Origin of the sequence: Lacibacter sp. MH-610, from assembly GCF_045780045.1 — a bacterium.
GTDB lineage: Bacteria > Bacteroidota > Bacteroidia > Chitinophagales > Chitinophagaceae > Lacibacter.
In genome coordinates, this window is record NZ_CP116002.1 from 865,071 (window position 1) to 922,741 (window position 57,671).

Below are 57,671 nucleotides of genomic sequence, written 5' to 3' on the forward strand. Positions count from 1 at the left end.
TACGTAAGTTTTTTAAAGACGAACGATTGATTGAGCTGATGGAATTTCCCGTGCTTTTCCTGGGAGCATTGCCGCATCATATACCTGCACTGTACAGCCTTATGAATTTTGCCGATGTAAAACTGGGCACCTGGTTTCCCAAGGGTGGTATGTACAGTATTGTGGATGGTATGTACCGTTTGGCAAAAGAACAAGGGGTAGAATTCCTGTTTAATCAGAATGTATCTGAAATAAAAGTAGTCAATGGCAAGGCAAAAGGAGTGGTGGTGGATGGCAATCTTATAGAAGCAGATGTGGTTATCAGCAGTGCCGATTATCAGCACACAGAGACAAAACTGCTGGAACCCGCTTACAGAACTTATTCTGATGCTTACTGGGCGAAACGGGTGATGGCGCCTTCCTGTCTCTTATATTATGTTGGGTTAAATAAGAAACTTTCAAATGTTCCGCATCATACGTTGTTTTTTGATACCGACTTCAAAAAGCATGGTGCTGAAATCTATACGCATCCGCAGTGGCCCACCGATCCGCTTTTTTACGTAAGTGTTACAACCGTAACCGATCCTTCCGGCGCACCGGAAGGTTGTGAAAATATGTTCTTTTTAATACCGGTGGCTGCAGACTTGAACGGAGATTCTGAGGAAGTAAGAGAACAATATTTCCAACAGATTGTTAAACGTTTTGAAGCCCGTACCGGTGAAACGATTGCATCCGATATCATTTATAAAAAATCATTTTCCGTATCTGATTTTAAAACGGAGTACAACGCATTCAGGGGCAATGCCTATGGTTTAGCAAACACGTTGTTGCAGACAGCGAATTTAAAACCATCGTGCAAGAGCAAAAAAGTAGCTAACTTGTATTATACAGGTCAGCTTACAGTGCCGGGTCCGGGCGTTCCTCCTGCATTAATCAGTGGCGAAGTGGTGGCAGGGCTCGTGCATAAAGAGTTTCACAACTAATCATAAAGCGTATGATGCAATTATTCCATGATGTAAGCGAACTGTGCAGCCGTATGACTACGGAGCGATACAGCACGTCTTTTTCGTCTTCCATCCGGTTGTTACACCAGGATCTTCGCCAGCCTATCCATAACATTTATGGCTTTGTACGTTTTGCCGATGAGATTGTAGATACATTTCACGGGCATGATAAAGAAGAACTGTTGCGTCGTTTTAAACTGGAAACCTATGATGCCATTGAACGTGGTATCAGCCTCAACCCGATCCTGCACAGTTTTCAGCTCACGGTAAATGCTTATAAAATTGATCATTCATTGATTGAAGCATTTTTCAAAAGCATGGAAATGGATCTTGATCAAAAGCAATACAATCAGCAATCTTATAACGAGTATATATATGGCAGTGCTGAAGTAGTAGGGTTGATGTGTCTCTACGTATTTCTTGAGGGCGATACAAAAGCGTATGAACAACTAAAGCCACATGCACAATCTTTGGGAGCCGCTTTTCAGAAAGTGAATTTTTTAAGAGATGTAAAAGCAGATTACAACTCCCTCAACCGTACGTATTTCCCCGGGCTTGATTTTTCTAATTTCACTACCCGCCAGAAAGCAGAAATTGAAGCCGATATACAGAAAGATTTTGACCATGCGTACGAAGGAATCTTACAATTGCCTATGAAAGCAAGGTTTGGTGTATATGTGGCATTTAAATATTACCTGTCGCTCTTTAAAAAGATTAAAAAAATGCAACCGGCAAAAATTATGAACGAGCGGGTGCGTATTCCTAATTATGGTAAAGCCATGATTCTGTTGCGTGCAGGTGTACGCAACTCGTTAAACCTGATGTAATAAAATCCAACGTTCTTTTTTATTTCCGCCGCCGGTACTCATTGGCGGCGGTATTATTTACAGAAACAAAACATTTCAAATAAAAACTCTTTGTACTTTCAATGATGCAGCAGGTAATTTTAGTGAATGAGCAGGATGAAGCCATTGGTGTGATGGAAAAAATGGAAGCCCATGAAAAGGCGTTGCTTCACCGTGCTTTCAGTGTTTTTTTATTTAATAAAGATGGTTTGATGCTGCTGCAGCAAAGAGCCTTGACAAAGTATCATAGTCCCGGTTTGTGGACCAATGCCTGTTGCTCTCATCCCAATCCCGGCGAAGAAGTACAAACAGCAGCCCTGCGCCGGTTGCAGGAAGAGTTGGGTTTTACCACACCGGTTGAAAAAGCATTTCACTTTACTTACAAAGCGGCGTTTGATAATGGATTAACGGAACATGAATTTGATCATGTATTTGTTGGTTTGTATGAAGGAGCGATGGTGCTTAATGAAGAAGAAGTAAGTGCAGTACATTACAAAAGCATAGATGCAATTGCAGTGGAACTGGAAACAATGCCTCATCTGTACACAGAATGGTTTAAGATTGCATTTCCTTTGTTAAGGGAGTGGATGCAAAAAAATAATTTTATACATGCAGCGGCGTAAAGCTATTGTTATTGGTAGTGGAGTAGCAGGGTTGGCAAGCGCTGTTCGTTTAACTGTACAGGGTTTTGAAACCATTGTGTTTGAACGCAACAGTTATGCCGGCGGTAAATTATCACTTCTTGAAAAAGATGGATTCCGGTTTGATGCAGGTCCTTCTTTGTTTACACAGCCGCAGAATATTGAACGCCTGTTTCATGATGCAGGTGAAGACATCCATGATTATTTTCACTATGAATCAGTACCTCTTTCCTGCCGTTATTTTTACGATGATGGTAAGGTACTGGATGCAGCTACAGATGCACATGTGTTTGATGAAGCCTTACAGACAGTAATGGGCGAAGAGAAAGGAGCGCTGCTGCACTATCTTTCCAAAAGTGAGCAACTGTATCAATCCATCGGCACTGTTTTTTTAAATCATTCGTTGCACAAACGCAGAACATGGTTGCAGCCCTCCATCATCAAAGCGTTAAAGAGTGTGCGGTTTCCTTATTTGTTCAGTACACTTCACCAGTATAACAAAAAACATTTTTCTAATCCGCAAACGGTTCAGTTGTTCAATCGGTTTGCCACCTATAATGGCAGTAATCCTTATCAAACACCGGGAATGATGAGTTTGATTCCCCACCTGGAATTGAATGAAGGCACGTTTTATCCTAAAGGTGGCATGATCAGTATTACCAATGCTTTATATGCTCTTGCTGTAAAGAAGGGAGTGCGTTTTTATTTGAACCAACCTGTTGACTCCATTATACATCACCAGGGTCGTGTGAAAGGAATTGTGGCCGGCACTGATAATTATTTTGCCGATGTAGTTGTAAGTAATGCGGATGTTTATTTTACTTATCAGCAGTTGCTCAGGGATGAGAGTAAAGCCCGCAAAGTATTAAAGCAGGAACGGAGTTGCAGTGGTGTTATTTTTTATTGGGGTATGAACAAAGAATTTCCGCAACTGCATCTGCATAATATTTTCTTCTCCGGTAATTATGAAGCAGAGTTTGCTTCCATCTTTCAACGCAAACAGTTGTTTCATGATCCAACCGTGTATGTAAACATTACTTCTAAAATGGAAGCAGAACAGGCACCTGCAGGAAAAGAAAACTGGTTTGTATTGATCAATGCGCCTGCAAATACCAAACAAAACTGGGAACAGTTAAAAGAAGAATTAAAACAACGGGTGGTGCAAAAACTTTCAACTGTTTTGAACGAAGATGTGAGTGCTGCTATTGAATCGGAAGAAACATTAGATCCTGTTACCATTGAAAGCCGAACCGGTTCTTATCTCGGTGCTTTATATGGAACCAGCAGTAACAGTAAAATGGCGGCCTTTATGCGGCATCCTAATTTTCAATCGCATATCAGGGGATTGTATTTCTGCGGCGGCAGTGTGCACCCCGGCGGCGGTATCCCACTTTGTTTTAAAAGTGCAGAGATTGTAAGTAATTTGGTGGCACAGGACTTTAAAAGATCATAGTTGAATGACCGGATTGATTCAAAAGAAACAACAGACCGCACTTTACCTTGCAATACTATTTCATACTATCGGGTTGCTGGGTATCTTATTCGTTAATAAAGATTTTTTTACACAGCTTACACCGCTTAACCTGATGGTGAGTTTTGCATTAGTGCTGTGGACACAGGAGGATAGAAATTTATCTTTCTGGTTTTTTGCTCTTATCTGCTTTATAACCGGAATTATAACAGAATACCTTGGTGTGAATTATCAATTGTTATTTGGTTCGTATCAATACTTGTCACCATTAGGGGTAAAATGGGAAGGTGTTCCATTAATGATCGGTGTTAACTGGTTTGTGATCATGTACTGTTGTGGTATAAGCGTTCAGATTGTTTTAAATGCCATCTGGAACCGGTTGAAAGATGATGATATGCCCGTGCGTAACAATGTTGGTTTCTGGGCCATTGTACTGGATGGGGCACTGCTGGCCACCTTTTTTGATTGGGTAATGGAGCCCGTAGCAGTGAAACTCGGCTTTTGGCAATGGCTGGGCGATGGCAGTATTCCATTCAAAAATTACTGGAGCTGGTTTTTGGTCAGTGCTTTTTTGCTGTTGCTGTTCCGTTTACTGCGGTTTGAGAAGCAGAACATTTTCGGTGTACATTTGTTATTGATTCAGTTGATGTTTTTTTTAATCCTCAGAACATTTTTATGAGTTTGTTATTCTATATCCTGCTGGCCTTTGCTGTTTTTTTTATCATGGAAGGTATTACCTGGCTCACCCATAAATATGTTATGCATGGCTTCCTGTGGTATCTGCATGAAGATCATCATCAGCCCCGTGGTCATTTCTTTGAAAAGAACGATGCCTTCTTTTTAATCTTTGCCATTCCCAGTTGGTTATGCATTATGCTGGGATTAATGAACGGCGTATACTGGGTAGTGAGTATTGGTGCCGGTATTGCCATGTATGGCCTGGCTTATTTTATTGTACACGACATCATCATTCACCAGCGGTTTAAAATCTTTTCAAGATGGAACAGTACCTATGTACGTGCTATCCGCTGGGCGCATAAGATGCATCATAAGCATATGGATAAACAGGATGGTGAAAGTTTTGGTATGCTCTTCGTTGCCAAAAAGTACTGGGAAAAAGTGCGGAAGGAAAAGCAACTCAATCCCCATATTAAATAGCCGTCTTGAATCACCACTATATTTATTTTCTCATCCTTGGTGCATCGCTGGCAGGTCCTTTACTGCTGAGCTTTGACAAGAAAGTAGCTTTTTACAAACAGTGGAAATACCTGTTTCCTGCAATGGTTTTACCGGCATTGTTTTTTATTGTGTGGGATGTGTTTAAAACCAGAGGCGGTGTGTGGAGTTTTAACGATGAGTATATCATTGGCTCAAAATTCTTTTCATTGCCGCTGGAAGAAATTCTTTTCTTCTTTGTAGTTCCTTACTGCTGTGTGTTTATCTATGCCTGCATGCGTGCTTATTTCCCATCCATCGCCGGACGTAACTGGGGAAAGCCTTTTCTGTGGAGCTTGGTATTGTTGTTTATCATTACTGCTGCATTAAATACAGAAAGAAGTTATACGTTTTATACTTCTTTGTTCAATGTGTTGTTTATAACATTGGTCTTGCTCTTGCCCAAATGGTTCCGTGGTTTTGATGCTTCTTCTTTTCTTGTTTCATATGCCGTTACGGTTATTCCTTTTTTAATTGTGAATGGTTTTTTAACCGCCATACCTGTTGTGTTATACAACGATGCAGAAAACCTGGGCATCCGTATTTTTTCTTTTCTGCCATGGCCTATGCATCATATTCCGGTGGAAGATATTTTTTACGGGATGCTGCTGGTGTTTATGAATATTGTACTATACGAAAAACTGAAACACCAGTCTCCGTTTCCGGTGTAAATATTTCAGAAACCCTATTGCAAAAATATTTTGCGCCGCTGTTTTGAAATCTCCTCAGATTCTGTAATATCTTTGCATCAGCAAACGTTGGTAAAACAGTGGTTGCTTACGATAAATGAACAATACCCCTTTTAGGGCTGCTGCAATTCTTCTACACCTGCTCCTCAACTTTTTCCTTGTTTCATGGCTTATGGATTTTGACCTTACCGGAGGGTGGATTCGTTTTGTCCTGTTTCTAAGTGTGTGCTTACTGCTGCTCATGCTGTTTGTGCTGCACATGATCTCGTTCATTCGTTATTTACAATCAAAATAAACTACTATGATTTCAACAGTTGTGTTTTTCTTAGCCCTGTTCATCGCAGGGCTCTTTCTCGGTGTATTTAAAAGATCCACCTATTTTTTTGAAGACGGAAGGTTTAAACCAATCGCCTTATTCAAACCGTTGTTTGCACTCGTTATTGCATTGGTGGTTGCTGCTGTCAATCCTATAGATATTGAACGGATTGATGCGGGACATGTAGGTATCAAAGTGAGCAATGTGGGGGATAACCGTGGCGTAGGTAAAACGGAATATGTTACCGGTTGGGTGTTTTACAACTCATGGATTTCACGCATTTTTGAATTTCCCATTCACCAGCAGCATATTGACTACGAAGCCAATGATATCGTAACCAAAGGTGGTTTCCGTGCTACCATCAAACCTTCGTTCAACTATTCCATCAATGCCGGTAATGTAGCTGATATGTTTCAGAACCTGCGTGTGGGTGTAAGAGAAATGGAACAGGGCTGGTTAAAGAATGCCATTGTGGGTAGTGTGAATGATGTGGCCAACCGTTATACCGTTGATTCTATCTTCAATCACCGTGAAGAGTTTGAAGCAGATATTGTAAAGGAATGTAATAAGCGTGTGGCCAAATGGTTTAATGTTTCGCAACTGCGTACCAATATTATTCCGCCAGCAGAAATTTCTGAAAGCATTGTTGCCAAAACAAGAGCCATCCAGGAAGTACAGGTTGCTGAAAACAGAAGACAGGTAGCCATAGCTGAAGCTGAACGAAAAATTGCCGAAGCAAGAGGTGATAGTGCCCAGGCAGTGATCCAGGCGGCTGGCCGTGCAGAAGCGATCCGAAAAGAGCAGATGTCGTTAACGCCGTTATACATTGATTATATCAAAGTGCAGAAGTGGAGCGGACAGGTGCCTACAACGGTTGCCGGAGGCAACAGTGGGTTTATGATTCAGTTGCCAAAAGAGAAAGACTAAAGGAATAGCGTATTGTAAGCCAATAAAATGTTCTTTGAAACAGGTAAATGCAATCATTATTTGATTCAAGGTATCTGACGCCTTAACGGCGTCCTGATACCACCCTCTGAATTTCAGAATGTCTGTGGTGTCAGGACGTTGAAAACGTCAGACACCTCTAAGGACGAACCTGAAAACAATAATTAATTTTATAAACCTGCGGAGTGTATACTTCGCAGGTTTTTTATTGTGAACCCGGGCAGCCCACTCTTTTTTGTTTTTTGAAAGATGAAATGCCGGATGTGCGTTTGTACCAATCCACATACGGTCGAATGGTAAATGTGAGTTGCACAAAATAATAGCCATCTTTATTCTTTTCATTTCCACGGAGTGCACCTGCTGCTGGATAAGGACCCGTACCACGGTACGCCATTTGTACAGCGGTAGCACCACGGGCATTGAGTAATTGTGCCTGGTCAACATAATTGGTGCTTACATCGTCTATATAATCCGTAAAAGTTCTTCTGTATCCTAATTCCAAACCAATACGCATATCTTCATTCAATGCATACTCGGCACCAATACCAAATGGTATTGTCAGCACGGTTCGCTTGTAATCGTCTTTGCCGGCAATAAAGCCTTGCCCTTCTGTACTCAGCGGTTGTAAAAATGTTTTATTGTTGTTATTATCAAACGCATAAGGTTTGAAATTGAAAAATGCAACTCCGGCAAAGGCATAAGGCGTCCACCACTGATCGTTCAGGCTGAAGATATTGTATTGCATGCTCAGCTCCAGTTCTTTGATGCGGCTTTCAAAACTCAGGTTACGTTGTTGCAGTGAAGTGTTTTTGTTCTCTGCATCGGCTGCTTTTATAGTACCATAGCTGATAAATCCTCTGGCTGTTAAGTGTTCACTCAGATCATAACGGGCACCAATGCTGCCCACCATTTTAGCCTGGTTGAAGGTAAAGCGACGTTCCTGCAAATCGCCCTGGTAATTGGCCAGGCCAAAGCGGAAACCGATATGAGTGTTTTGAGCATTGGTATCTGGATAAACCAACAGGCTTAAAATACAGTACAGCAGTGTACGCAATGAAGGACGCATGAAGTGAAGTTTATGCTTGAAAAACGATAAATCCATCAAATTCGTATAAATCCTATGCCGTACACCCCCTTAAAAAGCGGGTCGCCATAAATTCGCTCAGGCAAGTTTATTCTGTTTATCTTTGAAAGGTGAAACGATTTCAAAAACTGAGCATCGTATGTTTACTGTTGTTATATGCAGCCGTATATACGCCGGTTTCTGAATTGTTTAAACTCCCGGTGCTCATTACACATTTTGCAGAACACCGAAATGAAGATCAAAACATTTCTTTCCTCCGTTTTTTACAACTCCACTATTTTAACGGCAATCCTAAAGATGCAGATTATGACCGGGACATGCAGTTACCTTTTAAGAATGGAGAATATACATTGGTTTCTTTTTCTGCCATCTTTATTCCTGTAATGGAGAAAGCAGTGCCTGATGTTCCGGTGCAACTCTTACAAACAAAAATGATCAATCGGTCAGATAATTTTGTCAGCCCCGTTTATCTTTCTAATATCTGGCAACCTCCCCGCCTGAGTTAAGTATTTTCTTTTTTTGAAAGGAGTGATGATGCCATCATTCCGGATTACTTATACTTAAACTTCATTCATGCTGAATAAGATTATAGAGTTCTCTATTAAGAACAAACTCATCATGCTGTTACTGGTATTGTTCTGGGTGGCATGGGGTGCTTATCAAACCACAAAGCTCCCGATTGATGCGGTGCCCGATATCACCAATAACCAGGTGCAGGTAATAACAGTTACTCCGGCGCTGGGCGCACCTGATGTAGAACGACTCATTACCTTTCCCATTGAGCAGGCCTGCAGTAATATTCCGGGTGTTATTGAAATGCGGAGTTTCTCCCGTTTCGGGTTATCGCTTGTTACGATTGTATTTAATGATGCAACCAATGTGTATTGGGCCAGGCAACAGATAACTGAACGATTGCAACAGGTACAATCAATTATTCCACCCGGCGTAGGTGTTCCTTCATTGGCGCCTGTAACTACCGGCTTAGGCGAAATTTATCAGTACGTGGTTCGTGCTAAAAAAGGGTATGAAGGAAAATATGATGCCCGTGAATTAAGAACCATACAGGACTGGATTGTACGCCGTCAGTTACTCGGTACACCCGGTGTAGCAGATGTAAGTAGTTTCGGCGGTTTACTCAAGCAATATGAAATTGCAGTAAAGCCCAATGAACTGAAAGCCTATAACATCACCATTGCCGATGTATTTGCTGCTATTGAAAAAAGTAATGAAAATACCGGTGGCGCTTATATTGAAAAAGGACCCACTGTACTGTATATACGAAGCGAAGGACTGGTAAAAAATATAGCCGACATTGAGAATATCGTTATCAAAAAAACAGTCAATGGTATTCCGGTGCTGGTTCGCAACGTAGCCGAAGTAAAAATCGGGGATGCCATCCGTTACGGTGCTATGTGCTATAATGATAAAGGAGAAGTGGCAGGAGCAATTGTAATGATGTTGAAAGGGGAGAACTCCAATACCGTAATCAAGCGTGTGAAACAACGCATTGTACAGATCCAGAAAACACTGCCTGAAGGTGTGGTGATTGAACCGTTCCTGGATCGTACTAAAATGGTTAACAATGCAATCGGTACCGTGGAGCGTAACCTTATGGAAGGTGCACTTATTGTTGTTTTTGTACTGGTACTTTTTCTTGGAAACCTGCGTGCAGGTTTGGTAGTAGCCAGTGTTATTCCGTTGTCTATGTTATTTGCCATCAGTATGATGAACCTGTTTGGCGTAAGTGGTAACCTCATGAGTTTGGGTGCTCTTGATTTTGGATTGATTGTAGATGGTGCTGTGATTATTGTAGAAACCGTTATGCATCGGCTCACACACTCCAAACATTTCAGCCACATCAATAAGTTGTCGCAGGGGGAGATGGATAAAGAAGTAAAAGAGTCAGCTTCCAAAATGATGAACTCAGCGGTATTTGGTCAAATCATTATTCTCATAGTATATCTTCCGATTTTATCGCTGGAAGGTATTGAAGGAAAAATGTTCAAGCCCATGGCGCAAACTGTTTCCTTTGCCATTTTAGGAGCTTTTATATTATCACTCACTTATGTGCCTATGATGAGTGCATTTTTCCTCAGCAAAAAAATCACGCATCGGCCTACGTTTACTGATAAGATGATGAACCTGCTGGAGCGCTGGTACCAGTATTGGCTGGAACGCATTCTAAGGTTTCCTAAAACAGTGATTGCTGCTGCTGTTAGTTTGTTTGTACTGGCGGTTTTTATATTAATGACGCTGGGTGGTGAGTTTATACCCAAACTGGAAGAAGGTGATTTTGCAGTGGATACAAGAGTGCTCACCGGAAGTAATCTCAACACAACGATCAAATCAACACAGGAGGCGGCGCATGTATTACTCAGCAAATTTCCCGAGGTGGAAAAAGTTGTAACCAAAATAGGCAGTGGTGAAATTCCTACAGACCCGATGCCCATTGAAGCAAGTGATATGATGGTGATTCTGAAAGATAAAAAAGAATGGACCTCTGCTAAATCATTTGATGAGTTAGCCGAAAAGATGGGTACTGAACTGAGTACCATTCCCGGCATTACAACAGGATTTCAGTTTCCGGTGCAAATGCGTTTTAATGAACTGATGACAGGTGCAAGGCAGGATGTAGTATGTAAAATTTTTGGTGATGACCTGGACTCGTTGGCATTGTATGCAGCAAGATTGGGTGAGATCATCCACACAGTGAATGGCGCTAAAGATCTCTATGTTGAAACGGTAAATGGTATGCCGCAGATCATGATCAACTTTAACCGGCCTGCCATTGCACAATTCGGTTTAACGGTGAATGAAATCAATCATGTAATCAATACCGCATTTGCGGGAAGGAGTACAGGAATTGTTTTTGAAGGAGAAAAAAGATTTGACCTGGTAGTACGTTTGGCAGGTGATGCAAGAAAGAATATAGAAGATGTTCGTAACCTGCTCATTCCTGTGCCTAATGGCACGCAAATACCCTTGTACCAGGTAGCGTCTATTGAAGAAAAAGAAGGCCCTAACCAGATACAAAGAGAAGAAGCTCGCCGCAGAATTGTAGTTGGATTTAATGTACGTGGCCGTGATGTACAATCAGTAGTGAATGAAGTACAGCAGAAAGTGGATAACCAGATCCGCTTTCCAGCCGGTTATTATGTTACGTATGGTGGTGCTTTTAAAAACTTAGAAGAAGCAAAGGTTCGTTTAAGCATTGCTGTACCGGTAGCCTTGTTGTTGATTTTACTGATGCTGTACTTTGCATTTAAATCCGTAAAGTATGGTTTGCTGATTTATTCTGCTATTCCTCTGTCGGCTATCGGTGGAGTATTTTCATTGTGGAGCCGTGGAATGCCATTCAGTATTTCAGCAGGCGTTGGTTTTATTGCATTGTTTGGTGTAGCCGTGCTCAACGGTATTGTATTGATTGCTGAATTTATCCGCTTGAAACAGGAAGGATGGACAGATACAAGACGTATTGTAATACAGGGTACTAAAATTCGCTTACGACCTGTTTTAATGACGGCTGCTGTAGCTTCACTCGGATTTTTGCCAATGGCATTAAGCCAGGGAGCAGGTGCTGAAGTGCAACGTCCTTTAGCTACAGTCGTCATCGGCGGGTTAATTACTTCCACACTGCTCACACTTTTTGTATTGCCGGTGTTGTACATTCTTTTTGAAAAAGGGTATAAAAAATCAAAGATGAAAACTCCAACTGTTTTGCTGTTCTTGTTTGTCGCCGGCAGCTCAGCTGTTAATGCGCAATCGTTAACATTACAACAGGCTATTGACACAGCACTGGCACAGAATCTTCAATTAAAAGCCGCACAGCTTAATACCGGTTATTACCGGCAGTTATCCCGTGCATCAACTGATTTCAGTACTACTGCAGTTACAACTCAGTACGGACAGATGAACAGTATCAATAACGATACCTGGATTGGTGTAACACAAAATTTTTCGTTACCACAGGTGTATCGAGCACAACGGGAACACTGGAAACAACAGGCAGGCGTAAGTGCATCAGAAGAAGTTGTCAGAAAAAATGAGCTGAAACTGCAGGTAAAAGAATTGTACTACGGGCTACTTATTACTGCAGAAAAAAAGCAATGGCTCTTACAGGCTGATAGTTTGTATGCAGAATTTGTAAAACGGGCAAGGCAACGGTTACAGGCAGGCGAAACCAATGTACTGGAGTTGAATACGGCTTTGAATCATCAAACACAGCTCCGCAATCAAATGCTTTTACTGCAACAGGAATATGAACGTTTGCAACAGGAACTGCAATTGCTTTTAAATGCTACTATTCCTGTGGTGCCTGTTCCGGGTGCTGTAGTATATCCATTTCAGCTAACAACTGCTGATGCAGCAGCACATCCCTTACTCCAATGGCGGGAGCAACAACTGGCATTGGCAAAACAGCAGGTTCAGTTGGAGAGAACAAAACTGAGTCCGGCTTTCAGCATTGGGTATAATAATATTTCATTGATCGGGTTTCAAAAGATCGGCACTAATGAAGTTTATTTTGGAGGAAGCAGGCGGTTCTCTTCTGCCTTGCTGGGCATGAATATTCCTTTGTTCAGTAAACCGGTACAAACAAAAATCAAAGCCGCCGGTATCCAGGTACAGCAGCAACAGGTGTTGAGAGATGCCATGCAGCAACAACTGCTCTTGCGAAGAAAACAGGCGGTTAATGAATACCTTAAGTTGCAGGAAGTAGTTGCTAATTACAATGGATTACTCACCGGCAGTAATGAACTAATGATTAAGGCTGCCAATCTGCAGCTGCAGAAAGGTGAAATTAATTTTCTTGAATGGACATTGCTTATTAATAATCTGTACCAGTTACGCTTACAGTACCTGGATGCAGTACGCATGCTTAATAGTGCAGCTTTTGTTATTGAAAGTTTATAAAGTTGTTGATACAATGTGGCCAAAAACAATAAAAAAGAAACAAATGAAACAGGTTTTATATATGCTTTTTGTTACAGTAATGTTATCCTGTAACAACAATAAAAATGAAGCCCCCGTTGCTGGAAGTGACAGTACAGCTGTTGTGGAGTTAACTGCTGAGCAGATAAAAAAAGCAGGAATTGTAACTGATACGCTTACTTACAGAACGATGCACAGTCGCCTGCAGGTAAATGGTATGGTAGATGTACCACCGCAGAGTATGATCTCGGTAAGTTTTCCGTTAGGTGGTTATCTCAAAGCTACCAAACTGCTGCCGGGATTGCGTATCAGGAAAGGAGAAGTGTTGGCGGTGCTGGAAGATCCGCAGTTTATACAATTGCAACAGGATTACCTCATGGCAAAAGCAAAACTTCAGTTTGCGGAAGCTGATTATCAACGGCAGAAAGAATTAAACAGCACACAGGCATCGAGCGAAAAAGCATTGCAGATGGCTAAGAGTGAGTATGAAAGTAATAAAGTGTTGGTAAAAGCGCTGGCACAAAAACTATTGCTTATCAATATTCAGCCGGAAACATTAACGGAAAATAATATCAGCCGGCAGGTGAATGTGTATTCGCCCATCAATGGTTTTGTAAGTAAGGTCAATGTTAACATCGGAAAGTATGTTAGCCCTACGGATGTGCTGTTTGAATTGGTAGATCCTTCCGATATTCATTTGAATCTTACCGTGTTTGAAAAAGATGCTGCTTTGCTGGCTATCGGTCAAAAAGTTACAGCTTACAGTAACGACAAGCCCGATGAAAAACATGCAGCTGATATATTTCTCATCAGTCGTAATGTAAATGAAGACCGTGCAGTTACAGTACATTGTCATTTCGATCAATATGATCCCTTACTGCTGCCTGGAATGTATATGAATGCGGTGATTGATGTGAATAATAAAAATGCAACCGCCTTACCTGATGCAGCGATTGTAAGATGGCAGGATAAATTTTATGTGTTTGGTACAACAGGTGCATTGAAGTTTGAAATGATTCCTGTAACAACAGGTGTTTCGGCAGATGGTTTTACAGAAGTCAATTTTTCACCGGACGTAAGAACCGAAGGACTACGTTGGGTTACCGTTAACGCCTATACTCTATTGATGAAGTTAAAGAACAGTGGGGAGGAAGAGTAAGGGTAATTATCGGGATATTTTATTTAGGGAGAACATTTGCTTCTCCCTTTTATTCTCTGCTGGCTTGCACTTTAAATTGATAGGGATCCATTCAGGTTTAGTATTAATGAATACTTAGAGTTAAGGATTTTAATTGAATTTTAATACCAGCTTAATTCCTGTTTTAGTACTGCCTTATATTCTTGCAATAATAAAGAGAATACATGCAGAAACTGTTTCACAGGATATTGGTGCCGGTTGATTTTTCATTCCGTTCTATTAAGGCGGCTGAAAAAGCAGTAGCTACAGCTGCAGCCTATCATTGCAGCGTTACATTATTACATGTAGTAGCCAGGCATCCGTTTGCAACTGTTGCTCTTTCTGAAGGCCATATGCATGTTCCCTATGATCTTATTGATAACCGGCAGGAGCTCGAATTTCAATTAGCTAAACTGGTAGATAAGGCTGTACAAAAAGCTCCATCACCTGTTTCTGTTTCAACAAGTATTGTATGGGGTCAATGGGATGATGCTGTTATTGAATACGTGCAGAATCATAGTATTGATTGTGTCATGGTTGGTCAGCGGTCGAGATTTAAGCGAAAGCGTCATATGTTGCTGAATCCTGATAAGATTGCTGATGCAACAAATGTTCCGGTTATTACGTTGCCGGTCAATAAAAAGATGATTGGGATCAAATCAATCGTAATACCGGTAACTGATTTTTTCCCGATACGTAAACTCTTGTATGGGTTGTATATCGCTACTCAGAATGACGCTGCCATTGAACTGCTTGCTGTTGAGCAGGAGCAGAACAGTGAAGTAACAGATTACTATTTAAAGAAGTCGGCAGATTGGCTGTTGCAGCATGGAGGTACAGTAAAAGTAACCAGGGTGCAGCACAATAACATTTCAGCAGCTGTTACAGATTTTGCCAATGAGCACGGTACCGATTTACTCATTTTAAATCCGGGTTTGCAAACTACCCTGCCGGGATGGTGGTCTTCATTATTGGGAAATATAATTCAGAAATATTCTTTGCCGCCGGTTATGACGGTAACATCTGTATAAATAATAGAAAACGTTTCAAATAAAATGGTTCTCTTACAGCTAAAAAAAAGGACTGCATTCTTGCAGTCCTTTTTTGTAGCCTCGACAGGAATCGAACCTGTATCTGGAGCTTCGGAAACTCTTATACTATCCATTGTACTACGAGGCCTGTTAATTTGAAAATGGATCAATTTGAAGATTTGAAAATGGTGGCTTTACTGATTTTCAAATTACTTAATCAACCCTCCCACATTACTGCCGAATATTTTTACGGCAATGGCCAGCAAAACTACGCCAAAAAACTTACGTACAGCAATCAATCCTGCAGGACCTAAAACTTTTTCAATACGGTTAAGTGAACGTAGTACCACATAAACAATTAATAAGTTTAAAAGAATGGCCAATAAAATCATCCATTCATTTTTGTCACTTCGTTCAAAGGTAGCTTTGAGCGACATGATAGTTGTAAGCGTTCCCGAACCTGCAATCAAAGGAAAAGCAATAGGAACCACCGTGCCTGCTCTTGGATTATTATCAGCTTTAAAAAATTCAATACCCAGCACCATTTCCAGGCCCAGTATAAAAATCACAATAGAACCTGCAACGGCAAATGATTTTACATCCACACCCAGTAAATTGAGAAATGGTTTGCCGAGGAAGAAAAACAGAACCATCAGAAAACCGGAAATCATCGTTGCTCTTGCTGCATGAATACCGCCCAGCTTTTCTTTTAAGGAAATGAGCATCGGCACAGAGCCGATAATATCAATCACCGCAAAAAGTGTAAACGTTACTGTGAGCAGTTCTTTCAGATCCCAGGTCATAGTAAAGGGTTTGCGCAAAGATATACGGGAAACTTTATGCCGGTATTAAATCGCAATAGAAGAAGCCTGTGTCATAAGGCAACGGGTTATTACTGAAGCATTCATCATCATCTGCTGTAGGTGTATAACTGCGGCGGACTGTTTCACCTTTTGTAAATGCGATGGGCTGTTGTAAGATCGGTCCTTTAAAAACAAAGCTGTGAAATTCGCCATACTCACCACAGGGATCAACTGTTGCCGGCAGATCGTTCATGAATTGTTCGTCAATGATGCGTCCGGCAAACGAAGCTGGAAGATGTTTTTCATTCACACATACCAATATGGTTTCATATCCCAGTTCCAGGAATTCGTTGAGTAAGGTTTTGCTGTTTTCTTTCCACAGGGGAAAGTGTGCCGTAAAGCCTGCCTGTTTTAATTGTTCTTCACGATAGGTTCTTAAATCTTCAAGAAAGATATCTCCGAAAACAGCATGCTCAATCTGTTCTTCTTTTAATTCCTGCAAAGCTTTTTGCATCACTTCATTATAAGCTTGCATCGTAGCATGTTCCGGCAAATAAATTTTTTTGAGCGGAATGCCAATGGAAGCAGCCTGTTGTTCCAGTAATACTTCCCGAACGCCGTGCATGCTGATGCGTTGGTATTGCTCACTCAGTGTTGTAAGCAGGCATTTGATCTCCAACTTTTTTTCTGCGAGCACACGGTGCAGTGCTAATGTGGAATCTTTTCCGCCGCTCCAGTTAAATACTGCCGGTATCATGATAATTTTATTAAGAAGCCGGATGTTTTACATCCGGCTCTATGATTGATTAAAAACGAAAAGAAGCACTCAGCACCAAACCTCTGCGGCGGGTGTTGTACCCGGCAATATCCATATACTCCTCGTTAAAAATATTATTGAGCTGAAGTTGTAACAATACCTGTTGATGCACTTGCCAGTTGGCAGCTAAGTTCACCAATGTATAATCGTTTAATGCATTTCTTCCTAACGCACCATAAGGCCCCAGTTTACTGTCGTAAAATACATCCTCTCTGCCACCCACATAACGAAGATCGGCTGTGAGTTGCAAAGCAGCAACAGGTTTATAGGTGAGTGACAGATTAGCGGTAGAAGGACGGCGTACCAGTTTTTGTACGTTCACATCTTTATTCAGAAAACTTCCGTTGCTGTATAACTGTACATGATTGCGTTTTGTTTTGTTTATGTCAATATCAGCAGTGCTGTAATCCAGTTCTCCTTTCATGAGACTGCCGTTACCGGAGATGGTTATCTTTTTGGAAAGTACTGCATTGAAGCTGAGTTCAGCGCCCAGCACCGTATTCGTACCGATGTTTAAATACGTATCGCCATACGCATCTGCAAAACCCAGATTGCTTACCGGGGTATTTCCATTCCACAAATACACATATTCAATGGCATTCTTCACTCTTGTGCGGTATCCGCTGAGCGTAACAAATACTTTTTTAGTGGGTGTGAATTTCACGCCCAACTCAGTAGATAATGATTGTTCCGGCTTCAAACTTTCATTACCCCTTGTAATACCTGAATTAAAATCCTTGTTAGGTGCAAAGAGTTGATAAAGGGAAGGTGCATTGAAGGCGCTGGTAACAGCACCATACAATAATACTTTATCAGCAAAGCGAAACGAAGGAGTAACTTCAAAAGTGGTGTAATTGCCAAACAGGCTATGATCATTCAATCTTCCTCCTGCTGCAATCGAAAGTAGATTTTTGCCCAAAACTTTCTTCCACTCTGTGTGTAGATAAACAAATTTCGTATTGGAGTTAACGGAGTCAATTTTTCCATTACTTGTAAAACTGAAGAACGGTGATTTGTAAAACACAAATGTTTCCAACGTCATCTGTTCTTTTACAATACCGGCACCACCGGTGAGGTTCCAGCTTTTATTGTTCCAGTTGTATTGCAGTTCATTGTTCCAGTTGCGGCCGCTGTATTTGCCGGAAGTAAATGTATAATCACTCATGCCGTTACGGAAGGTAGAATCATCACGGTCTCTGCGGAACATATTAGAGTATCCCCCGATAAACTTCAATGAGGAATGCGTGTTGAATGTATATTGACCACCATAGGTAATCAGATCTCTTTTGATGCGGATGGTACGGTTGTCATCATCCATATAAGCGCCGTCATCAATATCACTTTGCTGAAAATTGTTGCGGTAAGAAACATACGCATCTGCTTTTTTATTTCTGAAACCAAGTTTACCGGCCATATCTGTTTTATAAAAAGCATCACGTTCATTCAGCTTGAGTGCAGCATTACGGTTGGTGTCAACAATAGCGTTAAGTCCGTTTACACGGGTGTCCAGCACTTCAGCATTGGCATAAAAGCCGCTTTTATCTGTATAGTTCAGGAAGGCCTGGTTGGTAAACTCACCCGTATTTTTTCCAAATGTTCCGTAACGGCTGGAGATATTTCCGTTAAAACCTTTTTTGCCGTTTTGTTTGGTAATGATATTGATAACACCACCAATAGCTGATGAACCGTAAAGTGTGCTGTGAGAGCCTCTTACAATTTCAATACGCTCAATGTTTGCCAATGATAGTTCTGAAAAGTCAAGTACATTATCCGGTGATGTGGCATCAGAAATTTTAATACCGTCAATTAATACCAGTGTTTGATTACTGTTAGCACCCCGCATGCCAATGGTTTGTAAAGAACCGGGTGTTTGTAGAGCGCCGGGAATAAATATTCCTTCACTGCGGCTTAACAGATCGCCTAAATTTTGATAAGGCAGTTTTTGAATGTCAGCAGCACTGAAAACAGTAACACTGCGTGGTGCTTCTTTTACTTTCTTTTCTGTGCGTGTGGCTGTAATCACCACTTCATTTAATTGTTTGACGGTGGTGTCTTCTGTGAGCGTGGCTTTTTTGTTTTGTGCCTGTGTGTAACTGCTGATGCATACTGCAGCAGCCGCCAAAAACATGTTCTTTTTCATTTCTTGAAAAATGGTTTAAAGTGACTGCTTCCGAAAAAAAGATAGAAATGTTACGTTCCTTTTATCCCCCTCCTTCGGAGGGGTTAGGGGAGGCCCCATCTCAAGCCTTTCACCCGAAAGCTGAATGATTGTTACTGCAACCGGCAGGTCTTCTGGCTTTCCCGCCTTTTAAACTTCCTTCCCGTTTTGCATGGCAATACAGTGGATGCAGTTGTTTAAAAGTTTGCCCACGGAGGGGCGGGATTACAGCTACGGGGATAGCGCCGGATTTGCACCGGACTTCCCTTTTAATTCCGAAGGTTCGGAAACCAGCTACGGCTGCAAATGTAGGGTTTGACGTTTCAAACAACTGTTTTTCTTTTTCACAAAGTTTTTCACAGCATCGTACACGAAAACGGTACGATCATCGTTTTCAATGATTGAACTCCACATTATTCGCATCACTCCAACAACTGTTTAGCGGGAATTTATTCATCAACATGTAAATTCTTTTCATGAACAGATTTGTTGTAGTTATTACAGCCGTATTTTTATTTTGTACTGTTGCAGTGCATGCTCAAAACAAAGCCTCCCGCTACGAAGCCGGTATTGCCATTGGTGGTTTTGTTTACCAGGGTGATCTTACACCCAACCGTTTGGGTTCTTTTCCTACTATGCGGCCCGGTGTTTTGTTGCACGGTACCCGTAAGCTCAATAACAATTATGCAGTAAGACTTTTATTTTCCGTGGCTTCTTTACGGGGTGATGATGCTAAGTTCAATACGCCTGCTTTCAGGCAGTTCCGCAATTTTAATTTCCGTTCACCTTTGATTGAGTTATCACCGCAGTTGATGTGGAGCCCATCGGGCTGGAGTGAGCAGGGGCCACGCATTACACCTTATGTTTTTGGCGGTGCCGCACTCAGCTATCTCAACATACGAAGGGATGCAAGTGGTTTTGATGCTTCTAAATTCGGACTGGAAGAAAACCTGCCCCAACGGATTGCTGAGGATCTGCAAAACCGAACACCAAGGTTATTGCCTTCTATTCCTGCGGGTGCAGGGTTGCGTTATGCTGTTTCACCTTCATTGGTTGTTAATGGTGAACTCAATTACCGTTTCACTTTTAGCGACTATGTTGATGGGTTCAGCGTTGCGGCCAATCCAAAACAAAAAGATGCGTACTACAGTTTATCGATAGGGATTATCTATCGTTTCGGAAAAAAGAACAGTTGGGATTGTCCGCCGGTGCGTAATTAATGCTTCTTTTTTGTTTGAAAGAACAGGCTGATACCTGCTGTAAAATTTCTCCCCGCCGCTATATTGAAAAAGCGGTTGGCTGCTGCGTTGATATCATTGCCCAGTGAATAGGTTTCATCAAATACATTATCAGCACCTGCAAAAATATCCAGCGTGGTTTTTACAAAACGATGCCTGTAACCCATGCGGATATTGCATAAATAATACTCAGCTGCTACAAACGTATTGGCATCATTTAATTGTACAGGGCTTACATAGTTCAGCGTAAAGTTGGCATAAAACCCTTTGTGCACATCAGCATCTATACCCAATACCCAGTTGTGTTTGGCTGCTCCGGGTAATTTCTTGCCGGAGAAATCATTGGTAAGCTGCTTAAAATCTTTATACTTAAAATCATTGTAGGTATAACTCGTCCATACCGTTACCTTTTTCAGCAGTTTATAATTCAACAACGCTTCTATTCCTTTTTGATTCGTACTTCCAGCGTTGATGAAAAAATCAGCGCCACCCTGATCACGACGTTGCACAATGGCATTGTTTAACTGAAAGTAAAAGGCGTTCACATCAGCAAACAATTTACCCTTCCATAAATTCATACGTGTGCCGAGTTCATAGTTCCATCCTTCTTCTGCATTTAATCCTGTGGTAATAACGCCGGTAGAAGGGAGTACTTCAGCAGAAGTAGGAGGAGAGAAACCTTTTGCAACAGAAACATAAACTGAAACATCTTTATGCAGCTTTCTCAGCACAGCCAGGCGTGGTGCCAGTTCATTATCATACGTGCGGCTTTGCGGACTTAACGGAAACTTATTGAGCCTTGTGATTTTGATTTTATTTTGATTGATGCTGGCACCAAGTGTAATGGTCCATTGATCATTCGGTTGATAATCGGTTTGCACAAACGCACTCCATATATTGGTATTCACTTCATCTTCTGTTTGCAAACTATCACTCACACCGCTGCGGTTACGGTAAACCCTGATGTTATACCAGCCTGTTTGTAATTCAGCACCGGCTACTATTTTCAAAGCACCTTGCTTCAACGTTGGTGTGAATGAAAAAACAGTTCTTCCCCCGAGGTGCGGTTCCAGTCTGCGTTCATAGTTGCGTACCGTCGGGTTGTTGAATTGTGAAAACGCACCGTATAGTGAGGTAGTGTTTTTAAAACCGGAACTGATTTCAAAATCATGACTCACACCGGTTAAAAAACTTTTTTGATTCACACCTGCATGGGCTTCGCTGCTGGCGGGTGTAGCACCTACTCTTGGTCTTGCCTGTTTGGGATTGGCGGCAAACTCGGCCGGTGTTAATCCGCCCGGTGTTTGATAACGCAGATCACCATACAATAAAAAGGTTCTGATCTTTTGCTTTTGATTCAGTTCAAAAGCTCCATCCCATGTAAACACGGAGCGGTCGAGTTTTGTCCAGTTACGGTAGCCATCACTATGCAGTTTGGTAAAACCAATGGTTTGTTGATTTTTATGTTCGCCGATGCGTGCATACACATTGATGTTTTGCAAGCCAAAACTACCAAGGCTGTAATCAATACCTGCACCTGGTGGTTGATGATTGAGATGAGTACGTAATAAAACAGCACCACCACTACCGGCGCCATACAAACTGCCACCCGGACCTTTTAATACTTCCAGCGATTGAATATTAAAAAAAGAAAGCAGGTTGAGGTATGTAGAACCGCCGGGTTCAGTAAATGGAATATCATTGAGATATACTTTTACATTGCGTACTCCAAAAGGAGATCGGAGTGAACTGCCACGGATATTGAAGCGGTAACTGCCGGGGCTTCGTTCTTCCATACGCACACCGGGTTGTGTGTTTACTGCAGTTACAATTGAAGTATTGTTGAAACGCAGCAGTTGTTTTTGATGGATGCTGCTGATGGCAGCAGGCACATCTAACAATTTCCTTTTTTGTTCCAATGCCTGAATCACCACTTCACCTAATTCCCTGGAAGTAGAATCAGTTGTTTCCTGTGCATGTGAACTGAGGGGAACAATAACAGTTGCAATAAGGGTTAGTAATTGGTTCTTCATGATGAACAAATGTAAAAAGAAACCACGGGGGTTCATATACTTATCTTTTGATTGGGTATGCTCCTGCAAAATCCCGGTGTTTTACTGATAACCAAAGAACAATTATCTTCAACGCATATATCGGCTTATGCAAACAAACAGTAAACTCAATCTTTTTTCTTTTACCATGATTGTGGTGGGGTTGGTGATTGGTATGGGTATTTTCCGTACGGCTGCCACCAGTGCCAAAGATGCCATTGCTCCCTCTGTTTATTTCAGTGCGTGGATCATTGGGGGATTGGTTGCTTTGTGCGGTGCTTTAACCTATGCCGAAATCGGGAGCCGTTTTCCTGTAACCGGTGGTTATTACAAAGTGTTTGCACAGGCCTATCATCCCAGTATTGCATTTGCCATTAATTGTTTGATCCTGGTGAGTAATGCAGCCAGTCTCAGTGGTGTGGCTTTAATTGGCAGCGGTTATATTCTCAAGCTTATTCCCGGTGAATGGACGGATATTCATAAGGCATTGCTCAGTTGCGGTGCTATCATCATCTTTTATCTTATTAACCTGCGTGGGTTAAAGATGAGTTCTACTGCCCAGAATATTTTAATGACCATCAAGATTCTCATGATCATTGTATTGATTGCAGCTTTATTTTTTCCTGATAAATATGCGATGGTGGCTGCACCGGCTGCTGATGTTCCGCCACTGCCTTCATCATCTGCAATGGACTGGATTAAAAGTTTAGGCGTGAGTTTGATTGCCGTTTCTTTTACTTATGGCGGTTATCAGCAAACCATCAACTTCGGGCAGGAAGTAAAGCAACCCAATAAAAATATTCCGAGAGGAATTTTCATCGGCATCGCCATTATCATCATTCTGTACCTGCTGGTGAACCTGAGTTATTATAAGATCATCGGCTTTGAACAGATGAAAGGCGAACGTGAAATTGCCTATGTAGTGATGGATAAAATATTCGGCTCAACAGGTGCCACGGTTTTCTCCGCCTTTTTGTTTTTAGGCGTATTGGCTTATGTAAACGGTTTGCTCATGAGTAACCCAAGGGTGATGTTTGCCATGGGTGATGATGGAGGTTTGCCCAAAGTATTTGCCAAAACCAACAGCAACGGTGTACTTACCTTTTCATTAACCGTATTTGCTGCCGTGTGCATGGTGATTTTGTTTTTTGCCCAGCAGTTTGAAAAAATCCTCACTTTTTCCATCTTCCTGGATTGTTTTGGGATGATTCTGAGCAGTGCCACCATCTTTTGGTTTCGACGTAAAACCAAACACCTGGAAGGAACTGGTATTTATAAAATGAAATTTTTCCCCTGGATACCGCTTGTATTTATGAGTGCTTATGTATTTGTGGGTACCAGTATCTTTCTTTCAGACCCATCTGCAGCGTTAACGGGTCTTGGCTTACTGGCTGCTTTTGTAGTCATTTATTTCCTTTCCCATCGTTTTAAAACAAGGTAGCCCTGTAACATTCTTTTCAGAACAGCTACCAATGCGGTATTGCCGGCTGTTAAAGCCCGGGAGTTCTGTCACCCGTTTGTCAAAAAAAGATATATTCGCTTCCTTAATCAATCTATTTTTGCTTACAGGATATAACCGTTAAAAGAATCACCGGATTTTTACTAACCTCAAAGGTCATTTTAATGCGTTATACTTTGTGACCGTAAAACAATTATAAATAACACATGAAAAAAACGAAACTGCTGATTTTACTGTTGATCAGTTCTTCCGCTCTTCTTCAGCAGGTTACAGCACAGGAAAAATGGGATTTGCGCCGATGTGTAGACTATGCCTGGGAACATAATATTTCCATCCGGCAATCCGATGTACAGGCCCGTATTGCCAAGCTTACTTATGAGCAGAGTAAGATGAGCCGTTATCCCAACGCTAATTTCACCAATTCCACCGGTACTAACTTTGGCCGTGCAGTGGATCCCACTACCAACCTCTTTGTGAGTTCTACGCTTTTGTTCCAGCAATACAACCTCAATGTAAATGCTCTTATTTACAATTTTGGCAATGTAAAAAACCAGGTACTGTTCAACAAAGTATTAGCAGATGCCGCTCAGAAAGATGTTGAAATTAACAAGAATGATATTGGTCTTACAGTCGCCACAACTTACCTGCAGGTATTACTCGCTAAAGAACAGGCCCGTATTGCTTATGCTACCATTGAACTTACACGTGCCCGGTTAACAGATACACGCAAACGTGTAGATGCAGGTGCTTTACCGGAACTGAATGCGTTGGAACTGGAAACACAACTGGCCAGGGACAGTGCCAATTATATCAACGCTTTTACAACGGCTGAGCAAAACCTGCTCAATTTAAAAGCAACACTTAACCTGGATGCTGCCACTCCTTTTGATATTGCCGAACCGCCGGTGGAAATGATCCCGGTTGATAATATTGCTGATCTGTTGCCGGAAAATGTATACCAGATGGCATTGCAGAGTCAGCCGCAGGTAAAAGCCAATGATTTCAGGATTGAAGCCTTACGTTACAATCTCAAATCAGCCAAAGCAGCACTTTATCCCAGCATTAATATGTTTGGCGGATTGGGTACCAACTTTGCCAACCCCAGCATAAAAGTAAACGGCGTCAATTTTCTCGGTTTTGTACCTACCCAGCAGGTTGTGGTAGTAAACGGGGTGAATCAACCGGTGCTGGAACCCAATATTGAAATCATCCGTGGTAAAAAAGGATTTGGCGAAATGTGGACCGGATGGGGCAATCAACTGGATCAGAACTTCCGCCAGAACATCGGTATTCAGATCAGTGTTCCTATTTTCAATGGCGGTCAGGCACGTACTAACTACAAACGACTTGAACTTAACATGAAAGGTGCTGAGTTTACCCGTGACCAGGCGCTGGTAACATTAAAAAACAATATCTATCTCGCCTATGTTACGGCACGCAACGCCATGGAGCGTTACAATGCCAGCAAACGTACACTGGAGATAACGGAGAAAACTTTCAACCTGGCACAGAAGCGTTATGATGCCGGTTTGATGACCACCATTGATTACATTACCAATCAAAACAATCTCATAAGAGCACGCTTTCAGAAACTGGCTGATCAGTATGATTATGTCTTCCGTATGAAAGTGCTGGAGTTTTACAAAGGACAGGGTTTAAGGCTCTGAGTTCTTCAATCAATCAAAAACAACAATCTAAATAACTGAGTTTTATGAACAAGAAATTATGGTGGATCATTGGCGGGGTACTGGTGTTGATCGTTGCACTGGTGGCGCTTAAAAAATCCGGTGTACTGGGTAAAGAAGAAGGCGTGAAAGTAGCTGTTGAAAAAATCATCAAACGTACCATTGTTGAAACAGTGAGTGCCAGCGGCAAAGTATATCCTGAAGATGAGCGTAAAGTAAGCAGTGATGTGAGCGGAGAAATTACCGACCTCTTTGTACAGGAAGGCGACAGTGTACGTAAAGGGCAGGTGCTGGCCCGTGTGTTTGCAGATGTATTAACCAGCAACCGTGACCGCAGTGCCTCCGTGGTAAACCAGCAGGAAGCACAGGTGGGTAATATTGAAGCAAGTATTGCTTCTTTTGAAGCAAGACTCAACCAGGCCAAACTGGCTTACGACCGTCAGAAAAAATTATTTGATGATAAAGTAATTTCAAGAGCAGAGTTTGAGCAGGCAGAAAGTCAATACCTCACTGCCAAAGCTGATTTGAGTGCTGCCCGTCAGAATGTAAAAGGTACCAAGGCAGCGGTACAAAGTGCAAGAGCTGATTTGAATGCGGCCAATAAAAACCTCAGCCGTACCAGCATCATTTCGCCCATGGATGGTATTGTATCCTTGCTTGCTGTAAAGAAAGGGGAAAGAGTAGCCGGTAACCAGTTCAGCCTCGGTACAGAAATGATGCGTATTGCTGACCTGAGCAAGATTGAAGTAAGAGTAGATGTTGGTGAGAATGATATTCCTAAAATTCATATCGGCGACAGTGCCACTATTGAAGTGGATGCTTATAACGACCGCAAGTTTAAAGGTGTGGTAACACAGATTTCCAGCAGCAGCACTTCGGCCCAAACGGTGGCTGCCGCTACTACCAGTGATGTTACTAATTATAAAGTGTACATCCGTATTGATCCTGCTTCTTATGTTGATTTGATTGATCCCGCCAAGCCCCGCAGTTTTCCATTTCGCCCGGGTATGAGCGCCAGTGCCGATATTATGACCAAGCATCATGAAAATGTATTGGCCATTCCTATTCTTGCCATCACCACCCGTGATAAGAATGAAAAAGCAGCAGGTGCCAAGGCTAAAGAAGAAGCGGACAAAAAGAAAGCACAGGGGATTGAAACCAGTACCAATAACGCTGTGTTGAGTGAAGAGATGGAAGAAGTAGTGTTTATCATTGGTGCTGATGGAAAAGTGAAAAAAGTTCCGGTACGTACAGATATCCAGGATAACGAATACATTGAAGTGCTCAGTGGTGTAAAAGAAGGCGACCAGGTGGTGAGTGCTCCTTACAATACCATCAGTAAACTTTTGAAAGATGGTATGAAAGTGCTCATTGTACCAAAAGAAAAAGTGTACGACACAAAATAATCATTCAATCCCTCCGCACCACGGAGGGATTTTTTTTGCCGTAGTTGGTCGTCTTGCCATTGTTGGTCACCTTGCCGTAGTTGGTCGCCTGACCAACAACACTCACTTTCTTGCGCAGGTCTCCGGACCTGTGCATATCCGTTACTTTTATTCCGTTGTTTTATCGCTTTTGCCGTTGTTGGTCGCCTTTTCCCGTTGTTGGTCGCCTGACCAACGACAGCATAGCCATCACATCATCCTTGTGACTTCACTTTTTTTATTATCAGTTCTTTTACTGCAGTATAATCATCACCAAGGTCAGAGGGGTTGATCAAAAGATCTCCCACACCTTCTGTTTGCATATTATGAAACCGTTGTGCAAACTCTATGAACTTTCTGAACAACGGCGTGAACTGTGCTGCATTATAGTCATGCGGATATTTGAGTTTAATTCCTAATGCCGGTACTGAACTGGCGACCCTGTTACGGCCAGACAGGATGCCGGTTTCACGAACCTCTTCTACATCTTCCCACAAAATCCAGCCGGTGCTGATGCCTGCCGGTTCATACCAGAATCCTTTTTCTGTAGCTGTAAACAAGGGAGGTGTTGCTTTTACAAGACGAACAACGATTGTAATTAAAAAAAAGTGAACGATGCTGTAAAACAAACCAAAGGCAATAAGCTGTACGGATGTTATACTTTTCAAATCATCTTCATGCCAGATGATTGTTGGTTTAAAAAGCAGCAGGTTGGCAGCTACTGCAAAGCCCAATGTTATTAGCAGCAATACCAGGTAAACGGCTTTCACATTGCGTTTTTCAATCTTCATCAATACAACTGCTTTGGCCGCAACATGCTCCTGCTGTTGTTGAAATGATTTTTGTGTGAAGAACTGAAGTGCTAAGCCGGCCACAACAAAAATTGCAATCAGCAATACAGCTATCCATAATACGGTATCGATGATTTCAAAAACGGAATAAATGCGTTTATCATTGCGGTAACCGGCATCAGCAAACCGGAAAATAAAATCAATCAATAATAACGCCGCCATGGGGTAGGTTATCCATTGGAGTTTTCTTACAATTCGTTTTTGCTGCTCATTCATACCATACAGTTTAATCTGCAACTTAAGGAATACTCAGTATCATCCTTTTTTATAATTTTTCCTCGGACCGGTTATAATAATTGAATCCTTGTTTTATCGCTTTTGCCGTAGTTGGTCGCCTGACCAACAACACTTGCAAGTCCCTTTTCTTGCGCAGGTCTCCCGACCTGTGCATCTCCGTTACTTTTATTCCGTTGTTTTATTGCTTGGAGTCCTCGCCAACCGAAATGATGTCAGCATAAAACCCGTTGATGGTACTACCAGCCAATAAGAAAAGATTCCTTTCAAATAGTTCATTTTTTGTTGAAATCCCTACCTTCATATGGTCTTATACAAACCGGCAACCCACTGCCTCACAGATCGTTTTTCCAGGTGGCCGGTAAACGTTCAGTTTCAGCATCAATAGTAGTATTCAGTTTCGTAGTTATTTCAGTTAAGGATCGTTAGCGTCAGTAGTTATTAATTGGTTCACACATTAAAACAACGGCACAATGAAGCTCTCTGAATTTATCCTGTTAAGCGAAGCAGAAAAGCAACAGGCAGCACTCCACCTCGGCGTACTCGTTGCCAAACGTAAACTGCAGAACGGCATTCTCTTCCTATTCCGGCTGGAAGATTATTATGTAGAAATGAGTTGCAATACGGTCAACCGCCGGGTAACACAGTACCAGGTATTTACCGGCAGCACACTGCTGGAGCCGTATTTAAGCCAGATTTCTATCAGCCGTTTATTACCGTAAAACGGTACCCTCTTTTTGAGCTTAACTGCCTTAAGCAGCGGTACTTACGCCTGCTCTGAGCCATGTTTGTGTTGTTGTATCAAACACAAACATGCGGTAATGCAATGGTGACAGCAGAGATAATTACAGCTCTTACCAAAAGAAATGGTATCTTGCACCCGTAAATTTGAGTCTCGCATCAGTAATCGTTAATTATCCTGCTCAGCAATCTGCATCTTAGTTAGTTTCTTACTTCTTGCCTCTCAAGCATTTTTCATTTTATTAATTATTTAGACATGAACATTTATGTTTCCAATCTGAGCTTCAACGTACAGGATGAAGACTTAAGAGAATTTTTTACACCTTATGGTGAAGTAACATCTGCAAAAATCATTACAGACAGGGAAAGCGGCCGCTCACGTGGTTTCGGTTTCGTTGAAATGAGTGATGATGCTGCTTCTAAAAAAGCAATTGCTGAACTGGATGGCGCTACCGTAGAAGGTCGCACCATTAAGGTAACAGAAGCAAAACCCAAGGAAGACCGCCCGGCCCGCAGCAACAGCGGCTATAACAACAGCGGCAGCTACAACAAAAACAGGTATTAATCTTATACATGCCTCTTTTTACAAAGCCTCACCCATTGGTGAGGCTTTGTTGTTTACCATTGCTCAGCAAATGAGGTATAGCAGTTTGATGAAAATAGCTGTCTTCCCGCCTGCCCCGATTTTTTCGGGGAGCTTAGGAGGGAACCGCCGGTAATGAAATTTCGTGTACTTGTTGATTGGTCAGGCTACCAACAACGGCGTAGCTTGCAAGATCGGGTGTAGTTTTTACATTATTCTACAATAAGTTTTTGTTGCTCCACTATAAAATCAAATGAAAGTTCTTCTAATTTTTTTCCATTTACAACCGCATCCCAGGCACCGTGCCCTCTGTTTAAAAGTGTATATAGTTTATAAGCAGCACCTGTTGATGTGTAGATATTCTGTAATTCAATGGCATTCGTATATGCTACAGTAGAATCTGCAGTGCCGTGTGCAATCATAATGGGGGCATCTGTACGGTCAAAACGTTGATACCCATAAACATTATTGATGGATGTAACGCCTACACCACTGCCCCAGAAATCCAATATTGTTTTAACGGTATAATTATTACTGCTCAGATTGGTAGTTGCCAGGGAAGGATCGTTACTTAAAGAAAGTTCGGTAGTAAAATCTGTTGTAGTTGTTATTCCCAGCGTGGTAGCAATAACTGCGCCGGCTGAACCTCCTCCCACTGTAATGTAACCGGTGTCTATATCATATCTGTCAGCATTTGTTATAAGCCACCTCATGGCAGCCTTAGCATCTCTGTGCGCAGGATACATGGCAATGAATTGAGCCTGGTCAACAAGCGGTACGCTGCTTTGTGCGTATTGAATCCATGCTGCGGGCACAGTACCTCTGTCACTCAATAACCGGTAGTTGATAGAAAAAGCTACCCATCCTCTTGCAGCAAAGTAATTGGCAAGATTTACAATGTTCACATCACTTTTATCCCCGCCCACAAATCCTCCTCCATGAATGAATACAATGGCAGGTTTCTTTTTCGAATTATTGGCAGGTTTATAAACGTCTAATTTCAAATCCATCGTGGAATAAGAAGCGCTGTTTAAGGTTTGATGCCTGAGCCCCTGGCAATAATTAACATTTTGCTCTGTCACCACAGCATAGGTTGCTGCTGCTTTAACTGACATTGGATTAGAAACAGTTGCGTCTGTAGTTTTATCTTTTTTGCAGGAACTTACAGCAGTAAGCAACAGTAATAATTGAATCAGCAGTTTCATAGTTGATTGATTAAAAAGCTGAGACCTGCAGTATCACAAAAGGTTTAATCAATTGCTGCCTGCATTCCTGAACTTGTTGCTTTGTTTTGCTGCATAAACGAATCCTGAATGAAAATATTTTAATGCCCTTGTTGGTGATAAAACGCAACGGGGCACTTTTCTTTTATTCATCTATGGCTTTTTCCCATAACTCAGCAAATGATGTATCGTAGTTTGATGAAAAAAGCCTCCCTACTTTAGGTGAAAACTGCCGGGAATGAATTATCGTGTACTTGTTGATGGGTCAGGCGACCAACAACGGCGTTGCTATAAATTGCATGTTGAGTGTTCTGCATATTTTTCGTCAACTATGTTGTTTATCATGGCAGGTTTTGCAAATAGATACAAGCCATTCTATTGGTTCTCTGCCAATATTATACTTTGCATATTTAGTGTGATGAACTTGTGTCGCTTTACCGCCACAGTAAACACAACGCCAATTGTCTCGTTTCAAAACTAAGTATCGTTTTCTTTTCCATGCTTCGGACTTCAAATAATCATTACGATAATAGTCACGTCTTTGTTTTCGTCTGTGCTCAAATACAAACTGTTTGAAAGCAAATATTGCAATTGCAATAAGTATTAAAAGCAATTCTTCCATACTCCGCCTTTTGATTTTGGCAGTTAGTTAATAACAACAGAAGGATCGGTTTTGTCAATTCCCGTTCTGTTCTTGTATTGATATGTGCCAATTTGCCTCGTTTTATCGGTTGGTGCCCTCGCCAACCAAAATTAAGTTATGGTAAAATTGGTTGGTGGGGACACCAATCAGTAAGAAAACCTTTTGTTAGCGGCTGTTAAGGTCTGTTCAATGCCTCTTCAACTAATATTTCACTAGAACGGTTCATTAATGCTTCGTCACTGTCCCTAAATAAATTGTAATATAAATCTAATATTAGAGGACTTTTGCTTCTATGTTCAAAGATTTCGTCCTGTAAACGCCGTGAGTTTGCTTTTAATAAATCATCTGAATATTTATTTTCCAATGCGTCATCCCAAATTTGCCTTGAATAACTTACAAGCTCGTTTAACCTGTTGGCTGCATCTAAATTGTCATTGCATTGTTTTATACAAAACTGAAAGAAGGGAACTAATCCACCGGCGATTAAAGTGATTTCAATTAATGATAAATTAGAAATATATCCAGCAATCATCATAATTACGAAAACAATTAAGCTGGCATACTTAAGGAAAGACGAATATCTTTCTCTGAGTTTTGAATCCCACCAACAATTAGTTCTTTGACAAAGAACTCGAGCAATTTTGATTGGCAGTTGTGAGACTTTGGGAGAATACCAATCTTTGATTTTCTCTACATTGGTAGCTATTTTTATGTGAGCGTTATAATACAGCAGTACTTCTTCAACTGTAATATCGTCAACCGTCTTTAAAGGCGATTTTGGCAGGTGTAAAATATCACAGTCGAATAACTCTTGAATTTTTGCAGCCTTAGTTTTCCGTTTTTTTATTACCGGTTCTATGAGTGAAATATCAATTAAGAATGATGCTACACCAAAAATTGCTGCAATAACTGCGAAGTCATTGAACATAAAGGCAAGTCCGGCTAGTATTACTGGAACAATCACCGTAAGAATAATTTGAAATCCATGCCATTTTTTAGCAGACGAATATAATTCTCGCTGTGCAGCAAGTCTTTCTAGTTGCTTCTGACTGTTTTGTTCTGTTGAAATTTGGTTCATCGACTTGGAAATTCATTGTTATAGAAAAGTTTCCACCAGTAGAATGCATCGTCAACATTTGACTCCCTTTTTTCAACAGCTTTTTCAGCTCTTGTATATCCGGTTTTTACTTTTGACAAGGCATCTTCTCTTTTCGCCTCAGTTGAGCATGCTTTAACATATCCGGAAATACCCATGGGGTCTTGAATGCTAGGTAAATCATTGTCATAAAGGATTTTCATAACTCTTTTTACATCTATGTCATAAACGATTGAAGATTCTCCCTCCGCATATTTTGTAGTTCTAAGTTCAAGGTAGAATGAACTAATTGGAACATTATTATAAAATTTCCAAGCTTTAATCAATCGAATTAATGGTTTTAGCTTACCTCCCAATCTATCATTTTCTCTGTTTACATATGAATTATGTGCACCCGGGCTTGACTGCATCCAGCCTCCGTCACTATTTGGTATGTCATAAGAATATTTGTCTCCTACCGGAGTAGAGACAAGCCCATTTCTCGTTGCAGGTGTAACTTCTAATGTTTCCGAGGCATAACTACCAAATGGTATTCTAACTGCTGGACTTCTGACTTCAATTTCTTTAGTTTTCCAAAACGTATTTTGTAACGCTTCCTTTACTTTCCTAAGTGTATATCCTGAGTCAGTCCAAAATTCAGATGAAGGACAAACGGCAAAATAATCTGTATCGCTATGATGTCGTACCCCTGTTCCATTTCCAAAAGAACCTGTTTCGAAAAAATTTGAGCATTTGAAATTATTTACCATACAACTGTTAACCGAATCTTTATGAGATTTGGCTTTGTCATGTTCAGATGAGAGAGGAACGAGCCATGATAAAAAGGTATCGAAACCCTGATCTAAAGTTCTTGCCATAAGCTTAAGTTTTGTCAGATAAAAGATTTAGCAATTTAACTGCCAAACCTTTTAGCATGTCAAATTGTCAAAATATTTTTGAACTCACTTCGGAAGGCTGTTGTGCGTAGTTAAACTGGTGGATTCAACAAGTCGCCAACATGATTAGTTAAATTAGCAATAAGTCTTAGTGGTATAGCTGTCCCTACACCTAAGTTTAGATTTTTCTTCATCTCTCCAATCAACTGTTGAATTACTTGAACTGGATTTATACCACCAATGACCATTGCGGCTTTTGGGTTTGCTTGTTGTACTTGTGTCAAAAATGTTGACAGGTTTCCAAATTTTGAATTTACGATTGCTACAAGTTCTCCATTAGAATTAAACAAAGGTCCACCTGAATTGCCGTGATTAACAGAACTGTCAATTTTCAAAAGTTGATTTCCATTATGAGTTTCAAAGCCAGCAATATGAGCAAATAAAGCCGTGATGTTGATGCCATATGATGGATACCCTGCAACAAAAGCTTCATGTCCTATGCGCAAGTTGTCAGAATTACCTAAGGCAACTCCATTACCCATTGAATTTTGGGCTTGAAGTACAGCAATATCAGCGGCAGCATCATTAAAAATTGCAGTAACTATTTGTCCATTATTTTGTCCAGACAAAACAGCAACAGTCTGAGTATTTGCAACCACGCAATGAGAGCATGTCAAAATTTTTCTTCCATCACCGATAAGTACCCCACTTCCAGATGATACAATTTGAATATTTGGAGTCTGTCCTGTTATTGAAATAATTCTCACAACAGAATTCTGAATTTGCTGAAATTGATTTGAAAAGTCCATATTAGAGGGTCTAATTAATTACGCACAACTCACTTATTTGCGAAACTCTTGCTGCCCTTCAAATTTCGTTTTTTTGTAAAGCGAGTTTGTTTTCAGTCGTTTTTTAAAAATTGTTTTCTTTTTTAAAGTTTCGCCAATACAATCTTTGCTATACGTGTGCAAACGTTTATAAGCACTTATACACGGCAATTGCTACTACAAGGGTTCCGGCAATCTAACAGTCCTTAAAAAGATCGGCTTTAACAGCAGTCATGCAGGAGTTGGCATCTTCACAGTTAGTCTTTCGGTGTCCCGGCCCTTGTGGGCATACTGCAGTGGTTTAAAAATAAAACACGGCTTTTAATTTTTCAAATAAAACAGGTTCCGTTTTTGTAATATAGCTTTTAGTTGTAAACGCTTCCGGTATGGCGCTGTCTTTGCACACAGTCCTCTTCAAACAAATCTTTTCTTCGTAGCAGGAGATTGCCACGACTTTACCTTACACACATGGCCCTTGAAAGCCTCGCAATGACGTTCCTGTTTCATGTGCATCCGTTGAGTAAAGTATCAAAGCCCAAACCTTGCACGTCATAGCGAGGAGGAGCAACGACGACGTGGCTATCTCCAAACGTTTGCACACAGCCATGTTCAAACAAATCCTTTCTCCGTAGCGTAAGATTGCCACGTCGCTGGCTAAGCACCCGGCCATGAAGCTCCTCGCAATGACGTTCCTGTTTCATGTTCATCCGTTGAATAAAGTATCAAAGCTCAAACCTTGCACGTCATAGCGGGGAGGAGGTACGACGACGTGGGGCTATCTCCCAACGTTTGCACACAGCCATGTTCAAACGAATACCTTCCTGCATAGGCTCAACATGCTTCCTGTTTACTTCCACATCCCTTCCACCATAGTTCCATAATGTGTGCAGTTACGTGCCGTTTGGTGCCGTTGCATGCCGTTTGGTTCCGTTCTGTTCCCTTTGGTGCCGTTTTGTTCCGTTCCGTGCCCTTACAGTACCCCGGCACCTGCATAGTACAGGCATAGAGAGAGCATGGAGAGAGCATACAGAGAGCATGGGGAGTGCATGCAAACACTTCCGTTTCTGGAAAGACGGCGGGCCCACCTTTTCATCCGCATATTTCTTTAAGTAGTATATTAGTCGCTCTGAATTTAAAACCAAGATCAACTGGAACAGCAATCTTCTATAGCAGTCATCGGCAGCGGCAGTTTTGCAACGGCACTGGTAAAAATTTTAAACGATAACGGGCATCCGCTCTGCTGGTATGTACGCCACCGGCAGATAGCCGATCACCTGCGCCGGCACAAACACAACCCGGCTTACCTGCGTTCTGCTGCCTTTCAAACAGAACTGCTGGAGCTCACCACAGAACTGGAAGCTGCCATCCGCAGTGCGGAGTATATTGTGATGGCCGTGCCTTCTGCCTACCTGGAGTCAACACTCAGCCCTTTACCCAAAGATATTTTCAACGGTAAAAAAGTGATCTCGGCCATCAAAGGCCTCATCCCCGGTAAAAACATCCTGCTCAATGATTACCTCAAACAGGAGTTCGGTTTTGATGCCAATGATTATTACACCATCATGGGTCCCTGTCATGCAGAGGAAGTAGCAGCAGAGAAATTATCTTACCTCACCTTCACCGGTTTGCAGGAAGAAAAAGCGCAGGAAATTGCAGACCTCTTCAGCAATCATTATATCAACACAGTTACTAATACGGATGTGTACGGTGTACAGTTTGCCGCCATCTTAAAAAACATTTACGCTCTCGCCAGCGGTATTGCCAACGGGCTGGATTACGGTGATAACTTTTTAAGTGTACTCATTGCCAATGCGGCAGATGAAATGGCTGTGTTCCTCCGCAAAGTGGGTATCCGCAATATTGAAGTGGGGGTGCACAAAGAACCCATACCGGGCGTGCAGCTCATTAAAAATCCGTTGCGCAAGAGTGCTAACTATGCCGCCAGTGTGTACCTGGGCGATTTGCTGGTAACCTGTTACTCACCTTACAGCCGTAACCGTCGCTTTGGTACTATGATCGGTAAAGGCTACAGTGTGCAAACAGCACAACTGGAAATGAATATGGTGGCCGAAGGTTATAATGCCAGCCGCAGTCTCTACCTTATTAACCAGGAAGTAAAAGCAGATATTCCCATTGCCACTATGGTGTACCGCATTTTGTGGGAAGGTCTTTCACCGCAGGAAGGGTTCAGCCAGGTAGAAGAAACCATGATTTAAAACTGTTAATATTTTTTACTGCAATTAAAGAGCGGGGCAAAGCTTCGTACCTTTACAAAAAGAAATTATGCCTGTATCATTTACCGGTTTTGCTCCTTATCTCTTACTGCTTATGCTGGCAGTGGGCATTGTGCACCACTTACTGAGCAGTCGCAGTAAGCCACAGTAAAACATACAGCCCCGTTCCGTTACACCAAACCAACTATTGTATGCCAGGAACCCTCATTAAAAAAATCCGGGAACAGAAAAAACTTACCCAGGAAGAAGTAGCCCGCCACATAGGAATGTCGCAAAATGCTTACAGTAAGATTGAAAATAACATCACCCAGCTTACCATCAACCATGTAAAACAGATCAGTGCTGCATTAGAGGTATCGCCGCTTGAATTGCTGCGGGGTGATTTTGAAGTACACAAACCGCTTTCTCTCCATGCACAAAGCATTACTAAGGAAACGATCTTAATGAACCTGGATGCCCTGCGTGAAAAAATAAGCCAGATACAGGTAGACCGGCACGAGTTATACCCCATCCTCATGTACGAAATACAGGCGGCGGATAATATCCTCTCTCATATTGAACTCTGATTTCAGAAAAACAGATCAGCCGCAATACCATCGGCAAAAAGTTTTCCTTCCTGTGTAAGTACGAGGTGATTGTTTTGATGCTGCATCCATTGCAGGTGTACAAAACGCTCCGATTGATTTACTAAACTTTGTTTTTTATCGGCACCAAATTGCTGTGCCACCAGTTCCAGGTTACAACCTTCCAGCAAACGCAGTGAAGTCATAATGTACTCATTGAGTTGTTGCGTGGGCGTGAGTGTTTCTGTTTCAAAAGGAATTTGATCCTGCTCTAAAGCCGCAATGTATTGTTGATTGTTGCTTACGTTCCATTGCCGGCTGCTGCCGTTAAAAGAATGGGCGGAGGGGCCTAACCCCAAATAAGGAATGCCCTGCCAGTAGCTGCTGTTGTGTTTGCTGCGGTGCCCGGGTTTGGCAAAATTGGAAATTTCATAATGTTCAAAACCCGCTGCCTTCATAGTGTGCATGAGCTGCAGAAACTGCCTGCTTTGCTGTGCTGTATCGGTGTCCTGTTTTTGATGCTGACGTATGAGTTTATCCAATGGTGTTTTGGGTTCTACCGTTAATGCATAACAGGAAATATGGTTGATGCCCTGCGCCAGTGCCCAATCCATATTGTATTGCCAGCGTTCATCGGTAAGACCGGGAATGCCGTAAATAAGATCAATGGTAAAATGTTCAAAGCCGGCGGCCCTTGCTTTTGCAATCACCGTTTGTGCCTGTGCAGCAGTATGGGCACGGTTCATCCACTGCAGGTCTTCATCAAACAATGATTGAATGCCGATGCTGAGCCGGTTGATGCCGGATTCTTTCCACTGCTGCAGCAGTTCTTCTGTAACATCATCGGGGTTTGCTTCCAGCGTCATTTCAACGGTTGCTGCCGGTGTAAAATACTGCCACAATGTTTGGAGAATGCTCTTTAATTCTTCTGCCGAAAGCAGGCTGGGCGTACCGCCGCCGAAATAAACGGTATCAATTGCCGCACCGTTCAGGTAATTATTTTGATGCTGTAATTGCAGTTCTTTCAATAAAGCGGCAATGAATTCGTTTTTATACCGCAGGCTGGTACTGAAATGAAAATTACAATAGTTACAGGCCTGCCTGCAGAACGGAATATGAATATAGATACCTGCCACAGTTACAAGAACGCTTTTGTTTCTTTCAGCAGGTAAACCTGCCTGCAAAAAGGAATATGAATGTATATGCCTGCCAAAACTTAATTTAGAAACTGCAAATGTACCTTTTTGTGCTCCAAATAAAGATTCGGTTACTGCCTTGGTGGTTCATGATGTTCTGTGTACTCACGGGTAGCATGGCAGCAGCACAAAACAAATACCTCCTGCAATACCGCCAGGTTGACAGTACTGCTGATCTTTCCCTGCTGGGTTTACAAAAAGAATTTTCAGGTAAGTCAGCCTGTACTGAGTACATTTTTCAACTGCCGCAACTCCTGCAGAAAAAAGGTTTCATGGCGGCATCAGTTGATAGTGTTGCCGTTGATTCATTAAGTGCAACAGTTTGGTTGTACACCGGCCGTCTTCTCAAATGGAACCGTTTAAAAACAGATTCCATTCCTGCAGATTGGTTGAATGCTGCCGGCTACCGGGAGAAAAACTTTGTGAACCAGGTAGCTGATATCAAAAACATTCAGCTGGTGCAGGAGCGTTTGCTCAACCGTTTGGAAAATAATGGTTATCCCTTTGCCAAAGTGTACTTAGATAGTTTTGTACTGGCTGATGAAGGAATTACCGCATCGCTTAAAATCAACAAAGGTCCTTTGTATAAAATTGACAGCATCAGGATTTACGGCGATGCTAAAATCAGCAACCGCTTTCTGCAACGTTACCTGGAAATCTATAACGGTGATCTTTATGAGAAACAAAAGCTCATGAACATCAGTCAACGTCTGCGCCAGTTGCCTTATCTCGTGGAAGAACGCACCTGGAATATGAACCTGCTGGGTACGGGTTCTATTCTCAACTTATACCTCAAGGAAAAAAAGAACAGCCAGATCAATGGTATCATTGGCTTTTTGCCCAGCAATGATCAGCTGGGTGGTAATAAATTACTGGTAACAGGTGATTTTAATCTCAACTTAAAAAACGGGTTTGGGTTAGGGGAGTCGCTCAGTATTTTGTTTCAGCAGATACAGGTGCAATCGCCCCGTTTGCAATTAGCTTACCAGCAACCGTTTTTGTTTGGCTCTGCATTTGGTGCAGATTTTTCCTTTGATGGGTTTAAGAAAGACAGCAGCTTTCTCAACATTACCTTGCAGGTGGGTATGCAATATTCTTTTGGCGGTAACCGTAGCGGTAAAGTTTTTTTACAACAGTTCATCACTAACCTCAGCAACATTGATACGCTGGCCATACGTCTGAGTAAACGTTTGCCCGACCAGATTGATCAAACCACTACAAATATTGGTGTGGATTATGAATGGTTCAATACAGATTACCGTTTTAATCCTCGTAAAGGTTATGACCTGCGTTTAACCGGCACTGCAGGTATCAGACGCATCCGTGCCAATAACTCCATTACATCCATCAAAAACCCGGCTGATCCCAATTTCAATTACAATGCTTTGTATGATTCGGTGCAAACGAGAGCTTATACTTTCCGGGTAAAAGTAGCTGCAGCCCGTTATTTTAAAACAGGAAAGCAAACGGTTTTAAAAACAGCATTGAACGGCGGTTGGGTACAGAGCCCGCAGTTATTCCGTAATGAGTTGTTCCAGGTAGGAGGGTTTAAACTGCTGCGTGGGTTTGATGAAGAAAGCATTTTTGCCAATGCCTATGCAGTTGCCACCATGGAGTATCGTTTGCTCATCGGGTTAAACAGTTATCTCTATGCGTTTACTGATGCAGGCTGGAGTATCAATAAAAGTCAGTTTGCCAATACCTCCAATCAGTTTATTGGTGCGGGGCTTGGTATGGCTATTGAAACCAAGGCCGGTATTTTTAATATCACGTTTGCTGCCGGTAAACGTAATGATGTGCCGTTGAATCTGCGTCAATCGAAAATTCATTTCGGTTATGTAAACTTTTTCTAACGAAAGAGAATGTTGTTTTTTATTGTTGATGGATGGCATTTTTGCAGTAAAGCATCACTTACTTTTGCATCATTCATGATTCGTTTCTTCATTTTCATTGTTTGTTGCCTGATGGGTATTGTTGCTGGTGCACAAGACACATTGCGTCCCGTAACAGATACCACGCAACAAGTGGCTGATACAATACCTGTTGTTACAATTGCTCCTGTAACAGTAGTTTCTTATGAACGTGCACAGGTGGCTGTTCTTTCTAAACTCAAAGGGCTGAACCTGCAATCCAAAGCTGAGTTTTTGATTCAGGAGCCTAAAGCAGTTGCGGGCAAGGATTGGCTTTTCTATTATTTACTTGGTGTATTGCTTTTGTTTGGTGCATTGCGGTTAACCTATGCCCGTTATTTTAAAGATCTGTTTCGTTTCTTTTTCCGCACCTCTTTACGGGTGAATCAAATCCGGGAACAATTGGTACAAAGCGGACTGCAATCGCTTTTGTTCAACGTATTTTTTGCTGTAGCCTTTGGCATCTATCTTTTTTTATTACTCAAACATTATAAAAGTGATATCGGCATCAGTGAATGGTTATTGCCCTTAACAGGCACTGCCGTGCTCATGTTACTGTACCTAGGCAAATATCTTTTTTTACAACTCAGCGGCTGGCTGTTCAGTATGAAAACAGCAGCAGAAACCTATACGTTTATTGTTTTTCTCATTAATAAGGTGGCGGGTATTGCCATTCTGCCTTTTATCATTCTCATCGCTTTTGCTCCAACTTACCTGGCTGATATGGCAGTGAACATATCATTGATCCTCGTATCGGGCCTGTTTTTGTACCGTTTTTTAAGGGCTTATCAACCGGTTTATGCTGAAATAAAGCTGGAACGCCTCCATTTTTTTGTTTTTTTCCTGGCGGTGGAAATTGCTCCCTTATTGCTGATTTACAAAGTTTTGGTGCTCTATTTCTGAAACAATGTGCTTACATTTGCCAAAATTTTCCAGACCAGGTATGGATAAAAAAGGGCAGCAAACTTCCACTAAAGGCATCCAGAACATACTTATTACTCAACCCAAGCCTGATTCTGAGAAGTCACCATATTTTGATTTAGCAAGGAAATACAATGTAAATCTTGTGTTTCAGCCCTTTATCCGTATTGAAGGCATTCCTTCTAAAGAATTCCGGAAACAAAAGATTGATATTCCTTCTTATTCAGCCGTTATATTCACCAGCCGTAATGCCATTGATCATTTCTTCCGCACCTGCGAAGAGATGCGTATTACCATTTCGCAGGACACAAAATATTTCTGCATTACCGAAGCGGTAGCCCTCTATCTGCAGAAATTTATTCTCTACCGTAAACGTAAAGTGTTTTACGGAGCCGATGGTACCAATAAAAGTTTGTTTGATGTAATCAACAAACACAAGAGCAACGAACGCTTTCTCTATCCCTGCAGCGAAAACCTGGATAATGAAATAACGGGTTGGTTACGGAATCATAACTGTGAATTTGCAACACCCATCCTGTACCGAACGGTGAGCAATGATATCAAAGACCTGGTGACCAACGGCAACTACGACATCATCTGTTTCTTTACTCCCAGCGGTGTAAAAAGTCTGCTTGAAAATTTACCCAAGTACAAACAAAACGGAACCTTTATCGGTGCCTTTGGTGCCAACACTTTTAAAGCGGTGGAAGATGCCGGTTTAAAACTCCAGATCAAAGCACCGGAGCCGCAATCGCCCAGCATGGTATCGGCATTGGATCGTTTTTTGGCAGCACATACCAAATAAAATTTCTTTGTAAACAAACAATCTCTGTGGTTTTGCAGTTAGCTGCATACATACCTTTATGTTATGAGTGCTACCAACAGATTAGCCGCTGAAACCAGTCCTTATTTATTACAGCATCAGCACAACCCGGTTGATTGGTACCCGTGGGGAGAAGAAGCCCTGCAGCGTGCCAAAGCAGAGGACAAACCTATACTGGTGAGCATCGGTTATTCTTCCTGTCATTGGTGTCATGTAATGGAGCGGGAGAGTTTTGAAGATGAAGCCACTGCTGCGGTTATGAACCGGCATTTCATCAATATCAAAATTGACCGGGAAGAACGCCCCGACCTGGATCATATTTACATGGATGCGGTACAGGCGATGACCGGTAGCGGAGGCTGGCCGCTCAATGTTTTTCTTACACCGGATTTAAAACCTTTTTATGGCGGTACTTACTTTCCGCCGGTGCGTGCTTATAACCGTGCCAGTTGGAAAGAAGTGTTGCATGGTGTGGCTGAAGGATATAAAAGCAGGAGAGATGAAATTGAAGAACAGGCCATGCAGTTAACAGCTCATCTGCAAAACGCCAATTCATTTGGTATGGATAAAGTGTTGCAGATAGATATTCCTGTTGAAGAACTGTTTACAATGCTACAGGTTCATGAGGCTTATGAGGCACTGATGAAACAGGCCGATACAGAATGGGGTGGTTTTGGCCGGGCACCCAAGTTTCCCCAAACATTTGCCATTCGTTTTTTACTGCAGTACTATCACTTTACAAAAAAGGAAGCTGCTTTGGAGCAGGCCTGTTTGTGTTTGGATAAAATGATCATGGGAGGCATTTACGATCATATCGGTGGTGGCTTTGCCCGTTACAGTACCGATGCAGAGTGGCTGGCACCACATTTTGAAAAAATGCTCTATGATAATGCGTTACTGGTAATTGCTTTAAGTGAAGCGTATCAATTAACAGGTCGCTCTCTTTATAAAAAAACAATTGAGGAAACGCTTGCTTTTATTGAACGGGAAATGACTTCTCCGGAAGGAGGTTTTTATGCGGCGCTGGATGCTGACAGTGAAGGGGTAGAAGGAAAATATTATACCTGGAGTAAACAGGAAGTTGATGCCATCCTTGGCAGTGATGCTGAGTTGTTCTGCAGGTTGTATGATATTACAGATGAAGGTAACTGGGAGCATGTAAGTATTCCACGCTTATTGCAAACCATAGAATCATTTGCAAAGTCCCATCAGCTTTCCGTAGAAGCAACTGAGCAACTGGCTCTTTCAGGAAAAAATAAATTACTGGCGGAACGTTTCAAAAGAATCCGCCCTTTACTGGATGATAAAATTTTATTGGGCTGGAATGCATTAATGAACCAGGCTTACAGCAAAGCTTTTATGGCTACCGGAAATGCATCTTATCGGGCCAAAGCAATAGCGAACATAGAGTTTCTGCTTCATGCTTTTGCAACAGAAGGAGATGCAGGTTTGTTACACACATGGAAAAACGGCACAGCTAAGTACACGGCTTTCCTGGATGATTATGCTTATCTCATACAGGCTTTAATCAGTCTGCAGGAAATCAGTTCTGATACCGCTTATCTTATAAAAGCAAAGGAATTAACGCAGACAGTGCTTGACCGTTTTGTTGAAAAGGAGTCTGGTTTTTTCTTTTTTACCCCTGAGGGAGAAAGTAATATTCTCGTTCGAAAAAAAGAAGTGTATGACGGCGCCACTCCTTCGGGCAATAGTGTAATGGCTCAGAACCTTTATTATCTCGGTTTGATATTTGACGAACAGGAATGGCAGCAGCAAAGCATCCGGATGCTCGGTGCGTTGCAGCAGGCAGTGGTTCGTTATCCTTTATCTTTTGGTGGTTGGCTCATACATCTTACAAACCTGGTACAGGGCTACCTGGAAATTGCTGTAGTGGGTAAAGGTTTTGAAACAGGAAGAGATCAGTTGAATGAATTATACCTGCCTAATAAAATTATGCAGACGGCTGCAATCGGCAGTTACGGATTTCCGCTGCTGGAGGGTAAAAACCCCTCGGTAGAAACCCTTAGTTTTTATCTCTGTAAAAACTATGCCTGCCGGGCACCCGTGGCTGATTTTGAAGAATTCACGGATATTTTAACAAAAGAGCGCATAAAAACAATAAAATAAAACGGCTGCCGTTATCGGTAGAAGAAAAAAAAGTCATTTTGTATTTAAAGAAATTAATAGTAGCATTGCGTTGTGGTTCAGGAAATGATTTCCGAATCAGTTCCGGATCACCCAATTCCTACATGAAAGTAAATTTCGCAAAAATGAAAAACCAACTTCTAAGTTGCTTCGCATTCGCTGCCCTGTCCGTACTAGTGGTAAGTTGTGGCAAATCAAAATCTGCCGGAAAAACAACCGCCAGCAATGGCCAGTTAGTCGGCGCTACATACAGCGCCAAAATCAATAACAACACACGCACTGGAATGGTGCATATTCCGCAGGGTACCTTTCATATGGGTCCCAGTGATGAGGATATGAACTACTCCTACACGGCCCGTAACCGTCAGATGTCCATCAGTGGCTTCTGGATGGATGTTACGGAAATCACCAACCGTGAATACAAGCAGTTTGTATTTGACGTGCGTGACTCCATTGCCGCCACTTTGCTGGGGTATATTGATCCCAAGACCAATAACCTGGACAAGAAGAAGATGGCCGGCATCTGGAAGGAAAAAAATGTATATGAAAAGCTGGGTGCTATGATGATGGCTCCGGACGATCGCATCTTCGGTCGTATGGAAATTGACCCTGATAAGCTCATCTACATGGAAGAGTACGTGGATTATAAAGCAGCTGCATACCGCAAGCCGAATGAGCCCCGTTCTAAATTCATTATTAAAACTCCGGTAAAAATATATCCAGACACATTGGTGTGGGTTCGTGACTTCTCTTACAGTTACAATGAACCGATGAGTGTGCGTTACTTCTCTCACCCGGCCTTCCAGAACTATCCTGTAGTGGGTGTTACCTGGAAACAGGCCAGTGCGTTTTGTACCTGGCGCTCCCGCCTTTTGAATTCGTTTAACGATACAAAAGGATATGCTACCGAGTCAAACTACCGTTTACCTACAGAAGCTGAGTGGGAGTATGCTGCCCGTGGCGGTCGCTCTCAATCTATGTTCCCCTGGGGTAACTATTATCTCCGTAACCGTAAAGGATGTTTAATGGCCAACTTTAAACCCGGCCGTGGTAACTATCCTGAAGATGGCGGCTTCTACACTGTACGTGCAGATGCCTACTGGCCTAACGATTTCGGTTTATACAACATGGCAGGAAACGTAGCTGAGTGGACAAGCTCCCTTTATTACGAAGGTGGCTACAACTTTGCCCATGATATGAACCCGGATATCCGTTACAATGCGAAAGACAGTGATCCTCCCCGTATGAAGCGTAAAGTGGTACGTGGCGGAAGCTGGCAGAGTGTAGGCTATTATCTCCAAACCAGTACCCGTAACTATGAGTACCAGGACACAGCGAAATCGTATATCGGTTTCCGTTGTGTGATTGATCTTGCACCGGGTGTTGGAATGAAGAAACGTTAATTCATTTTCAAATTTTAAATCTAATACACCCAAGAAGTGGAACGGCTGCGGCCGCAATGCTTCAATTGAATCACTATTTTAAAACCAACAGTTATGGCAGTCTCTCAATCTACCGAAAAAATCTCAAACATTATCGTTTCACTCGGCGCCGCAGTAGTAATCTTTGGTGCCTGGGCCAAAATCCTCCACTTAAGCTTTGCTGACCTGATGCTCACCATCGGTCTGCTTACAGAGGCTGGTATCTTCCTTGTGTACGCTTATCTTTCAACACAGGGTTACGGGTTACATGAAAGTCCTGCACCGGCCGCCGGTAAAGGAACTCCGGCTCTTGCTTCATTGGATAAAATGATGCAGGATGCTGATATTACACCCAGCAGCCTTCGTTCACTCAGCGATAATTTCCAAAAATTAAATACAACCGTTGGTGGTATTAAAGAAGTAGGTGATGTGGTATCTGCTACCGGTGAACTCAGCATCAAAACCAAAGAAGCGGCTGCTGTATTAGGTGGTATGAAAGATGCTTACCAGCAGGCTTCTGCTTCTGTAGCATCTTTTAACAGCGCTGCAGAGAGCACAAAGCAATTCCATACACAGGTTGAAAATATGACCAAGAACCTCAGCTCTTTAAATACTATTTACGAGCTGGAGTTACAGGATTCAAACAATCACCTCAAAGCCCTTAACAAATTCTACGGTAACCTCGTACAGGCTTCTGAAGCTATGCAGGGAAGTGTAGAAGATGCAAAAGCGGCACATAACCAGATTTCTAATCTGGCCAAGAACCTGGGAACGCTCAACAATATTTACGGTAACATGATCAATGCGATGCAGGGTCGTTAATTAAAAAAGGAAACCATTATTAGTTAACCAGAACAAAACCAAAATCCTAAGATCATGGCACTACCTAAAGAGCCCCGGCAGAAGATGATTAACCTCATGTACCTCGTGTTAACAGCACTGTTGGCACTGAACGTATCTGCGGAAATCATCAACGCCTTTAAAGTGGTTGATAACAGTCTTACTTCAACCAATGGTGTGGTTAATGCTTCTACAGCAACCATCATTAAATCGTTTGAAGAAAAGCTGACGGATCCAACCACCATGGAAAAAGCAAAAATGTGGAAGCCTAAAGCTGACCAGGCAGTAGCCTTGTCAAAAGGCGTCTACGATTATATTGAAGGACTGAAATTAAAATTAAAAGTAGCCGCAGGCTTCGATCCTTCTGATCCCAATTCAACATTTAAAGAAGACAATACCAACTTTACCAGCCAGATTTTTGTGAAGAATAAAGTGGGTGATACACTTCTTCAGAAATTAACAGATTATAAGAAAGCCTTATTGGCAATTGATCCTGAAGTAGGAAAGCAATTTGCCAATTCGCTCCCCATCAACCTGGAAAAACCCAAGTTGAAGAATACTAAAATGGGAGATCTTTCATGGGCCGCTTCTTATTTCTACATGACGCCTACTGTAGCTGCATTAACCATGCTCAGTAAGTTTCAGAATGATGTGAAAACATCAGAAAACAGAATCGTGAACGAATTCCATAATAAGATCGGACAGGTAGTAGTACGTTTTGATACCTATGAGCCTATTGTAGGTGCTAACTCTACGTATCTCTATCCCGGCCAGGAATTACAGATCACAGCCGGTATCGGTGCCTTCAGTAAGAATGCATTGCCACAGGTAACTATCGGAGGCCGTGCTGTTCCTTTGAACGAGCAGGGTGTAGCTATTTATAAAACAGCCGTAGGAGCCGGTGGCGGTTCAGTACCGGTTGTAATCCGATACAAAGACCAGGAAGGCAGAGACCAGGTTCGTGAAACCAAAATTGACTATACCGTAGGTACACCAACTGGCGCTTTTGTAAGTGCTGAAAAAGTAAAGGTGCTCTACATCGGTCTGGATAACGAGCTGGCAGTAACCGGCGGTAGTGTGGGAGATGAGAAAGTGAGTGTAAGTATTAACAACGGTACGCTCCGTAAAGTAGGCCCCGGTCGTTATATTTCCAGTCCTACAAATACTGGAACAGCAGTTGTAACCGTTAATGCAGATGGAAAGGCTTCCAGTTTCACCTTCCGTGTGAAGAATGTACCGGATCCTGTTCCGATGGTGGGACAAAGCAGCGGTGGACGGATGCCTGCCAACGTGTTTAAAGCGCAGCAAGGCGTACGTGCAGATTTGAAAGACTTTGTGTTTGAAGGCGTAACCTTTACTGTTACAGGATATACGTTGTATTGTGTTGGAGCCGGTTTCCAGGATGCACCCGGTGTATTACCCGGAATCAATTCCAACTCGTTTGCACCGGCACAAAGCCTGATTCAAAAGTGCAGACCCGGTACAACAGTAGTTGTGGATGAGATCAGGGCGGTAGGTCCCGGTGGTACCTCAAGAAAACTGCCACCCATGGTATTTAATCTTTATTAAACTGAACGAGATATGAACATGAAAAACCTGCGTGTAGGAATGTTGTTAGTGTTGGTATTGGCTGCAGCAGCATCCAATGCTCAAACCAAGCCACGTAAAAAAACAAGCCGTCCGCCTGCCAACTCCGGCTATGGTCAGCCTTCTGGTTATGGCAATCCGCCTGCTAATAACAATCAGCAGCAAAGCGGTTATGGTAACCAGAGCGGCTACGGTAATAACAACCAGCAGCAGCAATCCAATAAGCCCCAGGCAAATATTCCGATCGTAGTGGTGCCTTCTTCCGGTAACCCTGCTTTGGATTCTATTAAGCCTTCTTTGCGGAATGATGCATCCATTGAGCGTAATCTCGTTAAAGACCGCCAGCCACTGGCATACGAGCATATCCGTGAGGATGATGCGGTGTACCGCCAGCGTGTGTGGAGGGAGATTGATACCCGTGAGAAAATGAACCTTGCCTTCCGTTATGCAGCGGATGAGGATAACGGTAACCAACGTTTTATTGCTATTCTTTTAAACGCCATCCGCAGCAGGGAGTTAACCGCTTTTGATGCGTCCGATGACCGTTTCACCACACCACTTACTCCTGCTAAAGTAATGGAAGCGTTCAGTGGTGGTTTGGATACAGTTCCTGTATATGATATGAATGGTGATATCACCCGTTATGAAGTACGTGCCCGTGAAATTGATCCGGATAGTATCTATCGCTTCCGTATCAAGGAAGAATGGGTGTTTGATAAAGAATCATCCCGCTTGTTTGTTCGTATTCTCGGTATTGCGCCTATTAAGCGTTTAACCAGAAGCGATGGAACAGATATCATTCCCGGACAGCCGGAGTTTGCTCCCATGTTCTGGATCTATTATCCTGATTCACGTTCTATTCTTGCCAAGTACGAAGCCTTTAACGGTAAAAACTATGGTGCACGTATGACCTGGGAAGAGCTGTTTGAAAACCGTATGTTCAGCAGTTATATTACCAAGTCAACCATTGATAATCCTTACGACAGAACCTTGCGTAGTTATATTAAAGATCCTATCCTGCGTTTGCTGGAAGGAGAAAATATCAAAGAAAAGATTTTCAATTACGAGCAGGACTTATGGTCTTACTAATAGCTGATTCAATTCAAAAAAAATCCCGCCTCAAGGCGGGATTTTTTTTTGTTTTAGCCTGTACAAATGTTTTACGCTGTAGTATCAAACACTCCACAGAAAATGTGCAAATCATTTTAAAAAAATACCCACTTTAGGGCATTGATTATAGCTACAGGTTGCCTATCTTTGTTACGGTTTTTCATAGGATATTGGATTTTAAAGACGGGGCTGGATCTCTATCCTGGCCCCTTTTTTTATGCCTGTTATTTTTGAAATGCTTCTATTAAAAAATCAGTCCTTCTTTCTCCAATCAATTCAATCAATTCTTCTCTGCTTGCTTTTTTAATATTCGACACTGAGCGGAATTTCTGCAGTAACAATTCAGCAGTTGCTTTACCGATGCCGTTAATATCTTCCAGTTCGTTTTTAAACGTACCACGGCTGCGTTGGTTGCGATGAAATGTAATACCGAAGCGATGTACTTCATCTCTGATACGGCGCAGCAAATGAAGCGATGGGCTGTTATACGGAAGCTTTAATGATTGCTGATCACCTGTAAAAAATACTTCTTCTACATTCTTAGCCAAACCAATTACTGTTAAACGGTTTTCAATATGCAAGGCCCTGATGCTTTCCATAGCAGCAGAGAGCTGGCCTTTACCTCCATCAATAATAATCAATTGCGGCAGTGGTTTATTTTCTTTCAGTAAGCGATCATAACGGCGATGCACCACTTCGCTCATGCTGGCAAAATCATTAATACCTGTAACTGTTTTAATATTGAAATGACGGTATTCTTTTTTATCAGGCTCCCCGTTTTTAAAACAAACCATAGCACTCACAGGATAACTGCCCTGAAAATTTGAGTTATCAAAACATTCAATGTGTACAGGCAATTCCTGCAACTGCAAATCGTTTTGAAGTTGTTGGAGCAACTGTAGTCCCTTTACTTTTGCTTCATTTAAATGCAGTAGTTTCTTTTGCTTGTATTCACGGAAAAAATGTTCAGTATTTTTTTGTGAGAGATCCAGCAGTTCTTTTTTGGGTCCTGCTTTTGGAACGGTAATCTTTACAGCATCATCAATGGTTTCAATTTCAAAAGGCAGTATCAGTTCAGCCGCATGACTTTCAAACAAAGAAGAAATACGGCCGATAACTGATTCCAGCACTTCCTGCTCTGTTTCATCCAACTTGCAATCCATCTGCAGATTTTCTGTTTGAATAATAGCACCATTCTGTACCATCAGGTAATTGATAAAGGCTTTGTCTTCATGCCTGATGATGCTGTACACATCTACATTGCCCAGCTTTGGATTTACAACAGCAGAACGGGCCTGGTAATTTTCCAGGTGCTCCATTTTCTTTTTGATGATTTCAGCTTTTTCAAATTTCAGTTGTGCTACCTGTTCTTTCAGTTCATTTTTTAAATGCTGCAGCACGGGTTTAAGATTGCCGCTGAGCAGGTTTTTTACCTGTGCCAGCCCTTCATTATAATCTTCCTGTGTTTGCAATCCTTCACAAGGTCCTTTGCAGTTACCAAGGTGATATTCCAGGCAAACTTTAAACTTCTTCTTTTGAATATTACTGTCGGTAAGATTGAGTTTGCAATTACGTAAGGGGATGTTTTGACGGATGAACTGGATGAGCTCTCTCACTTTGGCAACGGATGTAAAAGGGCCGAGGTAAGTAGAGCCGTCTTCAATTTTTCGTCTTGTAAGAAATACCCTGGGGAAAGGTTCTTTTTTAATAACAATAAACGGATAACTCTTATCATCTTTTAAATTGATATTAAAAACAGGCTGAAACTGTTTGATGAGTGAGTTTTCAAGGAACAAAGCATCCTGTTCCGATGTGACGATTGTAAAATCAATACTGTGTATGCGGCGTACTAACTCTGCTGTTTTATACGAAGCAACTGTTTTGTTGAAATAACTGGATACACGTTTACGTAAACTCTTGGCCTTACCTACATACAATAGTTTTTTATCAGCATCATAGTACTTGTAAATACCGGGCTGCAGCGGAATGGATTTGCTTATTTGCTGAAATTGTTCCTGTGTCATGCAACCGGTTATTCTTCCGTATCGTTCCAGTTAATTTTTTCGTTGAGCACCTTTTCTGTCTGATCGGGTTTGTAAACAGTAGTAATGATGCGGCAGCTTTTATTATGCTTCCAGAGCAACTGTTGGGTAAAAGATGAATCATTTGTGTTGTTACTGCGTACGATGTACAACCTGTCAATCTGTTGCGTTTCAGGATTTACATACACATCTACTCTTTGTACCGGCAGCTCTTTATTGTTTTCCGGCTCATAAGTAAGGGTGATGGAGTTGATGCCTGCATCAGCAAACAACGTTTCTTTATAGAGTTCCTGGAAATTTTTCTTTTCCAGTTCCTCTGTTAAAAAAGGTAGTACCAGGACCTTGAGTTGTTCTTTATTTAAAAAGACGGTATCTGTATAAACAGAATCTTTTAATATAGTTTTTTCAAATGCAAAGGGCACTGTGTCAAGGTAGGCTAACTGCCCCTTGAGATAAGCGCTTACATCAATAAAATCAGGTTTTTCTTGCTGTGAAGATTTTGACCGGCAGGCCATGATAAAAAGCAGGCATGCAAGTGTAACCCCTTTCAATACATTAAACATGGTGTAAAATTATTGAAATGTGCGGCAAGAATACTTATGAAGTTATTTACCTGAGATTTTTTATGAAACCGAACTTGATACCATAATCAATGAGATGTTCTTTAATAGGATAGCTTTCTTTAGCATTGGAGAGCAATTGGTAACGAAGTTGGGGTCCTAATTGAAATTCAGAATTCTTTGATTTCACCCTGACAAAGGTTTCAAAACCGTAGTTAATATTGAATGATTTGAGAAACTCAGGAGCCTTGATATAGTTTTTGTAATCATTGGTAAGCATATAGCCGGTGCCTGCAATTAAGTAAGTAGGTTGTAAGGTGGATGAAACATTCCAAACAAATCTTTTTCCTTCCACAATATCTATCCTGATACCCAGCGGTACTGAAACCTGAAGCGTTTTGTTGAAAATGTTTTCATCAAAATAACCGTTACTGGTTCTGAGTGAAGTTACACGCTGTATGTTACGGAACGGGCTCAGGGTTACTGTGGCCACTTCCGGCGAAAATTTGGAGCCGGTAACTACATAGCTGGTGAAATTAAACTGCAAACCACTGGTAAAAGCTACGGTTTTACTGATGGGTTTTATATAAGCTGCACCTATTTCCAGTCCCAGGAATGGCTGATGAATGATGGCTGATCTTGGATCCCTGATGTTACCAAAGTTGTACCTGTTTTCAGTTACCAAAACACGATAACTGGTAGAAGGTGTGATGTAATATTGAAATTGTTTTTCAGGTTTTTTAGTTGTTATTACCGGCACATTTACTTCATAATTCAGATCGGCATCTGTTTGGTTATTGTCGGGTTCGCCGGTAACAGGCTCTTGTACTAATGCAACGGGCTCTTTTGCAGTGGTCGCAAAATCACCGGCAGGCAGCAGTGACATTGTCTTCAACTCCTGGGCACCGGTTGTTGTTAAAGTAGTTTCGTTGTTTAAAGTTGGCTCTTCAACCGGCACTATCGTTTCTTTTATCGGCTCTTCAACACTTGCAGTTGTTATTGTTTGCTGTTGTTCTGTTAATTGCTGAATATCTTTTTTGATCACCGGCTTTTGTACTGTTGCAATGATCAATGGTTTGTTTTGTTTTGCAGGAACTGTATAAACATTGCTCTTATTTTGAACAGCAGCTTGTGTTAATGGTGTTAAATTGCCGGCAACCATGTTTACTTCATGCTGGTTCACAGAAACCCAGAGACCGGCACTCAATAATGTAATAGTGAAGAAAGATGCCAGCTTCCAGCGGAAACGGGCGGGTTGATGCAGGCGTTGATAAATCACATCCCAAGACTGATCAGATGGGTACATACGGTACTCATCTGCCCGTTGCTTCAACACCTGTTCGAAAGAATCATCCTGGTACATAAAACGCTCCATAATCAGTTTCAGTTTTTGGTTAGGTACGAATTGGATTTAAAACCGAGGATGGGCTGCTGCAACCCATTCACCTTGTCGTTGCGGCTGGAGAATAATTTTCTTCTGAACTAATAATTGCTCCAGCATGGCTTTGGCTCTTGTGTATTGCGACCGGCTGGTACTTTCTTCAATCTCCAGCATCTGAGCAATTTCACGGTGGGTGAAACCTTCAATGGCAAAAAGATTGAGTACCGTACGATAGCCCACAGGTAAAGTGCGGATGCATTCAATTACCTGTTTGGCCTGGATGATTGAAGGCACACTTTCTTCCCGCACCATAATATTCTGTGCGTTGGAAATATCCACAGCGTCATTAAACTTCTTGTGTTTTTTAAGATGATTAATGCAGGTGTGAACAATGATGCGCCGGATCCATCCTTCAAAAGAGCCTTTGTGTTGAAACTGGTGAATCTGGGTGAATACACGAATGAAGCCTTCCTGGAGCATGTCTTCAGCATCTTCTCTGTTGCGGGCAAAGCGGTAACATACCGTAAGCATTTTGGGGCTGTAACGGCTGTACAACTCCTGCTGCGCAGCAGGTTGATTATTGAGACATCCTTGTAAGATTGCTTCTTCCGTCATCCGGATTGGGTTTGCAACCCTCAAGTTAGACAAATTCCTGCATATACCTGCTGCTTGTAAAAGGAAATATGTTGGCAGACGGAAATTTTACAAAACCTTCTCACTGTTCGTTTTAAACAGGGCCCGGTCGGTTGTACTTTTATGAGCCCGGGGGCTAAGTAATCACAGGCTTAAAAAATGCCACTGCTTCAATGAAACAGTGGCATTGATTTTTATAATGATCTCAGAGGGAGGCCCTCAGCGCTACAATAAAATTCCTGCCCGGCGCTGAAAAACCGGAAGAGAAAAAGCGGTAATTTCTGTCGAAGAGATTTTCAACGGCCAATTGAACCGTTATGTTTTTTTGTACCCTGAAAGAAGAGCGCATATTGAACGTAAACCAGCCGGGCATACCATCCGGTGTGGCATATTGCGGATTGTCTTCCCCATCAGCATTAAAATCATCCAGCCGTTTCCAGCCATTGTATAATGCAAATAACTCCACCATGAGTTTATTCTTTTCATATTGAAAGCTTGTTTTTCCGAATACAGGCGGAATATGATCCAATGGTTTGCTGCTTACTTTACGGCTTACCAAAGCATATGTACCATTGCTTTGCTTTTCGTAGATGTTTGAATTTTTAGAGGCATCGGTTTGAAAACGACCTTCTGTATAACTGATGGTACTGCTGAACGTAAATTCCTTAACTGTTGCATATACGGCTGCTGTAAAACCATAGAGATAAGCCTTGTTGGCATTTACATTGGCTAATACCTGGCTTCTTACTCCGTTATATAAAATAGAATCCTGTCCGTTAAAAAGGAAAGGCGCTTTTACCAATGCATTGCGAAACCAGGTGTAGAAGGTGCTTGCTTCCACCCTGAAGTTTTTTCCAAAGTTCTGGCTGATGCCTAAGTCAATATTATAAGTTCGTTCGGGTTTGACATCCGGATTCGGTACAACCACCTGGCGAATTCCTCCACTGGTACCTGATTCAAATATTTTGGCCAGATCATCCACATTGGGCACACGAAAACCTGCAGATAAGTGGGTAGAGATTTTTGTTTGCGGACCGGGTAGATACACCCAACCAATATTACCTGTTAAAGCTGAATTCTTTTGATTGATTCTGGTGTAAGGAAGATTACGGAATGAATTATCAGCAATGGTAGAATTAAGCGTACTATGCTGCAAACGCAAGCCATCGTTCAGTACTAATTTTTTGTTTTTGAATTTGTAAATGTGCTGAACAAATAACCCCAGGTTATTCATGGAGTTATTACCATTGGGGTAACGGGTATCCACCAGGTTACTCACCACTCCCGTGTTTATATTGGTTAGCATACCTGTTGATTTCAAGGTGTTGAATTGACCATCAGCACCCATCGTTAATTCATGATCCTTGATCACTTTACGGGTATCCACAATAAAACCAAATACTTTTACCCGTTCAATACGTGTTTCTTTGTTGGCAGCACGGAACTGACGTTGTACCCGGCTTTCTTCAATATCCTGGTAGTTTACATTCAGGTTGATATTGTCAAACCATCCTGCTTTTGCAATGCTTAATTCGTAAGAAGTCAGGATTCTTTTTTGCGGACCATAATACCATTCTGCCCAACGCAAGGTATTGCCAATGCTGCCACCAAAATTTCTTTTGTCCTGCAAACGATCATAACGGGGGACATCGTTGGTATTGGAGTATTGAAAGTTGAGTGTGTGTATTACGTTGTCAGACTGCTTGTATAACAATTTCTGCAAAACATCCCATTGCTTGTAACCGCTGAACTTCTGTACATTGGGATCATCATTTTTTACAACCGTATCCCTGTTGTTGATGCGAGTTATGAATGAATCTCTTCTGCCAAAACTGGGATATTGATCAGGATAGTTCCTGCCCATCTTCACATCACCAAACTCACTGAAGGTATAGGATTGCAACCATGCAAATTTTTTACCCCCGATATTAAAATCAGCATGAATACTTTTTTCATTGTTGGCGCTGCTGTAACGGGAAAATCCATTACCGGAAATGAACGTGTTCTTTCCATCTAATGCAAGTTTGGGCGCCTTGGTTCTGAAATGAATAACACCACCCAATGCATCACTACCATACAAGGTAGAGGCAGGGCCATATAAAATTTCCATGCTTTCCAGCATATTCTGATCCAAAGTAATGGCATTCTGCAAATGACCGCTGCGGTAAATTAAGTTATTCATACGCACACCATCTACCACCAGCAGTACACGGCTTGCTTCAAAGCCACGTACCACCGGGCTACTGCCTCCCTGCTGACTTTTTTGAACAAACACATTGCCGGTGTTGATCAACAGATCACCCGTGTTCTGTGCATTAACGGTCGCAATAAATTTTGAGTTGATAACATCAATTCGCTGTGCCACGTTTCGTTTTTTTTCCGGAAACTTACTGGCACTGATCACGATTTCTGAAAGATCTTTTGAGGTAGAATCTTCCTTTTTTTCCTGAGCGTTGGTACCAATGAAGACATATGATAATACAGTTAGTAAGAAAAACTTTTTCATTTTTTGTGAAGGGTTGAAATAAATAACTATGCACATGAGTTTTTATTCCCTTTGTCAGGGGTATGTGCATTCATCAATTTTCGGAACTTATGCTAACTGTATTTAGGAGGAGGAGCAACCACGCCTGAAAAAGGAGAGGCGTATAATGATGATCTGTAATTATTGTAAAGATTAGCTTTTGTATAATCGATGATTTGAATTGCCGGTGCAGAGGAAGGGGCAGTTACATTTAATTGGAAAAGCTTTATCCATTTTCCTGCTGCTGAATTTTTTTTCTGTTCTTTGGTTTGGTGGGCAATGCCTGCTATGATTTCTTTTTCCTTTTTATCAAATAAACCGGTAAGTGTTAATTGATGGTCCTTCTGTGCCCATTCTTTTACATCAAACATTTCGCCGTTAATGATGCACTCTTTTCCATTGTGAATCCATTGTACTTCGACCGCATCCATGGTAACAGTGATGAGCTCTTTTTCTTCCAGCGCTTCCCGCATTTCCCACTGCACATACAATTGCTGTACTTGCAAAATGGCGGGTGTTACCAAAGGCAACAGCAATAATGCAATAAGCAAAACAGTTGATATGTGTTTGAGCAGTTTCATTGCACACGGCGGACATACTCGTCAGACGGAATGATTAAATGGTTTAGTTAGTAATTGAATGCGGTAAGTGCTTTGGTCCTCGTCCGACGAAAGCGTTTGACGCTTAAGAAACCAGCACTTCACCCGTCATCTCCTTCGGTATGGGCAAACCCATTACCGTTAAAATGCTTGGTGCAATATCGCCCAATTTCCCAGCTTTCACCGTGCCTTTCCATGAACGGCTGATGACAAACAAAGGAACAGGATTCAAGGTATGAGCAGTATTAGGCGTACCGTCTTCATTAATCATATAATCGGCATTACCATGATCTGCTGTTAAGAACACGGTATAGTCATGATTCAATGCTGCCGTTACCACACGCTGTACACAGGCATCCACTGTTTCAACAGCTTTGATAGCGGCGCTGAACACACCTGTATGGCCCACCATATCCGCATTGGCATAATTCAGACAAATAAAATCAGCGGTTTCATTTTCTATTTCAGGAACAATGGCATCGGTTACTTCCACAGCACTCATCTCGGGTTGCAAATCATAAGTAGCAACTTTAGGTGATGGAACCATGATTCGTTTTTCACCTGCAAACGGCTTTTCTCTGCCACCACTAAAGAAAAAGCTCACATGCGGATACTTTTCTGTTTCAGCAATCCGGATTTGTGTTTTACCATTTGCTTCCAATATTTCGCCTAATGTTTGAGTGAGATTGTCATTTTCAAAAATCACGTGCACATTGTTGTAAGTTTTATCATACTCCGTCATGGTGGTGTAATGCAGATTGAGTTTGTGCATGTTTTGTTCATGCATATCCATTTGTGTCAACACCTGTGTGATTTCACGGCACCGATCAGTACGGAAGTTGAAACAGATCACCGCATCGCCATCAGCTATCACTTTGTCTTTGGCGGAAGCAAGAATAATCGGTTTGATAAACTCATCTGTAACACCGGCGGCATAAGATGATTCAACTCCTTTCAACACATCATCCACCAGTTCACCTTCACCATTGACCAATGCATCATAAGCCAGCTTTACACGCTCCCAACGTTTGTCTCTGTCCATGGCATAATACCTGCCCGTTACAGAAACTATGGTTCCTGTGGTTTGCTCCAAATGCTTTTGCAAATCGGTTAAATAACTTAACCCGCTTTTAGGGTCTGTATCTCTT

At 41.9% G+C, this 57,671-nt stretch carries 47 protein-coding genes, 1 tRNA gene and 1 riboswitch (2 of these 49 cut by a window edge); of the genes, 28 read left to right on the forward strand and 20 right to left on the reverse strand.

Going from position 1 to position 57,671, the window contains the following annotated elements; all coding sequences use genetic code 11:
• The 8 genes from PDL71_RS03930 to PDL71_RS03965 all read left to right on the forward strand — a co-directional run.
• A protein-coding gene (locus PDL71_RS03930; protein ID WP_407525629.1) for a phytoene desaturase family protein crosses the window boundary here: on the forward strand, positions 1 to 962 show its 3' portion. Its footprint begins 511 nt before the window's first position; only the last 962 of its 1,473 coding nucleotides appear in the window; its start codon lies beyond the left edge, outside the window; the stop codon is at positions 960 to 962.
• An 11-nt stretch (positions 963 to 973) separates the two neighbouring features.
• Positions 974 to 1,810, forward strand: coding sequence for a phytoene/squalene synthase family protein (locus tag PDL71_RS03935; RefSeq protein WP_407525631.1), 837 nt, complete (start codon positions 974 to 976; stop codon positions 1,808 to 1,810).
• 101 nt (positions 1,811 to 1,911) lie between these two features.
• Entirely contained in the window at positions 1,912 to 2,451 is a 540-nt protein-coding gene (idi, locus tag PDL71_RS03940; protein ID WP_407525634.1) for an isopentenyl-diphosphate Delta-isomerase, read from the forward strand.
• The gene (gene crtD / locus PDL71_RS03945) at positions 2,438 to 3,922 is read left to right on the forward strand and encodes a 1-hydroxycarotenoid 3,4-desaturase CrtD (RefSeq protein ID WP_407525637.1); all 1,485 of its coding nucleotides are present in this window, start codon (positions 2,438 to 2,440) and stop codon (positions 3,920 to 3,922) included. Before idi ends, crtD begins: the two co-directional genes overlap by 14 nt.
• Positions 3,923 to 3,926: 4 nt before the next feature.
• Positions 3,927 to 4,619, forward strand: a complete 693-nt coding sequence (locus PDL71_RS03950; RefSeq protein ID WP_407525640.1) for a carotenoid biosynthesis protein — start codon at positions 3,927 to 3,929, stop codon at positions 4,617 to 4,619.
• Positions 4,616 to 5,098 carry a beta-carotene hydroxylase gene (locus PDL71_RS03955; RefSeq protein ID WP_407525643.1) on the forward strand — a complete coding sequence of 161 codons (483 nt, stop codon included), beginning with the start codon at positions 4,616 to 4,618 and terminating at the stop codon, positions 5,096 to 5,098. The genes PDL71_RS03950 and PDL71_RS03955 overlap by 4 nt, the downstream gene beginning before the upstream one ends.
• A 5-nt stretch (positions 5,099 to 5,103) precedes the next feature.
• Positions 5,104 to 5,826 (forward strand): lycopene cyclase domain-containing protein, encoded by a 723-nt coding sequence (locus PDL71_RS03960; protein WP_407525646.1) that lies wholly within the window; start codon positions 5,104 to 5,106, stop codon positions 5,824 to 5,826.
• A gap of 319 nt (positions 5,827 to 6,145) precedes the next feature.
• The gene (locus tag PDL71_RS03965; protein ID WP_407525649.1) at positions 6,146 to 7,087 is read left to right on the forward strand and encodes an SPFH domain-containing protein; all 942 of its coding nucleotides are present in this window, start codon (positions 6,146 to 6,148) and stop codon (positions 7,085 to 7,087) included.
• Between the two features lie 223 nt (positions 7,088 to 7,310).
• On the opposite strand, the gene PDL71_RS03970 is transcribed toward PDL71_RS03965, so the two are convergent.
• A complete protein-coding gene (locus PDL71_RS03970) occupies positions 7,311 to 8,171 on the reverse strand; it encodes a DUF6089 family protein (protein WP_407525652.1) in 861 nt (286 codons plus the stop codon).
• A gap of 128 nt (positions 8,172 to 8,299) precedes the next feature.
• Here PDL71_RS03970 and PDL71_RS03975 point away from each other — a divergent pair, with 128 nt between their 5' ends.
• From PDL71_RS03975 to PDL71_RS03990, 4 genes are all read left to right on the forward strand, one after another.
• Positions 8,300 to 8,695 carry a hypothetical protein gene (locus PDL71_RS03975; RefSeq protein WP_407525655.1) on the forward strand — a complete coding sequence of 132 codons (396 nt, stop codon included), beginning with the start codon at positions 8,300 to 8,302 and terminating at the stop codon, positions 8,693 to 8,695.
• 67 nt (positions 8,696 to 8,762) lie between these two features.
• The gene (locus PDL71_RS03980) at positions 8,763 to 13,100 is read left to right on the forward strand and encodes a CusA/CzcA family heavy metal efflux RND transporter (protein WP_407525658.1); all 4,338 of its coding nucleotides are present in this window, start codon (positions 8,763 to 8,765) and stop codon (positions 13,098 to 13,100) included.
• Between the two features lie 43 nt (positions 13,101 to 13,143).
• Positions 13,144 to 14,277 (forward strand): efflux RND transporter periplasmic adaptor subunit, encoded by a 1,134-nt coding sequence (locus tag PDL71_RS03985; protein WP_407525661.1) that lies wholly within the window; start codon positions 13,144 to 13,146, stop codon positions 14,275 to 14,277.
• 203 nt (positions 14,278 to 14,480) lie between these two features.
• A complete protein-coding gene (locus PDL71_RS03990) occupies positions 14,481 to 15,326 on the forward strand; it encodes a universal stress protein (RefSeq protein ID WP_407525664.1) in 846 nt (281 codons plus the stop codon).
• 76 nt (positions 15,327 to 15,402) lie between these two features.
• Here the strand turns inward: PDL71_RS03990 and PDL71_RS03995 are convergent.
• The 4 genes from PDL71_RS03995 to PDL71_RS04010 all read right to left on the reverse strand — a co-directional run bounded on the left by PDL71_RS03995 (position 15,403) and on the right by PDL71_RS04010 (position 19,086).
• Positions 15,403 to 15,474, reverse strand: a tRNA-Arg gene (locus PDL71_RS03995).
• A gap of 61 nt (positions 15,475 to 15,535) precedes the next feature.
• Complete coding sequence (locus tag PDL71_RS04000; RefSeq protein ID WP_407525667.1) at positions 15,536 to 16,129, reverse strand: MarC family protein; 594 nt, start codon at positions 16,127 to 16,129, stop codon at positions 15,536 to 15,538.
• Positions 16,130 to 16,163: 34 nt separating this feature from the next.
• Positions 16,164 to 16,886, reverse strand: a complete 723-nt coding sequence (locus tag PDL71_RS04005) for a diphthine--ammonia ligase (protein WP_407525670.1) — start codon at positions 16,884 to 16,886, stop codon at positions 16,164 to 16,166.
• A 49-nt stretch (positions 16,887 to 16,935) separates the two neighbouring features.
• A complete protein-coding gene (locus PDL71_RS04010) occupies positions 16,936 to 19,086 on the reverse strand; it encodes a TonB-dependent receptor plug domain-containing protein (RefSeq protein ID WP_407525673.1) in 2,151 nt (716 codons plus the stop codon).
• Positions 19,087 to 19,210: 124 nt separating this feature from the next.
• Positions 19,211 to 19,414, reverse strand: a riboswitch (cobalamin riboswitch).
• A gap of 166 nt (positions 19,415 to 19,580) precedes the next feature.
• Between PDL71_RS04010 and PDL71_RS04015 the strand changes: the two genes are divergently transcribed.
• Complete coding sequence (locus PDL71_RS04015) at positions 19,581 to 20,324, forward strand: DUF6089 family protein (protein WP_407525676.1); 744 nt, start codon at positions 19,581 to 19,583, stop codon at positions 20,322 to 20,324.
• Here PDL71_RS04015 and PDL71_RS04020 read toward each other — a convergent pair.
• Positions 20,321 to 22,444: a TonB-dependent receptor family protein gene (locus PDL71_RS04020; RefSeq protein WP_407525678.1), complete on the reverse strand. Its 2,124-nt coding sequence runs from the start codon at positions 22,442 to 22,444 to the stop codon at positions 20,321 to 20,323. The genes PDL71_RS04015 and PDL71_RS04020 overlap by 4 nt on opposite strands.
• A gap of 58 nt (positions 22,445 to 22,502) precedes the next feature.
• Between PDL71_RS04020 and PDL71_RS04025 the strand changes: the two genes are divergently transcribed.
• The 3 genes from PDL71_RS04025 to PDL71_RS04035 all read left to right on the forward strand — a co-directional run bounded on the left by PDL71_RS04025 (position 22,503) and on the right by PDL71_RS04035 (position 26,943).
• Complete coding sequence (locus tag PDL71_RS04025; protein WP_407525681.1) at positions 22,503 to 23,834, forward strand: APC family permease; 1,332 nt, start codon at positions 22,503 to 22,505, stop codon at positions 23,832 to 23,834.
• A gap of 224 nt (positions 23,835 to 24,058) precedes the next feature.
• Entirely contained in the window at positions 24,059 to 25,519 is a 1,461-nt protein-coding gene (locus PDL71_RS04030) for a TolC family protein (RefSeq protein ID WP_407525683.1), read from the forward strand.
• A gap of 44 nt (positions 25,520 to 25,563) precedes the next feature.
• On the forward strand, positions 25,564 to 26,943 hold the full coding sequence (locus PDL71_RS04035) for an efflux RND transporter periplasmic adaptor subunit (protein ID WP_407525686.1): 1,380 nt from the start codon (positions 25,564 to 25,566) through the stop codon (positions 26,941 to 26,943).
• A gap of 233 nt (positions 26,944 to 27,176) precedes the next feature.
• On the opposite strand, the gene PDL71_RS04040 is transcribed toward PDL71_RS04035, so the two are convergent.
• Positions 27,177 to 28,028, reverse strand: coding sequence for a hypothetical protein (locus PDL71_RS04040; protein WP_407525689.1), 852 nt, complete (start codon positions 28,026 to 28,028; stop codon positions 27,177 to 27,179).
• 491 nt (positions 28,029 to 28,519) lie between these two features.
• Between PDL71_RS04040 and PDL71_RS04045 the strand changes: the two genes are divergently transcribed.
• Together PDL71_RS04045 and PDL71_RS04050 are read left to right on the forward strand one after the other, a co-directional pair.
• Positions 28,520 to 28,768, forward strand: a complete 249-nt coding sequence (locus PDL71_RS04045; protein WP_407525691.1) for a hypothetical protein — start codon at positions 28,520 to 28,522, stop codon at positions 28,766 to 28,768.
• A gap of 275 nt (positions 28,769 to 29,043) precedes the next feature.
• On the forward strand, positions 29,044 to 29,352 hold the full coding sequence (locus PDL71_RS04050) for an RNA recognition motif domain-containing protein (protein ID WP_407525694.1): 309 nt from the start codon (positions 29,044 to 29,046) through the stop codon (positions 29,350 to 29,352).
• A 230-nt stretch (positions 29,353 to 29,582) separates the two neighbouring features.
• Here the strand turns inward: PDL71_RS04050 and PDL71_RS04055 are convergent, their stop codons facing one another.
• The 5 genes from PDL71_RS04055 to PDL71_RS04075 all read right to left on the reverse strand — a co-directional run bounded on the left by PDL71_RS04055 (position 29,583) and on the right by PDL71_RS04075 (position 34,016).
• Complete coding sequence (locus PDL71_RS04055; RefSeq protein WP_407525697.1) at positions 29,583 to 30,575, reverse strand: carboxylesterase family protein; 993 nt, start codon at positions 30,573 to 30,575, stop codon at positions 29,583 to 29,585.
• A 343-nt stretch (positions 30,576 to 30,918) separates the two neighbouring features.
• On the reverse strand, positions 30,919 to 31,215 hold the full coding sequence (locus tag PDL71_RS04060) for an HNH endonuclease (protein WP_407525700.1): 297 nt from the start codon (positions 31,213 to 31,215) through the stop codon (positions 30,919 to 30,921).
• Positions 31,216 to 31,411: 196 nt separating this feature from the next.
• Positions 31,412 to 32,314 carry an S-4TM family putative pore-forming effector gene (locus PDL71_RS04065; protein WP_407525703.1) on the reverse strand — a complete coding sequence of 301 codons (903 nt, stop codon included), beginning with the start codon at positions 32,312 to 32,314 and terminating at the stop codon, positions 31,412 to 31,414.
• Complete coding sequence (locus PDL71_RS04070; RefSeq protein WP_407525706.1) at positions 32,311 to 33,189, reverse strand: SMODS domain-containing nucleotidyltransferase; 879 nt, start codon at positions 33,187 to 33,189, stop codon at positions 32,311 to 32,313. Before PDL71_RS04070 ends, PDL71_RS04065 begins: the two co-directional genes overlap by 4 nt.
• A 110-nt stretch (positions 33,190 to 33,299) precedes the next feature.
• On the reverse strand, positions 33,300 to 34,016 hold the full coding sequence (locus PDL71_RS04075) for a serine protease (RefSeq protein ID WP_407525708.1): 717 nt from the start codon (positions 34,014 to 34,016) through the stop codon (positions 33,300 to 33,302).
• A 1,229-nt stretch (positions 34,017 to 35,245) separates the two neighbouring features.
• Between PDL71_RS04075 and PDL71_RS04080 the strand changes: the two genes are divergently transcribed.
• Both PDL71_RS04080 and PDL71_RS04085 read left to right on the forward strand, forming a co-directional pair.
• Positions 35,246 to 36,250: an NAD(P)H-dependent glycerol-3-phosphate dehydrogenase gene (locus PDL71_RS04080; protein ID WP_407528378.1), complete on the forward strand. Its 1,005-nt coding sequence runs from the start codon at positions 35,246 to 35,248 to the stop codon at positions 36,248 to 36,250.
• 209 nt (positions 36,251 to 36,459) lie between these two features.
• The gene (locus tag PDL71_RS04085) at positions 36,460 to 36,834 is read left to right on the forward strand and encodes a helix-turn-helix domain-containing protein (RefSeq protein WP_407525710.1); all 375 of its coding nucleotides are present in this window, start codon (positions 36,460 to 36,462) and stop codon (positions 36,832 to 36,834) included.
• A gap of 2 nt (positions 36,835 to 36,836) precedes the next feature.
• Here PDL71_RS04085 and hemW read toward each other — a convergent pair whose 3' ends face one another.
• Positions 36,837 to 37,967, reverse strand: a complete 1,131-nt coding sequence (hemW, locus tag PDL71_RS04090) for a radical SAM family heme chaperone HemW (protein WP_407525714.1) — start codon at positions 37,965 to 37,967, stop codon at positions 36,837 to 36,839.
• A 176-nt stretch (positions 37,968 to 38,143) separates the two neighbouring features.
• On the opposite strand from hemW, the gene PDL71_RS04095 reads away from it, so the two are divergent.
• The 8 genes from PDL71_RS04095 (at position 38,144) to gldN (ending at position 48,763) form a co-directional block, all read left to right on the forward strand.
• The gene (locus tag PDL71_RS04095; protein ID WP_407525717.1) at positions 38,144 to 39,880 is read left to right on the forward strand and encodes a BamA/TamA family outer membrane protein; all 1,737 of its coding nucleotides are present in this window, start codon (positions 38,144 to 38,146) and stop codon (positions 39,878 to 39,880) included.
• 9 nt (positions 39,881 to 39,889) lie between these two features.
• The gene (locus PDL71_RS04100) at positions 39,890 to 40,840 is read left to right on the forward strand and encodes a DUF4271 domain-containing protein (protein ID WP_407525720.1); all 951 of its coding nucleotides are present in this window, start codon (positions 39,890 to 39,892) and stop codon (positions 40,838 to 40,840) included.
• Between the two features lie 16 nt (positions 40,841 to 40,856).
• Complete coding sequence (locus tag PDL71_RS04105; RefSeq protein ID WP_407525722.1) at positions 40,857 to 41,663, forward strand: uroporphyrinogen-III synthase; 807 nt, start codon at positions 40,857 to 40,859, stop codon at positions 41,661 to 41,663.
• A gap of 63 nt (positions 41,664 to 41,726) precedes the next feature.
• Positions 41,727 to 43,808 carry a thioredoxin domain-containing protein gene (locus PDL71_RS04110; RefSeq protein ID WP_407525725.1) on the forward strand — a complete coding sequence of 694 codons (2,082 nt, stop codon included), beginning with the start codon at positions 41,727 to 41,729 and terminating at the stop codon, positions 43,806 to 43,808.
• A gap of 143 nt (positions 43,809 to 43,951) precedes the next feature.
• A complete protein-coding gene (locus tag PDL71_RS04115; protein WP_407525728.1) occupies positions 43,952 to 45,229 on the forward strand; it encodes an SUMF1/EgtB/PvdO family nonheme iron enzyme in 1,278 nt (425 codons plus the stop codon).
• A 93-nt stretch (positions 45,230 to 45,322) separates the two neighbouring features.
• Positions 45,323 to 46,069, forward strand: a complete 747-nt coding sequence (gldL, locus tag PDL71_RS04120) for a gliding motility protein GldL (RefSeq protein WP_407525731.1) — start codon at positions 45,323 to 45,325, stop codon at positions 46,067 to 46,069.
• Positions 46,070 to 46,123: 54 nt separating this feature from the next.
• Entirely contained in the window at positions 46,124 to 47,656 is a 1,533-nt protein-coding gene (gene gldM / locus PDL71_RS04125) for a gliding motility protein GldM (protein WP_407525733.1), read from the forward strand.
• 12 nt (positions 47,657 to 47,668) lie between these two features.
• On the forward strand, positions 47,669 to 48,763 hold the full coding sequence (gldN, locus tag PDL71_RS04130; protein ID WP_407525736.1) for a gliding motility protein GldN: 1,095 nt from the start codon (positions 47,669 to 47,671) through the stop codon (positions 48,761 to 48,763).
• A gap of 245 nt (positions 48,764 to 49,008) precedes the next feature.
• Here gldN and uvrC read toward each other — a convergent pair whose 3' ends face one another.
• The 7 genes from uvrC to gpmI form a co-directional block, all read right to left on the reverse strand.
• Positions 49,009 to 50,808 carry an excinuclease ABC subunit UvrC gene (gene uvrC / locus PDL71_RS04135; RefSeq protein ID WP_407525739.1) on the reverse strand — a complete coding sequence of 600 codons (1,800 nt, stop codon included), beginning with the start codon at positions 50,806 to 50,808 and terminating at the stop codon, positions 49,009 to 49,011.
• A gap of 8 nt (positions 50,809 to 50,816) precedes the next feature.
• Positions 50,817 to 51,389, reverse strand: a complete 573-nt coding sequence (locus PDL71_RS04140) for a hypothetical protein (RefSeq protein ID WP_407525742.1) — start codon at positions 51,387 to 51,389, stop codon at positions 50,817 to 50,819.
• 46 nt (positions 51,390 to 51,435) lie between these two features.
• Entirely contained in the window at positions 51,436 to 52,761 is a 1,326-nt protein-coding gene (locus PDL71_RS04145) for a hypothetical protein (RefSeq protein ID WP_407525744.1), read from the reverse strand.
• Positions 52,762 to 52,797: 36 nt separating this feature from the next.
• On the reverse strand, positions 52,798 to 53,382 hold the full coding sequence (locus PDL71_RS04150) for an RNA polymerase sigma factor (RefSeq protein WP_407525747.1): 585 nt from the start codon (positions 53,380 to 53,382) through the stop codon (positions 52,798 to 52,800).
• Positions 53,383 to 53,605: 223 nt separating this feature from the next.
• On the reverse strand, positions 53,606 to 55,906 hold the full coding sequence (locus tag PDL71_RS04155) for a TonB-dependent receptor (RefSeq protein ID WP_407525749.1): 2,301 nt from the start codon (positions 55,904 to 55,906) through the stop codon (positions 53,606 to 53,608).
• Between the two features lie 92 nt (positions 55,907 to 55,998).
• Complete coding sequence (locus PDL71_RS04160; RefSeq protein WP_407525752.1) at positions 55,999 to 56,505, reverse strand: hypothetical protein; 507 nt, start codon at positions 56,503 to 56,505, stop codon at positions 55,999 to 56,001.
• A 103-nt stretch (positions 56,506 to 56,608) separates the two neighbouring features.
• Positions 56,609 to 57,671: the 3' portion of a 2,3-bisphosphoglycerate-independent phosphoglycerate mutase gene (gene gpmI, locus PDL71_RS04165; RefSeq protein WP_407525754.1), read on the reverse strand. 452 nt of this gene lie beyond the right edge of the window; only the last 1,063 of its 1,515 coding nucleotides appear in the window; the start codon falls outside the window, past its right edge — the gene reads right to left on this strand; it ends in the stop codon at positions 56,609 to 56,611.

Coding starts and splice junctions, on each gene's coding strand:
- PDL71_RS04140 (WP_407525742.1), bottom strand. CDS start 51,389: ATGTTTAATGTATTGAAAGGGGTTACACTTGCATGCCTGCTTTTTATC.
- gldL (WP_407525731.1), top strand. CDS start 45,323: ATGGCAGTCTCTCAATCTACCGAAAAAATCTCAAACATTATCGTTTCA.
- PDL71_RS04010 (WP_407525673.1), bottom strand. CDS start 19,086: ATGAAAAAGAACATGTTTTTGGCGGCTGCTGCAGTATGCATCAGCAGT.
- PDL71_RS04055 (WP_407525697.1), bottom strand. CDS start 30,575: ATGAAACTGCTGATTCAATTATTACTGTTGCTTACTGCTGTAAGTTCC.
- PDL71_RS04085 (WP_407525710.1), top strand. CDS start 36,460: ATGCCAGGAACCCTCATTAAAAAAATCCGGGAACAGAAAAAACTTACC.
- PDL71_RS03970 (WP_407525652.1), bottom strand. CDS start 8,171: ATGCGTCCTTCATTGCGTACACTGCTGTACTGTATTTTAAGCCTGTTG.
- PDL71_RS04060 (WP_407525700.1), bottom strand. CDS start 31,215: ATGGAAGAATTGCTTTTAATACTTATTGCAATTGCAATATTTGCTTTC.
- PDL71_RS04095 (WP_407525717.1), top strand. CDS start 38,144: ATGGCAGCAGCACAAAACAAATACCTCCTGCAATACCGCCAGGTTGAC.
- PDL71_RS04025 (WP_407525681.1), top strand. CDS start 22,503: ATGCAAACAAACAGTAAACTCAATCTTTTTTCTTTTACCATGATTGTG.
- PDL71_RS04155 (WP_407525749.1), bottom strand. CDS start 55,906: ATGAAAAAGTTTTTCTTACTAACTGTATTATCATATGTCTTCATTGGT.
- PDL71_RS04005 (WP_407525670.1), bottom strand. CDS start 16,886: ATGATACCGGCAGTATTTAACTGGAGCGGCGGAAAAGATTCCACATTA.
- PDL71_RS04035 (WP_407525686.1), top strand. CDS start 25,564: ATGAACAAGAAATTATGGTGGATCATTGGCGGGGTACTGGTGTTGATC.
- PDL71_RS04015 (WP_407525676.1), top strand. CDS start 19,581: ATGAACAGATTTGTTGTAGTTATTACAGCCGTATTTTTATTTTGTACT.
- PDL71_RS03950 (WP_407525640.1), top strand. CDS start 3,927: ATGACCGGATTGATTCAAAAGAAACAACAGACCGCACTTTACCTTGCA.
- PDL71_RS04110 (WP_407525725.1), top strand. CDS start 41,727: ATGAGTGCTACCAACAGATTAGCCGCTGAAACCAGTCCTTATTTATTA.
- PDL71_RS04050 (WP_407525694.1), top strand. CDS start 29,044: ATGAACATTTATGTTTCCAATCTGAGCTTCAACGTACAGGATGAAGAC.
- PDL71_RS03985 (WP_407525661.1), top strand. CDS start 13,144: ATGAAACAGGTTTTATATATGCTTTTTGTTACAGTAATGTTATCCTGT.
- PDL71_RS04145 (WP_407525744.1), bottom strand. CDS start 52,761: ATGGAGCGTTTTATGTACCAGGATGATTCTTTCGAACAGGTGTTGAAG.
- PDL71_RS03955 (WP_407525643.1), top strand. CDS start 4,616: ATGAGTTTGTTATTCTATATCCTGCTGGCCTTTGCTGTTTTTTTTATC.
- PDL71_RS04100 (WP_407525720.1), top strand. CDS start 39,890: ATGTTGTTTTTTATTGTTGATGGATGGCATTTTTGCAGTAAAGCATCA.
- PDL71_RS04115 (WP_407525728.1), top strand. CDS start 43,952: ATGAAAAACCAACTTCTAAGTTGCTTCGCATTCGCTGCCCTGTCCGTA.
- PDL71_RS03965 (WP_407525649.1), top strand. CDS start 6,146: ATGATTTCAACAGTTGTGTTTTTCTTAGCCCTGTTCATCGCAGGGCTC.
- PDL71_RS04000 (WP_407525667.1), bottom strand. CDS start 16,129: ATGACCTGGGATCTGAAAGAACTGCTCACAGTAACGTTTACACTTTTT.
- PDL71_RS04160 (WP_407525752.1), bottom strand. CDS start 56,505: ATGAAACTGCTCAAACACATATCAACTGTTTTGCTTATTGCATTATTG.
- gldN (WP_407525736.1), top strand. CDS start 47,669: ATGAACATGAAAAACCTGCGTGTAGGAATGTTGTTAGTGTTGGTATTG.
- PDL71_RS04040 (WP_407525689.1), bottom strand. CDS start 28,028: ATGAATGAGCAGCAAAAACGAATTGTAAGAAAACTCCAATGGATAACC.
- gldM (WP_407525733.1), top strand. CDS start 46,124: ATGGCACTACCTAAAGAGCCCCGGCAGAAGATGATTAACCTCATGTAC.
- crtD (WP_407525637.1), top strand. CDS start 2,438: ATGCAGCGGCGTAAAGCTATTGTTATTGGTAGTGGAGTAGCAGGGTTG.
- PDL71_RS03990 (WP_407525664.1), top strand. CDS start 14,481: ATGCAGAAACTGTTTCACAGGATATTGGTGCCGGTTGATTTTTCATTC.
- PDL71_RS03935 (WP_407525631.1), top strand. CDS start 974: ATGATGCAATTATTCCATGATGTAAGCGAACTGTGCAGCCGTATGACT.
- PDL71_RS04150 (WP_407525747.1), bottom strand. CDS start 53,382: ATGACGGAAGAAGCAATCTTACAAGGATGTCTCAATAATCAACCTGCT.
- uvrC (WP_407525739.1), bottom strand. CDS start 50,808: ATGACACAGGAACAATTTCAGCAAATAAGCAAATCCATTCCGCTGCAG.
- idi (WP_407525634.1), top strand. CDS start 1,912: ATGATGCAGCAGGTAATTTTAGTGAATGAGCAGGATGAAGCCATTGGT.
- PDL71_RS04045 (WP_407525691.1), top strand. CDS start 28,520: ATGAAGCTCTCTGAATTTATCCTGTTAAGCGAAGCAGAAAAGCAACAG.
- PDL71_RS03980 (WP_407525658.1), top strand. CDS start 8,763: ATGCTGAATAAGATTATAGAGTTCTCTATTAAGAACAAACTCATCATG.
- PDL71_RS04075 (WP_407525708.1), bottom strand. CDS start 34,016: ATGGACTTTTCAAATCAATTTCAGCAAATTCAGAATTCTGTTGTGAGA.
- PDL71_RS04070 (WP_407525706.1), bottom strand. CDS start 33,189: ATGGCAAGAACTTTAGATCAGGGTTTCGATACCTTTTTATCATGGCTC.
- PDL71_RS04065 (WP_407525703.1), bottom strand. CDS start 32,314: ATGAACCAAATTTCAACAGAACAAAACAGTCAGAAGCAACTAGAAAGA.
- PDL71_RS04030 (WP_407525683.1), top strand. CDS start 24,059: ATGAAAAAAACGAAACTGCTGATTTTACTGTTGATCAGTTCTTCCGCT.